The sequence below is a fragment of the Rhodanobacter sp. PCA2 genome (genome assembly GCF_013620825.1).
Lineage (GTDB): Bacteria > Pseudomonadota > Gammaproteobacteria > Xanthomonadales > Rhodanobacteraceae > Rhodanobacter_A.
On the sequence record NZ_NJIC01000051.1, the window covers coordinates 1 to 57,671 of the forward strand.

General features: G+C 69.3%; 43 protein-coding genes (1 of these 43 running past the window's edge). 21 read left to right on the forward strand and 22 right to left on the reverse strand.

All coding sequences use genetic code 11. From position 1 onward, the window contains the following. The first annotated feature begins 587 nt into the window (after nucleotides 1–587). Nucleotides 588–1,229 (forward strand): ribose-5-phosphate isomerase RpiA, encoded by a 642-nt coding sequence (gene rpiA, locus PCA_RS15875; RefSeq protein ID WP_181303589.1) that lies wholly within the window; start codon nucleotides 588–590, stop codon nucleotides 1,227–1,229. 21 nt (nucleotides 1,230–1,250) lie between these two features. Here rpiA and PCA_RS15880 read toward each other — a convergent pair whose 3' ends face one another. Beyond that, on the reverse strand, nucleotides 1,251–2,894 hold the full coding sequence (locus PCA_RS15880; RefSeq protein WP_181303590.1) for a L,D-transpeptidase family protein: 1,644 nt from the start codon (nucleotides 2,892–2,894) through the stop codon (nucleotides 1,251–1,253). Between the two features lie 154 nt (nucleotides 2,895–3,048). Between PCA_RS15880 and PCA_RS15885 the strand changes: the two genes are divergently transcribed. Next, nucleotides 3,049–3,726 carry a murein L,D-transpeptidase catalytic domain family protein gene (locus tag PCA_RS15885; RefSeq protein ID WP_181303645.1) on the forward strand — a complete coding sequence of 226 codons (678 nt, stop codon included), beginning with the start codon at nucleotides 3,049–3,051 and terminating at the stop codon, nucleotides 3,724–3,726. A gap of 86 nt (nucleotides 3,727–3,812) precedes the next feature. Here PCA_RS15885 and PCA_RS15890 read toward each other — a convergent pair whose 3' ends face one another. Both PCA_RS15890 and PCA_RS15895 read right to left on the reverse strand, forming a co-directional pair. Next, nucleotides 3,813–5,753: a chloride channel protein gene (locus PCA_RS15890; RefSeq protein WP_181303591.1), complete on the reverse strand. Its 1,941-nt coding sequence runs from the start codon at nucleotides 5,751–5,753 to the stop codon at nucleotides 3,813–3,815. A 168-nt stretch (nucleotides 5,754–5,921) separates the two neighbouring features. Continuing rightward, entirely contained in the window at nucleotides 5,922–6,338 is a 417-nt protein-coding gene (locus PCA_RS15895; protein WP_181303592.1) for a hypothetical protein, read from the reverse strand. Nucleotides 6,339–6,635: 297 nt separating this feature from the next. Between PCA_RS15895 and PCA_RS15900 the strand changes: the two genes are divergently transcribed. The 8 genes from PCA_RS15900 (at nucleotide 6,636) to PCA_RS15935 (ending at nucleotide 14,526) form a co-directional block, all read left to right on the forward strand. Next, nucleotides 6,636–7,343: a FadR/GntR family transcriptional regulator gene (locus PCA_RS15900; RefSeq protein WP_181303593.1), complete on the forward strand. Its 708-nt coding sequence runs from the start codon at nucleotides 6,636–6,638 to the stop codon at nucleotides 7,341–7,343. Nucleotides 7,344–7,350: 7 nt separating this feature from the next. Continuing rightward, nucleotides 7,351–8,280 carry a 2-dehydro-3-deoxygalactonokinase gene (locus tag PCA_RS15905; protein ID WP_181303594.1) on the forward strand — a complete coding sequence of 310 codons (930 nt, stop codon included), beginning with the start codon at nucleotides 7,351–7,353 and terminating at the stop codon, nucleotides 8,278–8,280. Continuing rightward, nucleotides 8,274–8,909: a 2-dehydro-3-deoxy-6-phosphogalactonate aldolase gene (locus tag PCA_RS15910; RefSeq protein ID WP_181303595.1), complete on the forward strand. Its 636-nt coding sequence runs from the start codon at nucleotides 8,274–8,276 to the stop codon at nucleotides 8,907–8,909. Before PCA_RS15905 ends, PCA_RS15910 begins: the two co-directional genes overlap by 7 nt. A 256-nt stretch (nucleotides 8,910–9,165) precedes the next feature. Then, a complete protein-coding gene (gene dgoD / locus PCA_RS15915) occupies nucleotides 9,166–10,314 on the forward strand; it encodes a galactonate dehydratase (RefSeq protein WP_181303596.1) in 1,149 nt (382 codons plus the stop codon). Nucleotides 10,315–10,319: 5 nt separating this feature from the next. After that, nucleotides 10,320–11,087 carry an SDR family oxidoreductase gene (locus PCA_RS15920; RefSeq protein WP_181303597.1) on the forward strand — a complete coding sequence of 256 codons (768 nt, stop codon included), beginning with the start codon at nucleotides 10,320–10,322 and terminating at the stop codon, nucleotides 11,085–11,087. Then, the gene (locus PCA_RS15925; protein WP_343204496.1) at nucleotides 11,084–12,019 is read left to right on the forward strand and encodes an SMP-30/gluconolactonase/LRE family protein; all 936 of its coding nucleotides are present in this window, start codon (nucleotides 11,084–11,086) and stop codon (nucleotides 12,017–12,019) included. Before PCA_RS15920 ends, PCA_RS15925 begins: the two co-directional genes overlap by 4 nt. A gap of 36 nt (nucleotides 12,020–12,055) precedes the next feature. Further along, nucleotides 12,056–13,447, forward strand: coding sequence for a sugar porter family MFS transporter (locus PCA_RS15930; RefSeq protein ID WP_181303599.1), 1,392 nt, complete (start codon nucleotides 12,056–12,058; stop codon nucleotides 13,445–13,447). A 2-nt stretch (nucleotides 13,448–13,449) separates the two neighbouring features. Beyond that, nucleotides 13,450–14,526 carry a glycoside hydrolase family 43 protein gene (locus tag PCA_RS15935; protein WP_181303600.1) on the forward strand — a complete coding sequence of 359 codons (1,077 nt, stop codon included), beginning with the start codon at nucleotides 13,450–13,452 and terminating at the stop codon, nucleotides 14,524–14,526. Between the two features lie 176 nt (nucleotides 14,527–14,702). On the opposite strand, the gene PCA_RS15940 is transcribed toward PCA_RS15935, so the two are convergent. The 7 genes from PCA_RS15940 to PCA_RS15970 all read right to left on the reverse strand — a co-directional run bounded on the left by PCA_RS15940 (nucleotide 14,703) and on the right by PCA_RS15970 (nucleotide 27,353). Next, complete coding sequence (locus tag PCA_RS15940) at nucleotides 14,703–16,853, reverse strand: hypothetical protein (protein ID WP_181303601.1); 2,151 nt, start codon at nucleotides 16,851–16,853, stop codon at nucleotides 14,703–14,705. 301 nt (nucleotides 16,854–17,154) lie between these two features. Beyond that, entirely contained in the window at nucleotides 17,155–18,456 is a 1,302-nt protein-coding gene (locus PCA_RS15945; RefSeq protein ID WP_181303602.1) for an SGNH/GDSL hydrolase family protein, read from the reverse strand. A 193-nt stretch (nucleotides 18,457–18,649) separates the two neighbouring features. Next, the gene (locus tag PCA_RS15950) at nucleotides 18,650–19,711 is read right to left on the reverse strand and encodes a glycoside hydrolase family 43 protein (protein ID WP_181303603.1); all 1,062 of its coding nucleotides are present in this window, start codon (nucleotides 19,709–19,711) and stop codon (nucleotides 18,650–18,652) included. A gap of 84 nt (nucleotides 19,712–19,795) precedes the next feature. Then, nucleotides 19,796–22,663 (reverse strand): TonB-dependent receptor, encoded by a 2,868-nt coding sequence (locus PCA_RS15955; protein ID WP_181303604.1) that lies wholly within the window; start codon nucleotides 22,661–22,663, stop codon nucleotides 19,796–19,798. A gap of 413 nt (nucleotides 22,664–23,076) precedes the next feature. After that, a complete protein-coding gene (locus tag PCA_RS15960) occupies nucleotides 23,077–24,837 on the reverse strand; it encodes a sulfatase-like hydrolase/transferase (protein WP_181303605.1) in 1,761 nt (586 codons plus the stop codon). Between the two features lie 121 nt (nucleotides 24,838–24,958). Next, entirely contained in the window at nucleotides 24,959–26,122 is a 1,164-nt protein-coding gene (locus tag PCA_RS15965; RefSeq protein ID WP_181303606.1) for a cellulase family glycosylhydrolase, read from the reverse strand. Between the two features lie 82 nt (nucleotides 26,123–26,204). After that, on the reverse strand, nucleotides 26,205–27,353 hold the full coding sequence (locus PCA_RS15970) for an aldose epimerase family protein (protein WP_181303607.1): 1,149 nt from the start codon (nucleotides 27,351–27,353) through the stop codon (nucleotides 26,205–26,207). A 194-nt stretch (nucleotides 27,354–27,547) separates the two neighbouring features. Here PCA_RS15970 and PCA_RS15975 point away from each other — a divergent pair, with 194 nt between their 5' ends. Together PCA_RS15975 and PCA_RS15980 are read left to right on the forward strand one after the other, a co-directional pair. Further along, nucleotides 27,548–28,918 (forward strand): DNA polymerase, encoded by a 1,371-nt coding sequence (locus tag PCA_RS15975; protein WP_181303608.1) that lies wholly within the window; start codon nucleotides 27,548–27,550, stop codon nucleotides 28,916–28,918. Between the two features lie 179 nt (nucleotides 28,919–29,097). Continuing rightward, entirely contained in the window at nucleotides 29,098–29,958 is an 861-nt protein-coding gene (locus tag PCA_RS15980) for a hypothetical protein (protein WP_181303609.1), read from the forward strand. A gap of 40 nt (nucleotides 29,959–29,998) precedes the next feature. Here PCA_RS15980 and PCA_RS15985 read toward each other — a convergent pair whose 3' ends face one another. The 5 genes from PCA_RS15985 to PCA_RS16005 form a co-directional block, all read right to left on the reverse strand. Further along, complete coding sequence (locus PCA_RS15985; protein WP_181303610.1) at nucleotides 29,999–30,403, reverse strand: hypothetical protein; 405 nt, start codon at nucleotides 30,401–30,403, stop codon at nucleotides 29,999–30,001. Continuing rightward, entirely contained in the window at nucleotides 30,400–30,783 is a 384-nt protein-coding gene (locus tag PCA_RS15990) for a PadR family transcriptional regulator (RefSeq protein WP_181303611.1), read from the reverse strand. Before PCA_RS15990 ends, PCA_RS15985 begins: the two co-directional genes overlap by 4 nt. Before the next feature lie 200 nt (nucleotides 30,784–30,983). Beyond that, nucleotides 30,984–31,322, reverse strand: a complete 339-nt coding sequence (locus PCA_RS15995; RefSeq protein ID WP_181303612.1) for an FtsX-like permease family protein — start codon at nucleotides 31,320–31,322, stop codon at nucleotides 30,984–30,986. Beyond that, nucleotides 31,319–32,206: a methylglyoxal synthase gene (locus PCA_RS16000; RefSeq protein WP_181303613.1), complete on the reverse strand. Its 888-nt coding sequence runs from the start codon at nucleotides 32,204–32,206 to the stop codon at nucleotides 31,319–31,321. Before PCA_RS16000 ends, PCA_RS15995 begins: the two co-directional genes overlap by 4 nt. A 19-nt stretch (nucleotides 32,207–32,225) precedes the next feature. Beyond that, nucleotides 32,226–33,455: a spore maturation protein gene (locus tag PCA_RS16005; protein WP_181303614.1), complete on the reverse strand. Its 1,230-nt coding sequence runs from the start codon at nucleotides 33,453–33,455 to the stop codon at nucleotides 32,226–32,228. A 413-nt stretch (nucleotides 33,456–33,868) separates the two neighbouring features. On the opposite strand from PCA_RS16005, the gene PCA_RS16010 reads away from it, so the two are divergent. The 3 genes from PCA_RS16010 (at nucleotide 33,869) to PCA_RS16020 (ending at nucleotide 37,848) form a co-directional block, all read left to right on the forward strand. After that, complete coding sequence (locus tag PCA_RS16010) at nucleotides 33,869–36,178, forward strand: TonB-dependent receptor (RefSeq protein ID WP_255436919.1); 2,310 nt, start codon at nucleotides 33,869–33,871, stop codon at nucleotides 36,176–36,178. A 13-nt stretch (nucleotides 36,179–36,191) separates the two neighbouring features. Next, a complete protein-coding gene (locus PCA_RS16015) occupies nucleotides 36,192–36,923 on the forward strand; it encodes a phosphatase PAP2 family protein (protein ID WP_181303615.1) in 732 nt (243 codons plus the stop codon). Nucleotides 36,924–37,086: 163 nt separating this feature from the next. Further along, nucleotides 37,087–37,848 (forward strand): class I SAM-dependent methyltransferase, encoded by a 762-nt coding sequence (locus PCA_RS16020; protein ID WP_181303616.1) that lies wholly within the window; start codon nucleotides 37,087–37,089, stop codon nucleotides 37,846–37,848. A gap of 60 nt (nucleotides 37,849–37,908) precedes the next feature. On the opposite strand, the gene PCA_RS16025 is transcribed toward PCA_RS16020, so the two are convergent. After that, nucleotides 37,909–39,348 carry an FAD-dependent oxidoreductase gene (locus PCA_RS16025; RefSeq protein ID WP_181303617.1) on the reverse strand — a complete coding sequence of 480 codons (1,440 nt, stop codon included), beginning with the start codon at nucleotides 39,346–39,348 and terminating at the stop codon, nucleotides 37,909–37,911. After that, on the reverse strand, nucleotides 39,345–43,787 hold the full coding sequence (gltB, locus tag PCA_RS16030) for a glutamate synthase large subunit (protein WP_181303618.1): 4,443 nt from the start codon (nucleotides 43,785–43,787) through the stop codon (nucleotides 39,345–39,347). Before gltB ends, PCA_RS16025 begins: the two co-directional genes overlap by 4 nt. A gap of 381 nt (nucleotides 43,788–44,168) precedes the next feature. Here gltB and PCA_RS16035 point away from each other — a divergent pair, with 381 nt between their 5' ends. From PCA_RS16035 to PCA_RS16050, 4 genes are all read left to right on the forward strand, one after another. Next, nucleotides 44,169–46,403 (forward strand): TonB-dependent receptor, encoded by a 2,235-nt coding sequence (locus PCA_RS16035; protein ID WP_181303619.1) that lies wholly within the window; start codon nucleotides 44,169–44,171, stop codon nucleotides 46,401–46,403. Next, nucleotides 46,403–47,113, forward strand: coding sequence for a phosphatase PAP2 family protein (locus PCA_RS16040; RefSeq protein WP_181303620.1), 711 nt, complete (start codon nucleotides 46,403–46,405; stop codon nucleotides 47,111–47,113). Before PCA_RS16035 ends, PCA_RS16040 begins: the two co-directional genes overlap by 1 nt. Before the next feature lie 91 nt (nucleotides 47,114–47,204). Beyond that, nucleotides 47,205–48,425 carry a peptidoglycan DD-metalloendopeptidase family protein gene (locus tag PCA_RS16045; protein ID WP_181303621.1) on the forward strand — a complete coding sequence of 407 codons (1,221 nt, stop codon included), beginning with the start codon at nucleotides 47,205–47,207 and terminating at the stop codon, nucleotides 48,423–48,425. Nucleotides 48,426–48,546: 121 nt separating this feature from the next. After that, a complete protein-coding gene (locus tag PCA_RS16050; RefSeq protein WP_181303622.1) occupies nucleotides 48,547–49,923 on the forward strand; it encodes a S41 family peptidase in 1,377 nt (458 codons plus the stop codon). A gap of 51 nt (nucleotides 49,924–49,974) precedes the next feature. Here the strand turns inward: PCA_RS16050 and PCA_RS16055 are convergent, their stop codons facing one another. The 5 genes from PCA_RS16055 to PCA_RS16075 form a co-directional block, all read right to left on the reverse strand. Further along, the gene (locus PCA_RS16055; protein ID WP_181303623.1) at nucleotides 49,975–50,712 is read right to left on the reverse strand and encodes a DUF1080 domain-containing protein; all 738 of its coding nucleotides are present in this window, start codon (nucleotides 50,710–50,712) and stop codon (nucleotides 49,975–49,977) included. A 35-nt stretch (nucleotides 50,713–50,747) separates the two neighbouring features. Next, nucleotides 50,748–51,305: a gluconate 2-dehydrogenase subunit 3 family protein gene (locus PCA_RS16060; protein ID WP_181303624.1), complete on the reverse strand. Its 558-nt coding sequence runs from the start codon at nucleotides 51,303–51,305 to the stop codon at nucleotides 50,748–50,750. Further along, on the reverse strand, nucleotides 51,305–52,999 hold the full coding sequence (locus tag PCA_RS16065) for a GMC family oxidoreductase (RefSeq protein WP_181303625.1): 1,695 nt from the start codon (nucleotides 52,997–52,999) through the stop codon (nucleotides 51,305–51,307). The genes PCA_RS16060 and PCA_RS16065 overlap by 1 nt, the downstream gene beginning before the upstream one ends. Nucleotides 53,000–53,089: 90 nt before the next feature. Then, nucleotides 53,090–54,280 (reverse strand): SAM-dependent methyltransferase, encoded by a 1,191-nt coding sequence (locus PCA_RS16070; protein WP_181303626.1) that lies wholly within the window; start codon nucleotides 54,278–54,280, stop codon nucleotides 53,090–53,092. A 125-nt stretch (nucleotides 54,281–54,405) separates the two neighbouring features. Continuing rightward, nucleotides 54,406–56,589 (reverse strand): TonB-dependent receptor, encoded by a 2,184-nt coding sequence (locus PCA_RS16075; RefSeq protein ID WP_181303627.1) that lies wholly within the window; start codon nucleotides 56,587–56,589, stop codon nucleotides 54,406–54,408. Nucleotides 56,590–56,793: 204 nt separating this feature from the next. Here PCA_RS16075 and PCA_RS16080 point away from each other — a divergent pair, with 204 nt between their 5' ends. Next, on the forward strand, nucleotides 56,794–57,567 hold the full coding sequence (locus PCA_RS16080; RefSeq protein WP_181303628.1) for a hypothetical protein: 774 nt from the start codon (nucleotides 56,794–56,796) through the stop codon (nucleotides 57,565–57,567). Between the two features lie 73 nt (nucleotides 57,568–57,640). After that, nucleotides 57,641–57,671 carry the start of a pteridine reductase gene (locus PCA_RS16085; RefSeq protein WP_181303629.1) on the forward strand. 716 nt of this gene lie beyond the right edge of the window, so the window shows 31 of its 747 coding nt (coding positions 1–31); the start codon lies at nucleotides 57,641–57,643; the stop codon falls past the right edge of the window.

The window sequence follows — 57,671 nt, forward strand, 5'->3', positions numbered from 1 at the left end:
GGCCATCCTGCGGACTTTCCTTCACCCGCCCGCCGCGCCATAGGGGCCCCGGTAAAGCAGCGCGCTCCCGGCGCGCAGAAGCAACAGCAGGGCACAGCCAGAGCCAGAGCCAGAGCCAGAGCCAGAGCCAAGGATGGTCTGATTAATCAACGGCCTGCTCGTCATTCCTGCAGTTTGCTCGTCATTCCTGCGAAAGCAGGAATCCAGTGCCGTTGTGTTTCGTGGCTTACAGGCACTGGATCCCAGCTTCCGCTGGGATGACGAGCAAAATCAAAAGCGAAGCGCCGCACGCTCGCGGCGCTTCGCTTTGGCCGTTGCCCTTGCTTCTAGCGCGCACGATGCGCGCCTGCTCTTCCGGGGCCCCTCGGCGGCGGTGAGTCGTGGACGATCAGGCCACGCAGCGGGCGAGGCCACGGATGGCCTCGCCTTTTCGCGCGGACAGGAGTCCGCTCGAAAGGCCACCCCGCGGCAAGCGCGACCCCTCACCCCAGCCCTCTCCCCGGAGGGGAGAGGGGGCAAAACCGCCAGCCGCCACTCCTCCGCGCCATATCTGCGAGAATCCGCCTTCTCCCTGCAAGGCGCCACCCATGAGCAACGCGAACGAGAAGAAGCTGGCCGGCGAAACCGCCGTGCGCTACGTCGAGGACGGCGCCATCGTGGGCGTGGGCACCGGCAGCACGGTGGCGTTCTTCATCGATGCGCTGGCCGGCATGAAGGACCGCATCAAGGGCGCAGTATCCAGTTCCGAGCAGTCCACCGCGCAGCTGAAGAAGCACGGCATCGAGGTGTTCGACCTCAACGCCACCGGGCCGCTGGACATCTACATCGACGGCGCCGACGAGTGCGATCCGTTCAAGCGCCTGATCAAGGGCGGCGGCGCCGCGCTCACCCGCGAGAAGATCGTGGCGGCGGCGGCGCGGAAGTTCGTCTGCATCATCGACTCCAGCAAGCGCGTGGACGTGCTGGGCAAGTTCCCGCTGCCGATCGAGGTGATCCCGATGGCGCGCAGCCTGGTATCGCGCGAGATCGTGAAGCTCGGCGGCCAGCCGGTGTGGCGCGACGGCGTCGTCACCGACAACGGCAACTGGATCCTCGACGTGCACGGCTGGCAGATCGCCGATCCGGTGGCGCTGGAGCAGCAGCTCAACCAGCTCGCCGGCGTGGTCACCGTGGGCTTGTTCGCGCAGCGCCCCGCCGACGTGGTGCTGGTGGGCGACCGGGAAATCTGAGCCGCTGCAGGAGGGCGCTGCTCAGGGCGCCGTGCCCTGCAGCGGCGAGGTGCGGCGGCGATCCAGCGCGGCGAGCAGCTTGCCGTCGCGCTGGTAGATGTCCGAGCGGTAGCCGACCCGGCCGTCGTCGTGCAGTTCCACCGTCCAGTAGGCGAGCAGCAGCGGGACCGGGTTCGCCACGTTCACGGTCTGCGTATTGCCGGTGTCGATCGCGCGGTCCAGCGCCGCCCGGTCCCACTTCGCCGCATCGTCCAGCACCAGCACCGCCAGCTCGCGCGGATGCTCCACGCGGATGCAGCCGGAACTGAAGTCGCGCTGGCTGGCGTCGAACAGCGCCTGGTGCGGCGTGTCGTGCAGGTAGACCGCGAACGGGTTCGGGAAGCGGATCACCAGCCGCCCCAGCGAGTTGCCGGGGCCGGCGTCCTGGCGCAGCACGATGCCGCGCGGGTTGTTCCAGTTCACGCTCTTGGGCGACACCGGCTGGCCCTGGCTGTCCAGCACGCGGATGCGGCTGGCCGCGAGGTAGCCGGGGTTGGCGCGCACCTTGGGCAGGATGTCGTTCTTCAGGATGGTGGGCGGCACGGTCCAGGTCGGGTTGAGCGTCATGTAGGTGATGCGCGACTTGAACACCGGCGTGCTGCGGTACGGCTTGCCCACCTGCACGCGCGAACTCCACACCGGCTTGCCGTCGCGGTAGTAGCTGACCTTGTAGCCGGCGATGTCGACCACCACGAAGTTGCCCTGCGCCTGGAACAGCAGCCAGCGCGCGCGTTCCAGGTTCACCCGGAGCTGGTCGACGCGCCGGTTCGCCGGCACGTTGAGCGCGGCGCGGGTACTCCCGCCCACGCTGCCGTCGACGGCCAGGTACTGGTCCTGCTGGAAGTGCTTCACCGCCGACTCCAGCGTGGCGTCGTAGTGTTCGCCCGCCGCCTCGTCCGCCGCGAGGTAACCGCCCGCGACCAGCCGCTGGCGCAGCAGCGGCACGCGCGCATCCTGCATGCCCGGCTTCAGGGTGGGGCCGTCCGGCAGCGTGGGCCAGCCGCCGCGCCGCGCCACCTCGCGCAGCTGCGCCAGCGCCGTGCGCAGGCGGTCGTACAGCGGATTCTGCGGACGGGCACGGGCGAACAGCGCGGTGATCTGGCCGCTGCCCACGGCGTCGACGACCGCCTGCAGGCCTTGCGCCGGATCGAGCGGGCGCGCCTCGAAATTCCACTGCGGGTCCAGCGTGACCGGATCGACCTTGCCCCGGTAAAGCTGCACCAGCGCGGCGAAGCAGGCGTCGGTGGCGGCGAGGTCGAAACGCGCGCGCTGCTCCGGCGTGCCCTGGCCGCCGGCCAGCGCGGCACGTTGCGCCTGGAGCTGCGCCAGGCCGAAGTCCTCCGGATCGAGTCCGTCCGAGGCGGTGTCGGCCAGCGCGGCCAGCAACTGGTCCACCGTGGCGGCTTGCGTCCACGCCGGCGCGAACTGGCGCTGCCGGTAGAAATCCGCCAACGCCCGGGTTTGCGCCGGGCTCGCGCCGCCGGGCGCCGCGAGCTGTTCCACCCGGGCGCGGATGGCTTCCGCCACCGGGTCCGGACCCTGTGCGCGGCTGGCCAGCGGCAGCACGAGGCACAAGGCGAGCAGCAGCGACTGCAAACGCGACAATGAAAGCGACACGGCCGGCATCCTTCGTTCCCTGGCAATGTCCCTGTATAGCGCAGAGCGGTGCCCGGGCGATAACGCCGACGTTTCGAACAATTGCTTAACGCCGTGCAGCTAGCATCTGCGCTTTGCACGCCGCATTTTTCTACCGATGAGTCTTCCCGTTCGCCGCGCCGCCATGCTGGCCGCGCTCGCCTCGGGCATCAGCCTGCTGTTGCCTGCCCATGCCGCCGAAACGCCGCTGGCCGCCGCCCTGCATCGGCTGGCGCCGGCCGCGAATCCCGCCGTGATCGACCTGGCGCTGAAGGCCACCGACTGCGCCACGGCGCGCGGCGAGCCGCCCTCGGACCGGCTGGCGGTGATCGACTACTCGCTGCCCTCCACCGAACCGCGGCTGTGGGTGTTCGACCTGGTCCACCGCAAGCTGCTGTTCCACGAGCTGGTGGCGCATGGCCGCAATTCCGGCGACGACCTGGCCACGAAGTTCTCCAACCGGCCCGAGAGCCTGGAATCCAGCCTGGGCCTGTTCCGCACGCTGGGCGTGTACGACGGCCGCAACGGCTATTCGCTGCGCATGGAAGGGCTGGACCCCGGCTTCAACAGCAACGCGCTGGAGCGCGCGCTGGTGATCCACGGCGCCTCCTACGTGAACTCGTCGCTGGCGCGCAAGGCCGGCCGCATCGGCCGCAGCTGGGGTTGCCCGGCCGTACGCCCTGCGGTGGCGCGCCAGCTCATCGACGCGCTGAAGGACGGCCAGTACGTGTTTTCGTACTACCCGAACCGGCAATGGCTGGGCAGCTCGCGCAACCTGCAGTGCAGCCCCGCGCAGGTCGCCACCGCCAGTCTGGCGCATTGAGCGCGGCGCCCCGCCGCGAAACCGGCACCTTGCGCCGCCCATGAAAAACGGCCCGCATCGGGCCGTTTTTCGTCGCGCCGCGCGGATCAATGCGCAGCGTGATCCGGACCCTTGCGCGCATCGGCGGCCGCCTCTTCCGGACGCGGCTTGAGGCCGTCGCGGAAGCGCAGGTAGCGGGCGGAATGGCGCGCCTCGCGCAGGCGCCGGCCATGCGCGGCGAGGATGTCGCCGCGGGTGAGGATGCCGACCAGCCGGTGCGGATCGTCCTTGCTCACCACGATCAGCCGTCCCACGTTCTCCGCCACCATGTGGTCGGCCGCCTCGCGCAGCGAATGGACCTCGTTCACCGCGATCGGCGGCCGCGTGACCAGCTCGCCCAGGGTCAGCGTGTAGTGCCATTGCGGATCGAGCAGGCTGCGCCGGGTCAGCACGCCGCGCACGTGGCCGCGCTCGTCCACCACCGGAAAGCCCTGGTGCAGCGACTCCGGCGTGCCGTCGTTGAGCCAGCGCCGCACCTCGGCCAGGGTCTGCGTGGTCTTCAGCGTCACCACGTCGCGCGCGCAGGCATCGCCCACGACCACCTGGTCCAGATAATCGGCCGCGTACTCGGCCGGCACGCGCACGCCGCGGCGCGCGATCTTCTCGGTCATGATGGTGTTGCGCATCATCAATGCGGAAATCAGGTAGGCCGCGGTGCAGCCGCCCAGCAGCGGCAGCAGGCCGGCGGGCTGGGCGGTGGTCTCGAACGCGAACACCACCGCCGTGAGCAGCGCGCGCGAGGCGCCGGCGAAGATCGCCGCCATGCCCACCAGCGCGGCGATGCGCGGATCGATGCCGAAGTGCGGCGCCAGCGCCGCCACGCCGATGCCCATCATCGCGCCCAGCGCGCCGCCGATGGTGAACAGCGGCGCCAGCGTGCCGCCGGAAGTGCCGCTGCCCAGCGAGATCGACCACGACACGAACTTCATCGCGCACAGGAAGGCCAGCGCCGACAGCGTCAGCCGGCCGTTCACGATGTCCTCGATGTTGGTGTAGCCCACGCCCAGGGTGAGCGGCGCGAAGTAGCCAACCACGCCCACCACCACGCCGCCGATCGCCGGCCACCACATCCAGTGGATCGGCAGCTTCTCGAACAGGTCCTCGATGCCGTAGACGATGCGCGTGGTCCACACGCTGAGCAGGCCCACCACCGCGCCGATCAGCACGTAGGTGGCCAGCGCCCAGCCGCCCGGCGAGGCCAGCACCGGCATCGCGAACACCGGCGCGGTGCCCATCAGCACGTAGCGCGTGCCGGTGGCGGCCACGCAGGCCAGCGCCACCGGGATCAGCGAGCGCGGGCGCAGCTCGAACAGCAGCAGCTCCACCGCCAGCACCACCGAGGCGATCGGCGCGGAGAAGATCGCCGACATGCCCGCCGCGGCGCCGGCCGCCAGCAGCACCTTGCGCTCGCTGCCGGTGACCTTGAGGATCTGGCCGATGAAGGAACCCAGCGCGCCGCCGGTGGCGATGATCGGGCCTTCCGCGCCGAACGGGCCGCCGGTGCCGATCGCGATCGCCGAGGAAATCGGCTTCAGGAAGGTGATGCGCGGCGGGATCTTCGACTCGTTCAGCAGCACCTGCTCCATCGCCTCGGGGATGCCGTGGCCGCGGATCGCACGCGAACCCCAGCGCGCCATGAAGCCCACGATCACGCCGCCCAGCGCCGGGATCAGCACCACCCACCAGCCGAGGTGCGGCACCGCGCCGGCCGGCGCGGAGAACGCGGTGGAGACGCGGCCGTAGAACACCAGGTTGGTGATCAGGCCGATCAGCATGGTGAGGATCTTCGCGATCAGCGCCGCGCCCATGCCCAGCACCACCGACACCGCGGTGATGCGCAGCACGCGACGGTCGACCAGGGTGGAGCGCCGCGGCATCTTCGCCGCGTCCAGCGTCGCGCCCAGCGAAGGCGACAGCGGCAACGCGTCGGTGCTGCCTCCCGTGCGCACGTCGACGCGGCCGTGGGGATTGTCAGCCGGAGAGCTCATGGAGGGTTCGCGATGACTCAAAACGGCAATTCTAAGCCGCGCCCCGCGCGAACCGAAGCAGCAGGATCTTGCGGGATGGCCGCCAGTCAGCCACGCGCATGCCCCGGGACCACGGCCACCGGCGCAACGGGGAAGGCAGGCGCGCCCGCCTTCCCCGGCGCCGCCGCATCAATGATGCAGCATGCCCATCATCAGGCCGCCGAACACCAGCGCCAGCACGATCGCCAGCACGTAGAACAGCACCATGTAGAGCAGTTGCACCAGGCAGGACTTGCCGTAGCCGACCTGGTTGCCGTCCTGGCCCGGCAGCAGCAGGTTGATGACCAGCGCACCCACCAGGAACTGCGCCACGAAGGACAGCAGGCCGCCCACGCTGCCGTGCAGGACCAGCGACACCAGCACCGAGGCCAGCCACGACACCACCACCACGGCGAGCGCCCGGGCGAACGCCGGCATGTGTCCCACCACCAGGCGATACGCCAGGCTCAACACCAGCGCCGACACCAGCACGCCGACCACGATCGCCACCAGGCCGGCCAGCAGCCCGAAGCCCGCCAATGCACCAAACACCGAAATCCCCAACATAGATCGCCTCCCTGTCGTCGATGAGCCGCCGCGGCTCCCATGCCGCGACGGCCGGCCCAGCCTAACCGATCGCACCAGCGGCATGGCGCCCCGGGGCGCAACCCCGGTTCGTCCGGAAGCCGCGCCTCCGGCCTTCTGTGGTCGTACCCTGCGGGATGCCGGACCATCGGACCGCGGCGCCTTCGGACGCGCCCCCTTGCGGCGGCAGGTGACGCGGCCCGCCGGACTTGCTATAAGATAAATGTATTACAAATAATGACCACGACCCGGCGACCCGCCGCGGCCAGGAGAACAGGCATGGTGAAGCCCGTCGTCGTGCGCAACCTGCATGGCCAGGTGGTACAGGAACTGGGTCGGCAAATCGTCGGCGGCGCGATCGCCGTGGGCGAGAACCTGCCCCGCGAGGAATTGCTGGCCGAACGCATGCAGGTCAGCCGCACCGCGTTGCGCGAGGCCATGAAGGTGCTGTCCGCCAAGGGCCTGATCGAATCGCGGCAGAAGACCGGCACCCGCGTGCGCGACACCATGTACTGGAACCAGCTCGACGCCGACGTGCTGGCCTGGCGCTGCGCCTCCATGCCCACCGAGGATTTCGTCGAGAAGCTGGTGGAGATGCGCGAGGTGATCGAGCCCGCCGCCGCGGCCGCCGCCGCGCGCCAGCGCAACGACGAGCAACTGGCCCGCATCGAGGTCGCCTACGAGGCCATGGCCGCCGCGGCCGACCTGGAAGCCTGGTCCGAGGCGGATCTGGCCTTCCACGAAGCCGTGCTGCGCTCCACCAACAACGAGCTGATGGCCTCGCTGTTCTCGGTGATCGAGACCGCGTTGGGCAGCTACTTCCAGTTGTCCGCGAGCATCGCCGGCAACTTCCGCTACTCGCTGCCGCACCACAAGAAGGTGCTGGACGCGATCCGCCGCCGCCAGCCGGAAGTGGCGCGCAAGGCGATGCAGAAGATGGTGGCCGACTCGCGCAGCAACATCCGCCGCAACACCCGGAAGGCCTGAACCCGCGATGCATGGACTGATAGGACTCGACTGGGGCACCTCCAGCCTGCGCGCCTACCGCTTCGACGGCGCGGGCCGCATCGCGGAGACGCGGGCGCGGCCCTGGGGCATCCGCCAGTTGCCGGAGGGCGGGTTCGACGCCGCGCTCGCCGACGTCACCGCCGGCTGGCCGCTGCTGCCGCGACTGGCCTGCGGCATGGTCGGCAGCCGCGGCGGCTGGCTGGAAGTGCCCTACCTCGACCTGCCCGCCGAGCTGGCGCACCTCGTAGATGCGCTGGACCGCCTGCGCGCCGCCGACGGCATGGACGTCCATCTGGTGCCCGGCCTGCGCGACCCGCACGGCCCCGACGTGATGCGCGGCGAGGAAACCCAGCTCGCCGGCGCGCTGGCGCTGCGCCCCGCGCTGGCCGCGGCCTCGTCCTTCGTCCTGCCCGGCACGCACAGCAAGTGGGCGGTGGTGCGCGACGGCGCGGTGACCGGCTTCCGCACCCTGATGACCGGCGAGCTGTACGCGCTGCTGCAACGCCACTCGATCCTCGGCGGCGACGCGACGGCAACACGCGACGACGCCGCGTTCGCCCGCGGCGTGGCCACAGCCCGCGACAGCGGCGCGGCCGGCGCACTGGGCCGGCTGTTCACCGCCCGCGCGCTGATGCTGGATGGCGTACTGGCGCCCGGCGCCGTGCCCGATTACCTCTCCGGCCTGCTGATCGGCGAGGAATTCCGCATCGCGCTGGCCGACGGCCTCGCCCGCCGCGACGTACCGCTGCAACTGATCGGCGACCCCGCGCTGTGCGAGCGCTACCGCCGCGCGGCCGCCCTGTTCGACATCGATCTGCCGTCGCCGCTGCAGGACGCCGCCGCCCACGGCTTGTGGCGGCTGGCCGTGCAGGCCGGCGTGGCCGTCACCGCTCCCGAGGAAACCCGCGCATGCTGACCCCCTGGCTCACCCCGCTGCCGCTGGTGGCGATACTGCGCGGCCTTGCGCCCGACGAGGCGGTCGCCACCGGCCGCGCAATCGTGGACGCCGGCTTCCGCATGCTGGAGGTGCCGCTCAACTCGCCGCAGCCGTTCGACAGCATTGCCCGGCTGTCCGCCGCGCTGGGGGACGCCACGCTGGTCGGCGCGGGCACGGTGATGACGCCGGCCCACGTGGTCGCCGTCGCCGCCGCGGGCGGCCGGCTGATCGTGATGCCGCACGCCGACGTCGCGGTGATCCGCGCCGCCAAGGCCGCCGGCCTGTTCTGCGTGCCCGGCGTGGCCACGCCCACCGAGGCGTTCGCCGCGCTGGCCGCCGGCGCCGACGCGCTGAAACTGTTCCCCGCCGAGCAGAGCTCGCCCGCGGTGCTCAAGGCCTGGCGCGCGGTGCTGCCGCGCGAGGCGCCGGTGCTGCCGGTGGGCGGCATCGCGCCCGACACCATGGCGCCCTGGGTCGCCGCCGGCGCCGCCGGCTTCGGCATCGGCTCCGCGCTGTACGCCCCCGGCCGTTCGCTGGACGACACCTCCCGGCGCGCCCGCGCTTTCGCGCAGGCTTGGCACAACCTGGATACGAGAGCCTGCTCATGATCTCCAAGAACCCCGCGTTGCCATCGAATGGCCGCCATGCGGCAGTGCGTGGCGCCGGCCTGACTGGCTGTCGGGCCAGGCCGCGCGCTGCCGCATGGCGGCCACTCGGTGGCAACCCGAAGGGCCGGAGCTGTTTGCCCCCATTCCTGCGTCATCACTCAGTCGTGGACCGACGTCCACTCCTTCCCTCTTCCTTGGCCTGGGCGCAAACAGCTTTCGGCGCGGGGCGCTTGGAGACCATGAACAGGCTCTCAGCATGAAGATCACCAAACTCACCGTCTACAAGGTGCCGCCGCGCTGGCTGTTCCTGCGCATCGACACCGACGCCGGCATCAGCGGCTGGGGCGAGCCGGTGGTGGAAGGCCGCGCCCACACCGTGGCCGCCGCCGTCGAGGAACTGGCCGACTACCTGATCGGCAAGGACCCGCGCCACATCGAGGACCACTGGAGCGTGCTCTACCGCGGCGGCTTCTACCGCGGCGGCCCGGTGCTGATGAGCGCGATCGCCGGCATCGACCAGGCGCTGTGGGACATCAAGGGCAAGGATCTCGGCAAGCCGGTGCACGAGCTGCTGGGCGGCCCGGTGCGCGAACGCATCCGCGTGTACTCGTGGATAGGCGGCGACCGCCCCGCCGACACCGCGAAGGCGGCGCAGGACGCGGTGGCGCGCGGCTTCACTGCGGTGAAGATGAATGCCACCGAGGAACTGCAGTACGTCGACACCCACGCCAAGGTCGAGCGCGTGCTGGAGAACGTGCAGGCGATCCGCGACGCGGTGGGCCCGCACATCGGCATCGGCGTGGATTTCCACGGCCGCGTGCACAAGCCGATGGCCAAGGTGCTGATGCGCGAGCTGGAACCGTTCAAGCTGATGTTCATCGAGGAGCCGGTGCTCTCCGAATACCTGGAGTGCATCCCCGAACTGGCCGCGATCTCGCCCGCCCCCATCGCGCTGGGCGAGCGGCTGTACTCGCGCTACGACTTCAAGCGCGTGCTGCAGACCGGCGGCGTGGACATCATCCAGCCCGATCCCTCGCACGCCGGCGGCATCACCGAGACGCGCAAGATCGCCGCGATGGCCGAAGCCTACGACGTGGCGCTGGCGTTGCACTGCCCGCTGGGGCCGATCGCGCTGGCCGCGAACCTGCAGCTGGACGCGGTGTGCCACAACGCCTTCATCCAGGAGCAGAGCCTGGGCATCCACTACAACGCCGCGAACGACCTGCTGGACTACGTGACCGACCGCAACGTGTTCGTCTACGCGGACGGCTACGTCAGCATGCCCAAGGGTCCGGGCCTGGGCATCGAGGTGAACGAGGCCTACGTGGCCGAGCGGGCGGCGGTCGGCCACCAGTGGCACAACCCGATCTGGCGCCATGCGGACGGCAGCGTGGCCGAGTGGTGAGCGCGATGGCCGACGCGTACGCGACCTATCCCAGCCTGCAGGGCCGCGCCGTGCTGGTCAGCGGCGGCGCCACCGGCATCGGCGCCGCCTTTGTCGAGCATTACGCGCGGCAAGGCGCGAAGGTGGCCTTCCTCGACGTCGACGAAGCGGGCGCGCAGGCGCTGCTCGCCGGCCTTGGCGACGTGGCGCACGCGCCGAGGTTCCTGCGCTGCGACGTCACCGACCTCGACGCGCTGCGCGAGGCGATCGCCGCGGCGCGCGCGCACATCGGCCCGATCGCGGTGCTGGTCAACAACGCCGCCAACGACGTGCGCCACGCGCTGGCCGACGTCGACGCCGCCGCGTTCGACCGCAACATCGGCGTGAACCTGCGCCACCAGGTGTTCGCCACCCAGGCGGTGGTCCCCGACATGCGCCAGCTCGGCGGCGGCTCGATCATCTGCCTGGGCTCCACCGGCTGGATGAAGAAGAACGGCGGCTACCCGCTGTACGCGATGGCGAAGGCCGCCGTGCACGGCTTCGTCAACGGCATGGCGCGCGAGCTGGGCCAGCAGGGCATCCGCATCAACGCGCTGGTGCCGGGCTGGGTGATCACCGAAAAGCAGCGCGCGCTGTGGCTGGATGACGAGGGCAAGGCCGAGATCGCGCGCGTGCAATGCATGCCCGGCTACCTGATGGCCGAGGACCTCGCGCGCATGGCGCTGTTCCTGGGCGCCGACGACAGCCGCATGTGCACCGGGCAGTCCTTCGTCGTCGACGGCGGCTGGGTGTGAGCGCGGCGCACGCGCCGGCGCAGGCCGTGCTCGCGGCAGCGAACACGCTGGGCGAAGGCGTCGTCTGGTGCGAGCGCACGCAGGCGCTGTACTGGACCGACATCCAGGCCTCCACGCTGTGGCGCCACGCGCCGGCCAGCGGCGAGACGAAACAGTGGCAGCTGCCCGAGCGCCTCGCCTCGTTCGCGCTGTGCGAGACGGACGGCTGGCTGCTGCTGGCGCTGGCCTCGCGGCTGGCGTTCTTCCGCCTTGCCGACGGCGCGCTGCACACCGTGTGCGAGGTGGAACCGGAGCTGCCCACGCGCTGCAACGATGGCGGCTGCGACCGCCAGGGCCGCTTCGTGTTCGGCACGCTGCACGAGCCCGCCGACGGCGGCCCGAAGCAGCCCATCGGCGGCTTCTGGCGGCTCGATGCGGAGCTCTCGCTCGAACGCCTGCCGCTGGAAGGCGTGGCGATCAGCAACAGCATCGCCTTCAGTCCCGACGGCGGCACGATGTACTACTGCGACTCGCTCACGCGCACCATCCGTTGCTGCGCCTACGGCGACACGCTGGGCCCGTCGCGCCTGTTCGCCGACCTGCGCGACTGCACGGGCGAGCCGGACGGTTCCTGCGTCGACGCCGAGGGCGGCCTGTGGAACGCGCAATGGGGCCTGGGCCGCGTGCTGCGCTATCGTCCCGACGGCAGCGTGGACCGTGTGCTGCCGGTGCCGGCCAGCCAGCCCACCCGGCCGGCCTTTGGCGGCGCCGCGCTGGACACGCTCTATGTCACCAGCGCCCGCGACGGCCTCGACGCCGACGCGCTGGCGCGCGAGCCGCTGGCCGGCGCGCTGTTCGCCGCGCGCGTCGATGCGCGGGGGCTGCCAGAACCGCGTTTTGCGGGCATGCTACCGGCCGCAGGGCCGTCCACGAACACCGCCACCCACAACTAGACCAAGCCGCCTGCAGGCATCCATCGGGGAGACCACATGAGCGCAACCACCGCACCACCCGCCAACACGCACGGCAAGGCTGCCGCGATCTTCGTCTGCGTACTCGCCGCGCTCGCCGGCCTGATGTTCGGCCTCGACATCGGCGTGATCTCCGGCGCACAGCAGTTCCTGCAGAAAGACTTCGGCATCAGCGACGACACCCTGGGCTGGATCGTCAGCATCATGATGTTCGGTGCCGCGCTGGGCGCGCTCGTCGCCGGCTGGCTGTCCAGCCAGCTGGGCCGCAAGCGCACGATGATCCTCGGTGCCGTACTGTTCGTCGGCGGCTCCGTGGTGTGCGGCATGGCGCCGACGCCGGAGGTGTTGCTGGTGGGTCGCCTCGTGCTGGGCATCGCCATCGGCCTTGCGAGCTTCACCGCCCCGCTGTACCTCGCCGAGGTCGCGCCGGAATCGATCCGCGGCGCGATGATCTCGATGTACCAGCTGATGATCACCATCGGCATCCTGGTTGCTTTCCTCTCCGACACCGCGCTCAGCTACACGGGCAACTGGCGCTGGATGCTGGGCGTGATCGCGATCCCCGGCGCACTGTTCCTGCTCGGCGTGGCCTTCCTGCCGGAAAGCCCGCGCTGGCTGATGATGAAGGGCCGCGACCCGGAGGCCGAGCAGGTGCTGCAGCGGCTGCTAGGCAACCGCGACGCCATCTCCCGCGAAATGGGCGAGATCCGCGAACAGCTGAAGACGCCGCAGCGCGGCGTGCACATGTTCTTCCAGAACTCGAATTTCCGCCGTTCGGTGGGCCTGGGCATGCTGCTGCAGGTGATGCAGCAGCTCACCGGCATGAACGTGGTGATGTATTACGCGCCGCGCATCTTCCAGGGCATGGGCTACGACACCGAGTCGCAGATGTGGTTTACCGCGATCGTGGGCCTGGTCAACGTGCTCGCCACCTTCATCGCCATCGGCCTGGTGGACAAGCTGGGCCGCAAGCCCATCCTCTACGCCGGCTTCGTGGTGATGGCGATCGGCCTCGGCGTGGTCGGCACCATGATGCGCCTGGGCATCCACACGCACGGCGAGCAGTTCTTCACCGTGGGCATGCTGCTGGTGTTCATCGTGGGCTTCGCAATGTCGGCCGGTCCGCTGATCTGGACGCTGTGCTCGGAGATCCAGCCGCTCAAGGGCCGCGACTTCGGCATCGGCTGTTCCACCTTCACCAACTGGGTGGCCAACTCGCTGGTCGGCCTCTCCTTCCTGCCGCTGCTCAACAGCATCGGCCAGGCCGAGACGTTCTGGCTGTACGCCGCGTTCAACGTGGTGTTCATCGGCCTCACCATCTGGCTGGTGCCGGAGACCAAGGGCGTCACGCTGGAGCAGATCGAGCGCAACCTGATGGCCGGCAAGGCGCTGCGGCGGATCGGCCAGTAGGCATGCGCATCGCCTGCGGCCCCGCGTCCGGATCGCGCACCACGACTGGACGCGGGCGCCGCACTGTCCTCGCGGCATGGGCGCTCGCCTGCCTCGCCGCCCTGCCCGGCCACGCGCGGGCCGGCGAGACCTTCCGCAATCCCCTGCTGCCCTCGGGCGCGGACCCGTGGGTGGCGCAGCGCGACGGCGTCTACTACTACACGAGCACCCTGGGCGACCGCATCGCGCTGTGGAAGACGCGCGACATCGGCCGCCTGGACAAGGCGCCGGTCACCGTGGTCTGGCGCGCGCCGGCCAGCGGGCCGGAATCGACCTCGGTGTGGGCGCCCGAGCTGCACTTCATCGCGGGCAAGTGGTACCTGTACTACACCGCTGCGGACAAGGCGCACGACGACGACGCGCATCGCCACGTGTTCGTGCTGGAGAACGCCTCGGCCGATCCCACGCAGGGCCAGTGGGTGTCGCGCGGCATGCTGAAGACCGCCCGCAACGGCATCGACGGCACCGTGTTCGAACTGCGCGGCAAGCTGTACTTCGTGTATTCCGCCTACGTCGGCGACCGCAGCGACCTGGTCATCGCGCCGATGACCAACCCCTGGACGCTGGGCCAGCCGGAAGTGGACATCGCCCAGCCCACCTACGCGTGGGAGATGCAGGGCGGACGCAAGATCCTCGAGGGGCCGGAATTCCTCGAAGGCCCCACCGGCAGGCTGTTCCTCAGCTACTCGGCCAGCGCCTGCTGGTCCGACCACTACGCGCTGGGCCTGCTGGGCGCGGCGCCGGATGCCGATCCGCTCGATCCCGCCGCGTGGCACAAGTCGCCCACGCCGGTGTTTGCCCAGTCGCCCGCCAACGGCGTCTATGCGCCGGGCCACAACGGCTTTTTCGAGTCGCCGGACGGCACGCAGACCTGGATCATCTACCACGCCAACGGCGGCCCCGGCTGGAAGTGCGGTACGCGCCGCTCGCCGCGCATCCAGCAGGTGCATTGGCGCTCGGACGGTACGCCCGATTTCGGCGTGCCGGCGAAGGCCGGCGAAGCGCTGGCCGTGCCGTCGGGACAGACGGCCACGCCTTGATCCCTCGTTGACGAAACCGGACGCGGCACAGGCCGCGCCCGGTCGCTTTCTTCATTCCGCTGCGCGACCCCGGCAAGCCGGATGCGGCGGCGCGAGCTTCAACGATGATGCGGACCGGCGAGCGCGTTCCCGATGTTTCGGTTGCGCTGCTCGCCGACCTGCATCGACACGATCGCTTACTGCTGGTCCTGATCCTGATCCCGCTCATGGTCGCGGTAGCTGCGACCGCGATGGTCGTCGCTCGCCGCCACCGGCGTGCCGCTGTAGTTGAACAGCAGGTTCGAACCGCCCGTGCCCATCGTCCACAGGTCCATGAAGTCGCCCGTGCTGGACCACAGCACGCGCGGTTCGCTGTTGCCGCCGACGCCCAGCGAAACGGCCGTGGCGCCCGGGTACGGACCAAACCCGCTGTTGTTGATCAGCGTGGAGGCGATGCTGTTCATGGTCCACAGGTTGATGTGCCCGTCGGTGGCCGACCACAGCACGCGGATCTGGTTGTCCGGTCCGCTGGCGAGCGCCAGTGCGCGGGTGCCGAGGAAGGGCCCGTACTGGTAGTTGCTGAGCGTGGTGGCGTTGTCCGCCGACTGGGTCCACACGGCGATCGCGCCGTTGTCGTTGTTCCACAGCAAGCGCGGGTTGTTGTCGCTGCCGACGGCCAGGCTCGCCGCGGTCCAGCCCTGGAAGCCGGGGAAGTACTTCGACGTCGCGACATTCTGGCCGTTGGCGTCCAGGGTCCACAGCGCTGCCGGACCGTCCACGCCCGACCAGAGGACATGGATGAGACCGTCGGGACCGGCGGCGATGGCACGCCCGATGGTGCCGACAGGCGCCCCGTATTGATGGACCTGTTCGACGTAGCCGCCATCACGCGAGACGACGCCGATCACCGCCGAGCCGTCGGCTCCATCCCACAGCAGGCGCGGCTTGTTGTCGGCGCCGACCGCGAGGCCCGCTACCGTCCAGCCCGCCTTGAGGTTGAAGCTGGCGCTGTGCACGAGCGAGCTGCCGTCCGGCGTGAGCACCCACAGCGCGATGTGGTTGTCGGCGTACTTCCACAACACCCACGGCCGGCTGTCGGGACCGACTGCGACGGCCACCACCGTGGCGTCCTGGGCGGCCGGGGCGACATGCCCGCGTGCATGGACCACCTCGCAGACGTTGGGCGCGATCCAGCGCGGCGACAGCGCCACGATCTGGTTGTCCTGCCCCGTCCAGGCGAGCCCGGGCTTGTAGTTGTTGCAGTCGGGGTAGAGCGTCGGCGAGGGGTTCAGGCCCATCGGCGCCGGGGCGCGGCTCCACGGGCCGGTGCCGTTCGCGGTGTTCATGAGCAGCACGTTGCCGGTGGCCGGCGTCTGGCCGCCGTTCTGGTCGAAATAGGCCTTCGCGGCCAGCACCAGCGCACCATCCGGATACTTGCGGCTCGGCGGTATGGCGATGAGTTCCGGCGTCGCGCCGAGGTAGTGTCCGTCCGCGGTGGCCACCAGGGTGCCGAGGTCGCTCTCGTCGCCCCAGTTCGCGCCGTCGTCGGAGAACTTCATGTGCACCTGGCTGGCCGTCTCGCCGACCATCTCGAAGGCCATCGCGTAGCGGCCGTTCGCCATGCGCACCACGGCCGGCATGCCGGGACGCATGTGGTGGTCGGGCACGCCGACGTCGGCGACCTCGGGGCCCCAGGTCTTGCCGCCGTCGGTCGAGGTGACGTGGCCGATGATCTGGCTGTAGCCGGAAACGTTCCGGCGCTCGTCGGAGAAATAGCAGTCCAGATTGCCGTTGGCATCGACCTGCATGTAGGGCTCCCAGATGCCGTGCCCGGAGCCGCCGCCGCTGACGCACGAGCTGAGGTAGGTCCAGCTGCGGCCGTGGTCGGTGCTCTTGTAGACCTCCATGTCCTGCGCGGCGACGTTCGGCGCCTCGAAGTTGCCGACCAGCAGGATGGTGCCCGGCTTGAGCCCCTGCGGGCCGCCGATCTGGCGCGGTATTTCAAGCAGCATCGGCTGCTGCGAGAACTTCCAGCCGTGCACCGTGTCGGTCACGACGGACAGCGGCTGCCTGGACCAGGTGGCCCCGGAATCGGTGCTGCGGTAGATCGGGAAACCGGTCGGCTGGCCGGTGCCGTCGGTGACGGCGAAGGTGTTGCCGTCGTCGAAGCTGGCGAGCATGGTGCCGTTGTGATCGCCGCTGTGCTGCAGCGTGATCGCTCGCGGCGAGGATGCGCTTGCGTTCGGGTACGCGGACAGGTTCGGCGTGTACAGGACCGATGGCACGGCCGCGTGCAGCGGCGCAGCGGCCGCCACGCCGAGACCGGCAGCGGCCAGTACCGAAAGCATGCAGCGGGTGTTTGCTTGGAATCGTCGACTGACTGGGTACGTCATGGGGTATCCCTCGATCGTGGTGCGATGCCATTCACGGACACTGCGGCGCCTGCGCGACGCTCGCCCGCGGGTTGATGAACTCGTCACGCCGTGCAAGCGCCGCATGCAGCGGCGCACCGGGGCGCAAACCGCGCGCGTCCCCCGCATGCGGCCCCGGCATTCCTGGTTGAAATGAATCAGTGGCAGGCGCGAATGCACGCCCCGCGGCTCAGGCATGCCGCATGGGCCTGCCCCGGGTTGCCGCCGTTCCCGTGCCTCACTGCCTGCAGCCGAACCACGACAGCGGCACGGCCGCCGCCATCGCGGCATAACCCTTGTCGTTCGGGTGGATGTGGTCGTCGCTGTCGAAATCCGCACGGATGCGCGCCGGGTGCGCGGGATCGCGCACCACCGCGTCGAAATCGACCACGCCGTCGAAACCCGCGTGGTGGCGAATCCAGTCGTTCACCTGCCGACGTGCGCGTTCGCCCGCTTCGGAGTACGCGTTCTGCGTGCCCTCGAAGGGCAGGATCGTGGCGCCGTAGACGCGCAGCCTGGCGGCATGCGCCTTCGCGATGACTTCCTGCTGCGCGGCGATCACGTTGGCCGCGACCGTGCGGTCGTCCAGCGTCCTGCCCTGCGGGCGCAGCGCGGAGGTGGTTTCGCCGATGTCGTTGACGCCACCCAGCAGCAGCACGTAGCGCACGCCGGCCTGGCCCAGCACGTCGCGCCCGAAGCGCGTCGCCATGTCTTCGCCGGGGCCGTAGCCGCCGTTGCGGCCGGACATCTCGTTGCCGTCGATGCCGGTGTTCACCACGCCGACGCGGCAGGCCGGGCGCTGTTCGCGCAGGCGCCGCGCGAGCTGTTCCGGATAGCCGCTCGCCGTGCCCGGCGTGGAACGGTAGCCATTGGTGATGGAATCGCCGAGCGTCACCAGCACGGGCAGCGGCGTGTCGGCCTGCACGTCGACGCCGGAGAGCCACAGCGTGTCGCCGGTCTTCGCGGCCACCGGCATCGCCGCCTTCGCGGTGTAGTTGCCCGGCGTGGAAATCAGGTTGTCGTGCACCGCGTCCTGGTGCCAGGTGCTCGGCATCGCCGTACCGGCCACGTACAGGCTGATGCCCAGCGTGTCGCCGCCCTGCACCGCGAGGTCGAGCGGATCGCTGTAGCGCACCGCGCCGGGCGGCACCACCACGTCGGCGCGCCCGTCGAAGCGCAAGGCGTGCAGGCTGGCGGGATCCAGTTGCCCTGCCGCGCCGTCCGCCACGGTCCTGCCCACGCTCGCCGCGTCGATGCGCAGCGGCTGCCTGCCGAAGGTGTTGGAGAGGCGAACGCGGATGCGCGAGCCGCCCGCGCTCAGCAGCGCCATCTGCCGCAGCGTCTGTCCGTTCAATGTCGGCGTCGTGAGCGTCGCCGGCCTTATCGCGCTGGGCGGCAGCGGCGACTGCATCATCGCGGTCGCCCACACCGTGCTCCATTGGCTGCGGTCATGCGTGCGCGCCGCGCCCGGCTGCAGCGCTGCAGCCAGCACCAGCGCCGCCACCGCCACGTACCGCCTGATCGAACCCGTGTCCATCATGCTGTCTTCGCCTCGCTGGAGTCCCCGTGATCAGCGGAAAAAAAACGTGGCGGTGGCGTCGGGGAGGGGCACCACCGCCACCGGCGCTCAAGTAATGAAGCGCACATCCGGATGGCCGCGGCGATCGCCGCGACCGGCATCGGGCAACGCAACGCGGCGCGCTGCCGCGATCGACCCGTGCATGCAGGGCGTCTCAAGGTTCATGGGTCTGCGCCTGGTCGCCCGACGGCAACGGCAATGCGACACCCGCCTCCACCGGCACGCCCAGCACCGGCGCGCCCGCGGCGTCGAAATGCATGGGTTGCATGCGGATGTCGCGGCAGCGGTAGGCCGGCTGGCAATCCAGCCGCTCGATGGCGTGGTACAGGTTCCACCATTGGCGGCCGTCCGGCGACGGCGCGAACACCACCGAGCCCGGACCGTAGACCGTGCCGTGGTGGTCGAAGATGGGGCCGGACTTGCGCCACGCCGATGCATCCAGCGGCGAGGCGCCCGGAGCGAGTGCAAGCAGGCCGACGGCGTAGTCGTTCGGAATCCAGCTCGCGCTGCCGGAATAGGTGATGTAGGTATGGCCCGCGCGAGTGTAGCCCACCGGCCCTTCCTGGATCGGCTTGCCGCGCGTTTCCCACGGCTCGGTCGGCGTGGAGATCGCCACGGTGGGCGCGGCCACGTGCAGCGGATCGCGCATTTGCGCTAGGCAGATGCGCTGCGGGAAGCGCGAGTCGGCGTGGTCGGTGCACGACCAGGTGAGGTAGAGCTTGCCGTCGGCTGCGGTGAAGACGTCCGGATCGATCGCCCAGTGCCCGCTGGCTTCGGCCAGCGCGCCGTGTGGATGCCCGGTATCCGCTTCCGCATAGGGGCCTTCGGGACGATCCGCCACCAGCACGTAGAGCCGGTGATGGTCGTTGTCGCCGTCGTCGGCCGCGTAGTAGACGTACCAGCGGCCGTCGATGTGATGCAGCTCCGGCGCCCAGATGTCGCGGGCGTTCGGCGCCTTGTCGTCAGTGTGGTTCCAGATGCCGGTCCATGGCGCATGCGCGAGCCCGGCGAGGCTGCGCGAATGCTTGATGCAAACGTCCGCCACGCCGCATTGCGAGGCGGAGTAGTAGTAAACCCCGTCGACCCGCGTGATCCACGGGTCGCCGCCCGCGAACAGCGGATTGCGGAAGCTGGTCGCGGCAGGCGCCGCCCCCGACGACAGGGACAGCACCCAGGCCGCGAGCACGGGCACGGCACTTCGAAAGTGTCGCAACACGATGTCCTCCTCGACGGTCCCGCCACGCCGCGCCCGCCGGGAAACCGGCGTGACGGGCGCAGCGGGCAACCCGGACGCTGCCGGTCAGAGCTTCACGCGCACGCCCATGCCCACGGAGCTGTCCTGGTAGCGCAGGTCCTGCGGCAGCGCCTGCCCCGGTCCCGCATAGGAGTGGAACTTGGCGTGCGTGAGGTTGGTGGCGTTCAGCACCACCGCCACGTTCTTGTTGATGTCGTAGCTCAGCGCCAGGTCCAGCATGTTCGCCGGCTTGTCGTACATCTGCGCGTTGCCGCCGATCAGGTTGGACGCCGCCAGGAAGAATTCCGGGAAGCGGCTGCGGTAGTTGTACGCGAGGCGCGCCGAGAATCCGTACTTCTCGTACATCAGCACGAGGTTGTAGTTGTCCTTCGACACGTTCTGGAACGAGGTGGTGATGAAACCGGTGCCGTTGATCGCGGGCGTCTTCAGGCTGCTGTTGATGTGGGTGTAGTTCGCCTGCACGCCGAAGCCGTCCCACGGGCCGGGCAGGAAGGTGAAGAACTGCTGGTAGGCCAGCTCGACGCCGTCCAGGTGGCCCGCGCCCGCGCTCTGCGGACCGGAGATCAGGTAGTTGATGCCGCCGATGTTCTGCTCGAACGTGTAGTTTTCGATGTAGCCGGTGATGTCGTGGTAGAACACGCCGCCGGTCAGCGAGCCGGACTTGCTGAAGTACCACTCCAGCGTCGCGTCGTAGCTGTTCGACTTGGTCGGCTTCAGGTAGGCATTGCCGCCGCCGCCGCTGGCGATGGTGTTCGCGGTGGGCGGGCTCAGCGTGAGCGAGGGGTTGAGCTGGCCGAAGTCCGGGTACTGGATGGTCTTGCCGGCCGACAGGCGCATCTGCAGCGAGTCGGTGAAGTGCAGGTTGAACGTGGCGTTCGGCAGCACGTGGTTTTCGTCGGTGTTCAACGTGATCGGCGAGTACACCGCGCTGGAGCTGTCGTAGGTGTAGGCGTTGAGGTTGCGCTTCACCTTCTCCAGCCGCACGCCGAACACGCCGTCGAACGGCAGCCCGAACAGCTCGTTGCCGTAGTTCATCTGGGCGTAGCCCGAGTAGGTCTTTTCGCCGATGTTGAAGTAATGCCCCTGCTGCGCCGGAAGCTTGCCGGACCCAAGCCCGTAATAGGCGCGGATGGCGTTCTGGTTGTTCATCAGGTAGTCGTAGCAGCCGGTGAGCGCGCCGTCGGGCACGGCCGGCATGGTGGGGATGTTGCAGAAGTACGAGGAGCCGAACACCGCGACCGCCTGGTTGGCCGGGTTGGGCTGGCCGTTCGGCAGGTAGGCGCCGCCGGGCGGGCCCATGCCCAGCTGCGCGCCGGACGCCTTCACCGTGGTGTCGGAGTAGCGCAGGCCGAAGTCCAGCGAGCTGAAGAAGCTGCCGTTGATGTCGAAGTTGCCGTCGCCGCGCCAGGCGGTCTGGTTGGCCTTGTTGTTGTTCCAGGCCTGGAACAGGCCGTTGAGGTAGAACTGCGACGGATTCAGCTGCGGGTTGCCGGCGAAGCCGAAGTTGTTCGGCGCCTTGTAGTTGAAGGTCAACGGGTTGCTGTACGCGTCCATCAGCGTATCGACCACGAAGTTGTCGTTCTCGAAGCTGGAGCCGTTCAGGCTCAAATCGCTGGACAGGGTGAGGCGGCCGCTGTGCCACTTCACGCCCAGTGCGTTCTGGCTGTTGTGCCCCCAGTCCCGGTGCGCCTGGGTGCTGGTGAAGCCGTAGAAGTTGCCGGTGAACTGGGCGCTGCTCAGCGGGCACACGGTCTGCCCGAAGTAGGGCGAGCCGGCCAGGCCGATCGGGAAGCAGCCGCCGCCGGTGGTGTATTGCGACAGCGTGCCCACGCCGACCGGCACCGTGCCATAGAACGGCTGGCTGTACTTCTCGGAAATCCAGGTGTAGATGCCTTCCAGATAGACTTCGGTGCTGTCGTTCGGCTTCCACTGCAGGGCGTAGTTCGCCTCGGGCCGCTGGCGGTAGCCGACGTTGTAGTTCGCGCCGTAGGAGTTGTTGCCCACCAGCAGGTTGCCGTTGCTGGTGCGCACGGGCTGGCCGCCGGGGTTGGTGAGCACCCGGGTCAGGTTGTTGTCCACGAACGCGACGTTGTAGTCGTAGTGCATCGTGGTGAGGCCGGTGTTCAGCAGCGCGCCGAACTCGCCGATGTCCGTGCTCCAGCGGTCGCTGAGCAGGAAGCTTCCGGTGGGATCGGTGCTGCCGCCGTACTTCTGGTGCGTGCCGGTCATCGTCGCGGCGATCTTGAAGCCGTCGAAGTCGAACGGGCGGAACGTGCGCACGTTGACCGTGCCGGCGATGCCGCCGGTGATCATGCTGGCTTCGGTGGTCTTGTAGACGTCCAGGCCGCTCACCGCGGTCGCCGGCAGGTCCTGGAACGAGAAGCCGCGGCCGCCCGCGTTGAAGAGCTGGCGCCCGTTCAACGTGGTCACCACGTTGGGCAGGCCGCGCACCACCACGCTCGAGGTCTCGCCGGTGAAGCCCTGCGCCACCTGCACGCCGGTGACGCGCTGCAGCGCGTCGGCCACCGTGTTGTCGGGCAGCTTGCCGATGTCCTCGGCCACCACCGAGTCGACCACCATGCGGGAGTTCTGCTTGATCGACTGCGCGCTCTCCAGGCTGCTGCGCAGCGGCGACACGTTCACCGTGGACAAGGTGATCGCGTTGGCCTGCTTTGCCTCGTCTTCGCGACGCTTGCGGGCTTCCGTCGAGGTGTCCGAACCGCTGGCGGCGGTCTGTGGCGTGGTCTGCGCCGCGGCGTCGGCAGCGCTTGCCGTGGCCGCGGCGGCATCCGTGCTCCGGGCTGCGGCCGTCGCCGCGGGGGCGGCATCGCTCGCATGCGCAGGGAACAGGCAGCCAGCGATCGCGCTGGCCAGCAGCGTCGTCGTGCAGGTAACCAGAATCGGGTGCTTCATGGATGTCTCCCCAAGTTTTGCCGTGCTTGTGACGGTTGGAAAGGACGCGGTCATCGCCCCGTGGCCCGGGCATTCACCCGGTCCGGCACTCCCTTGCCGCGCCCTTCGAAGGATCGCCAGCCATCCCGGAATCACGCTGGAAGCCGGCGGGCAACAATAGTCCGACAATTTCTATTTGTCATACTATATGACTAACGATGCAACACTTGCGCCGGCTTGTCATGCTGCAGCGCACCGTATGATTCGACGCAATTTTCTGCGCGATTCCCAAATGAAAACGCCTGCTTTTCGGACGTTTTCATTCCCTTTCGCAAGGCCTGCAAATGGGCAATACCCGCTGGTATGTGCATGCCTCGGAACCCGGCCAGACCCTGCCTGGTTTACGCGGGAACGAGCGATGAAAAGAAAGACGGCTAGGGCACGAAAGCCACCGGATGCCGCTCGCCTCGCCGGTGCGGGGCGTACCAGTTGTGCGGGGTGGCCCACTTCGTCCGGTACTTCTCGAATTGCACTTCGCTGTTCGCCTGCGGACCAGTGGGAAGACTGTCCGTGTTCCTGATCGTCCACATCGCCAGTTCCGCCATCAGCGCAGCCTGTTCCGCCGCGAAGCGCGGATCGCCGAACAGGTTTTCCAGTTCGTCCGGATCCTTTTCCAGATCGTGGAACTGGCCGTAACCCATCATGTCGAAGACGAGCTTCCATTTGCCCATCCTGACCATGCGCTGGCAGCCGCTCTGCGTGACTCCGTTCAATTCGTCCCAGCCGGTTTTCCCGGTGCGGGCGATGGAAACCGGCATCCTGTCCTCGCGCTCGTAATACAGGCCGCCGAGACCCGCTTCCGCATAGATGCTGCGGAATTCGGCCGCGGGATAGTCTTCGCCGCGAATGAGCGGAAGCAGGCTGCGCCCCTGCACGCCGCGCGGAATCGGCGCTCCCATGATTTCGCATATCGTCGGCATCACGTCGGCGAGCGAAACGAAATTGTTCTCGCCCACGCTTTTCTCCGCGTGGAAGCCGGGGCCGCACCAGAACATGGGGACGTGGATCAGGGTCTCCGGCATGCCCACGCCTTTCCGGGCGAGTCCGTATTTCATCAGGTAATCGCCGTGGTCCGATATCCGGGCGATCACGGTGTTGTCCAGCAGGCCCTTCTCCTTCAAATGATCGACAAGGCGGCCCACCTGGTCGTCGATCATGCGCAGCGAGCCGAGGTAATTCGAGAGATAGCGGCTCCAGAGTTTGTTCGTCGCCGGGAACCCGTCGATCTCCAGGTCGTGCAGCCATTCGGCGCGATAGCCCAGCCTCTTGAGATCGCCCAGACCGGCGCGCGGCTCCGGGATGCTTGCCGGCGGGAACATGTCCCAGTAGGGCGCCGGCACCTGTTCGGGATCGTGCGGATCGGGGAACGACACTTCCAGGAAGAACGGCTGCGCCCCCGCCTGATCGATGAAGTCGATGGCGTCGGTCACGATGCGATGGGAAAACTGCGCCTCCACCGGAAACGGCGTGGGCGTGGTCGACACGTTGAACTCGAGCGCATCGAGCCAGCGCTCGTACGCATCCAGCATCTTCCTGTCGCCGTTCGTCCTGTCGCCGCGGGTATGGTTGTAGATCCGCCAGAAATCGACTTTCTCCGGCCCGAGGTAGGTGTGGTTCTTGCCGACCAGGCCGGTCCTGTAGCCGCACGATGCCGCCACGTCGTAGATGTCGCGCTCGAAGAACACGGCGTCGCTCATGTAGTTCGAGCGCACCCGGTGCGCGCTCGGCCAGCGCCCGGTGAAGATCGAGGTCCGGCTCGGCATGCATGCAGGCATCGTGCAGTAGGCCTTCGTGAAATCCACGCCTTCGGAGGCCAGCCGATCCATGATCGGCATCGTGTCGAACGGATATCCGTAGCGCTTCGACAGCCCCGCCGTGTTCTGGTCGTCCATCAGCAGGATGACGTTGGGGCGGCGCGCCTGGCCGGCGCCGGACGCCTCGCCCGCCGCCATCGACGCAGCGCCCGCCCTGGCGACGCCCGCGCCAGCGGCAACCGCGGCTACGGCCGCACCTGCGGAGGTCAGCCGCAGAAAGTCGCGGCGATTCATTTTCCCGGCCTGGCCTTGATCGTTCATTCGACTCTCCAAGATGCACTGAAGATTTCTGGAACCCGGTGATCCGTTGACTCGCTTCAAGATCGCCGTCGAGCCATCGGCGCTTCGCGCATCCCTTCAAAGCGAAACGCCCGGCTTGCCGGGCGTTTCGCTTTCCATGCATGGGGCCACCCGTGCGGAAAAGGCCCGCTGTGCACCAGCCTCAGAGGCCCAGCGCAGTCGCCGGCACCACGCCCCTGGGCGAGTGGGTGAGCGCGCGGATGATCTGCGCCTCGCGCTCGCGGTAGGGCTTGCCGTCGGCATGCAGCAGGTCGTGGAACCACAGCGTCGGCTGCTGCAGCGTGTAGGGGCGCTGCCAGGAATCCCACGGCAGGATGGTCTGCGACTTGCCGCTCACGAAGCCCCAGTTGACCATGCCCACGTCGAGCTTCTTGGCCAGCGGCATCACGCCGTCGATGGTGGAGCCGGCGCCGCGCGCCATGTACTCGGTGCAGATCAGCGGCCGCCCGTAGGGCTTCAGCTGCTCCACGCGCTTGAGGAAATCCTCGGGCCAGCCGTAGTTGTGGAAAGTGATGATGTCGGACTTCTCGACCTGGGTGCGCTCGATGGCGTCCAGATGTCCCGACGGACTCCAGTCCGGGTGATCCCACAGGCCGCTGGTGAGCGGCTGGCTCGGGTGCATGCCGCGCGCCCAGTCGAACACCTGCGGCAGCAGTTCGGCCACGCGCTCGAACTTGTCCTTCGGCTCGCGCGCGTCGTAGTCGCCGCCGCCGGGATTGTTCGGCTCGTTCCACATGTCCCAGGCGAGGATGCGGTCGTCCTTGGCGAAGCTGCCCACGATGTCCTTCACGTACTGCTCGAAGCGCGGGTACTGGCTGCGGTCGCTCATCGCCACGCCCGGCGACTGCACCCAGCCGGAGTTGTGCACGCCGGGAATCGGCGGATGCTGGGGACCGAGCACGGGCTCCGGGTCCCAGCAGGAATCGAACAGCACGAAGATCGGCTTGATGTGGTGCTTCGCCGCGATCGTCAGGAACTGGTCGATGCGCTGCTTGAAGCCCGCCGCGTCCTGCTTCCACAGCAGGTCGTGCAGGAACACGCGCATGGTGTTCATGCCCAGCGACTGCGCCCAGCCCAGCTCCTCGTCGATGCGCTTCGGATCGAAGGTGGCGGCCTGCCACATCTCCAGCTCGTTGATGGCGTCGGAGGGGACGTAGTTGCTGCCGGCCGGCCACGGCTGCTTCGCGTACCAGGCGTTCGCCTGGGCTTTCGACCAGCGGGCGGGAACCGCCGAATCGGCGCGCGCCGGGCTGGCCGTGACGGCCATGGCCAAGGCGAGCAGCAGACAGGACAATGCGTGTTTCATGGAACCTCCCGTGACGGCGGCCAGGCTGGCCGCCCGTGGGGCCCGCCAGCAGCGACGGGCCGGACTACTGTGCCGCCATGCCTCAGTGCGCCGCGTCGTGCTCGACCGAGAAGCGGTAGACGATGTGGTTGCGGTAGGTCTGTCCCGGCGCCAGGCGCCCGGAGCCGAACGCCGGATGGTTGGGCGTATCCGGGAACTGCTGCGGCTCCAGCACGAAGGCATCGCCCTGGCGGTAGACGCGCCCCGACGTGCCCGTGCTGGTGCCGTCGAGGAAGTTGCCCGAATAGAACTGCAGGCCGGGCTGCGCGGAATACAAGGTCAGCACGCGACCACTGTGCGGGTCCGCCACCTTGGCCACCATGCGCGGCTGCGCCGCCCCGGTGCGGCTGATCACCCAGTTCATGTCGTAGCCTCGGCCGAGCAGCAGTTGTGCTTCCTTGCCGTCGCGGATGTCCTGGCCGATCGGCTTGCCCGCGCGGAAGTCGTAGACGGTGCCGGCCACCGGACGGAACTCGCCGGTGGGAATCAGCGTGGCGTCCACCGGGGTGATGCTGTCGCCGGGAATGGTGAGGATGTCGTGGTAGATCGTGCCGGAGCCTTCGCCGCCCAGGTTCCAGTAGGTGTGGTTGCTGAGGTTGACGATGGTGGGCTTGTCGGTGGTCGCGCTGTAGTCGATGTCCAGCTCGTGATCGGCCTTCAGCGTGTAGGTGGCCGTGGCGGTGAGCGTGCCCGGGAAACCCTGGTCGCCGTCGGGGCTCACGTATTGCAGCGTGACGCTGGGCTCGGGGCCCTTCACCACTTTCACGACGCTCCACACCACCTTGTCGAAACCCTTCACGCCGCCGTGCAGGGCGTTCGGGCCGTCGTTGAGGGTGAGCTGGTAGCTCTTGCCGTCCAGCGCGAAACGCCCGTGCCCGATGCGGTTGGCGTAACGCCCCACGGTGGAGCCGAAGTACTGCGGCTTGGCCAGGTAATCCTGCAGGTTCGGATAGGCCAGCACCACGTCGGCCAGCTTGCCGTGGCGATCCGGCAGCATCAGCGACTGCAGGCTGGCGCCGAGGCTGATCACCCGCGCGGTGAAGCCGTGGCCGTCGTCCAGCGTCACCACCTCGACCTTCTGTCCATCCGGCATGCTGCCGAAGGTGGCGCGCGTGGCGTCGCTCGCCTGCGCCAGCGGAGCTGCGGCCAGCAGCGACATCAGGAGGACGTTTGCGGCGAGGCTTCGGTTCATGGTGATTCCTGCCCTGGGCATGGGTGGGTGACTGAAACAGACATGAACGAGAACATATAATAAGACAATTGACAAGCTGCATGGCCGCATTGCCGCGCGCTCACGCGCGCCTGCGGGGCCTTCCTCGCGGCACTGTCTCCGCCCCTGCGACGGGTGCAAGCTATACCGCCCGGCTCGCCCCGGAAAGTACGGCCATGAGCCTGCGCAGCCTGTTCGTCGACTTCAACAGCTACTTCGCCTCGGTGGAACAGCACGAGGTGCCGGCGCTGCGCGGCCGGCCGGTGGGCGTGGCCCCGGTGGACGCGGAAACCACCAGCCTGATCGCCGCCAGCTACGAGGCGAAGGCCCATGGCGTCTCCACCGGCACGATGGTGCGCGAGGCGCGCGCGCGCTGTCCGGGCATCGTCATCGTGACCGCGCGGCCGGAACGCTATGTGCACTGGCACCACGTTTTCCTTGAAGCGATCGACCGCGCCATCCCCATCGCCCACGTCGGCTCCATCGACGAGATGGCCTGCGAACTCGTCGGCCGCCAGCGCCAGCGAACGGAAGCCGAGCGCATCGCGCGGCAGGTGAAGGAAGAGATCGCCAGGGCCGCGCCCGGCGGCGCGATCCGCTGCTCCATCGGCATCGCGCCCAACGACTTCCTCGCCAAGACCGCCTCGGACATGCAGAAGCCCGACGGCCTGGTGGTGATCGAGCAGGCCGACCTGCCGCACGCGCTGCACGAACTCAAGCTGCGCGACCTGTGCGGCATCGGCGCCTCGATGGAAGCGCGCCTCAACGTCGAAGGCATCTTCACCGTGGCCCAGCTCACCGCGGCCTCGAAGCTGGTGCTGCGCCGCGCCTGGGGCGGCATCGAAGGCGAGCGCATGTGGGGCCTGCTGCGCGGCGCGTGGCTGCCGGTCGCCGCGACCACGCGCGGTTCGCTGGGCCACTCGCACGTGCTCGGCCCCGAACTGCGCACGCCCGAAGGCGCGCTGGCGGTGCTGAAGAAGCTGCTGGTGAAAGCCGCCATGCGCCTGCGCCGCGACCAGTTGCTGGCCGGCGCGATGACGGTGGCCATCCGCTTCGTCGGCTACGAGGAACGCTGGGAAAGCGGCATCAACTTCGACCCCACCGACGACAGCCGCAACCTGCTGCACCTGCTCGCAGCGATGCTGGATGCCGGCCGCGTGCGCAAGCGCCCCCTGCCCGGCCCCGCCCGCGCCGTACCGCTGTCGGTGAGCGTCACCCTCACCCGCCTCGCCGAACGCACGCAAACCAGCGGCTCGCTGTTCGCGCCCGGCGGCGACACGCGCAAGATCGACGCCGTGGTGGATCGCATCAACACCAAATACGGCCTCAACAAGGTCTACTTCGGCGGCATGCAGGCCGCGTTGAAGCACGACGCCGCGCCCATGCGCATCCCCTTCAACCGCATCCCCGACGGCGACAGCGAGAAGGAGGCCGAGCACAACGCGCTGTGGCTGCAATCCATCAACCGCTTCAAGGCGATGGCCGAAGGCGAACATCGGCGGCGGGAGAAGGAACGCGGCGGCAAGCCTCCGACTGGACGTGGCTGACTGCATCCGGCATGACGCGTTCCACCGGAAAGTGCGTCCGCGAGGCGATCGACTTCGCCGGTTTGCGCAGTCCGGCTTCGCGGCGCACGGAGGCAGGCGCGACTTTAGGACCCGTCCGATAGTCCGTGGCGAGTCTCCGGCCCAGACTCGGACCCTGCCATGCAGAGCGATCCGAACGGATGACGCACGACCCCTCTTCACTTGCCCGGATTGGCCGCGTCATCAGCCGCCATCGCTATTACGGCATGTCGGTGGCCCTGCTGCTCGTGGGCCTGTTGTTCCTGGTGGCGGCCGCGCTGCTGCTTTACGTCGTCATGCAAGTGCGGCACGGCAATCTATCGATGTCGGACCCGACGCTCATCGCCAGGAGCATGGCCGGCTCCGCGGCCATCGGCGTGTCGCTCATCCTGCTGGGGCTCTGGGCGCACCAGACCTGCTGGACGCTGGCCGAGCATGGCGTTGCCTGCCACAAGGGCGGGAAGATTCAGACATGGCGCTTCGACGAGATCGTCGAAACGAGCCGCTGCTACAGGCAGAACCTGGCGCTGGTCGCCGTGGCATGGCGTGGCCGCGGGGATGGAGGCTGGATCAGCGTCAACGCGCGCTTGAGCGATTTCCGCCGATTCCACGACGCCCTGACCGCCGCCAACACCGCCGCGCGCACCCCCTGGCTGCTGGACCGGCTGCACCGCGGCGAAGCGCTCGATTTCGTGGAGTGGCCCGAGGGTGTTTCGTCGGCCATGACGGCCGACTTCGGAACGACGATGGACGCGCTCGCGGCCAAATCCAGGCCCGCGGTGCGCCTGACGCGCGACAGCCTCGCCATGGGCGATCGACATGTCGAACTGGCCGCCATCGACGAACGGGATGTGCCCGATACCTGGGCAAAACCCGTCGTGCACTTGCGCCTGCGGGACGGCTCGACGGCGTTGACCCTGGGCTACCAGCGCATCATCGACTTTCCGTTGCTGATGGCCCTGGTCGAAACCCTGGCGAGACGTGCAAAGGCGAAACCCGTCGACGTATCGCTGCACGCCTGATCACGGTGCCCGAGGGACTGCGCCTGTCGACGAACGACCGTCAATGGGCCGCGATCCGCCGCTGGCGAAGATCCATGCCGATATGGACGAAGACGAGGATCGAGGCGGCAAGCGTCAGATAGTCGCGAACCGTGTGCGGCTCGAAGACGTCGTGGAAGGTGAGCCAGTTCACGAACACCAGAACCAGCACCGTTGACAGGGCAAGCAAGCGTTGTGGCATTTCGAAGTACTCCCGTCCCGAGGAGGCCAGGCCGTCCACGACGACCCGTACCAGAAACATCGACAGAGCCGTTGCGCCGCCACGCTCGTACGCATCCCTGGCGGCAGCGACGAAGACCAGCTTCATTTCCCGGCTGAACCGCTCCCGAAAAGGTTTCGGATAGATCAGCAGCAGCGTGCCGTAGCTCTTTTCCAGCAGACGAATGGTGCGATGACCGAGCTTCATCCCGGTCGCCCCGTTGCCGTCTGGAAATTTCGCGGAAGCAGTTTCCTCGCCTGCGCCGCAGAGACGGCGACGGCCAGTCGCGCGGCCTCGGCGCGGGCGGCTCGAAGGCCGATATCGGTCGCGCGATAGTAGCGACGCCGCTCGTCGTCCAGCTCCGGATCGGGGCGCTCGTCGCACTCCTCGACCAGCCCCGCGGAAAGCATGCGCTTCAGGCATCCGTACAAGGTGCCCGGGCCCAGCTTCAACGCGCCGCCCGTATCGCTCTCGACGGCCTGCATGATGCTGTAGCCGTGCCGTTCGCGATCGGCCAAGGCCAGCAGTATGTGGAACACGGCCGGCGAGAGCGGGTTGACTGGCATGGCGTGATCGTCTCCGGGCATCTATATCCGTTACGGATATAGTTACTCCCTCGCCGGAACCGAGTCAAGCCGTGGACTCGCGGAACGATGGAAGACCCCGCGATACGGGCCTTCGCCCGGAGCCGGCATACGAAGACGAAGCCGAACTATCCGCAATCCGGTGCGACGCACGGCGCAGATGGTCGTCCCTGCGCAGAGACGACCGCAACGAATCCGCAAAGTCAGCGCCCGGCAAACACCACCGCCGGCGAAAGCTTCAGCACCGGGCGCCCGCTGGGCAAGGCCGCCACCAGGCTGACCAGGGTCACAATGGCCATGCCGAAAATCGGCGTGAACCACATCATGCGGAAGGGGTGGTCCACCGCGCCGAAGATCCTGCCGGCGAGGCAGCACAGGTCCAGGCCCATTCCCGTGCCCAGCAAGGCACACATGCCGGCCTGCACGAACAGCATGCGCACGAGCTGCCGCGACGTGGCGCCCATGGCGCCGAGCACTGCGTATTGCCGGAGGTTCTCGCTGGTGAAGATGTAGAGCATCACGCCGCTGGCGCCGAAGTTCACGCCCCCTTCGCTCGTCGCCCCCGCCGCACCTCCGCCGCCTCGGCCCACCGCGCCGCCAACCGTGGCGTGGTGATGCACACCGCCGTGTCGGTAACCGTGGTCACCGCGCGTTCCAGCAGCTGGATGTCGGCCTCATGCTGGCGGGCCACGTGCGGGTCTTCGAAGAAGATCGCGCGGTGGCAGCGGCGTTGCAGCACCAGGTCGGCGATCTGCGCGTCGCCGCCCATCGGGCCGCTCTGGTAGCGGTCCACCCAGGGCTTGCCTTGCGGCCAGCCGCGGCTCCAGGCCAGTTCGTTGAGGCGCTGGCCGGTGGTGCCGGTGGCCACGCGGCGGGCGAAACGCGACAGCGTGTCGAAGTGCTCGCCCGCGTAGGCCAGCATGGCGGGCTTCATCGCGTCGTGGGCGATCAGGGCCAGCGTCTGCGACTCCGGCGCATGCAGGTCGTCGGCGCCGGGGTCGGGCGCCAGCCCGGCGTGCATGCGCTCCAGCTCGATCCAGTCGCGCGCGGAGGCCACGGTGGAGAGGAAGGGCTTGGCGTGGATCACGCACTGGCGCTTGAGCGCCACCGCCTCGGGGAACACCGAGGAGGGATCGACCGGGTCGATCAGGTAGATCGCGCCGTCCAGCGTGCGCGCGTCGCCGTCCATGCCCACCACTTCGGCTACCAGCTTCATCAGGCCGCCTTCGCGGCCGTAGGGGTAGCGGCGCAGCGGTGGGTAATCCGCGAGCAGGCCGGCGCGCACGATGGCGTCGTGGGTACGGCCCACCGCGTGCAGGCCGAGATCCAGTTCGCGGATGCCGCGCTCGCAGGCGCGCAGCCAGCGGAACAGCGCCGCGTCGTCGCGGCCGTGGTGCAGTTGATTGGCGGCCAGACCCAGGCGCATCGTCGTCCTCTCGTTCGTTTCAGCCGAAGAACCAGTAGCACACGCCGATCGAGGCGAGCACGCCGGCGAGGTCGGCCAGCAGTGCGCAGCCGATGGTGTGGCGCACGCGGCGGATGCCCACCGCGCCGTAATACACCGCCACCACGTAGAACGTGGTCTCGGTGCTGCCCTGGATGGTAGCGGCGAGCAGCGCGGGGAAGCTGTCCACGCCGCTGTGGTGCATGGTCTCGATCAGCATCGCGCGCGCCGCGCTGCCGGAGAACGGCTTGACCAGCGCGGTGGGCAGCGCGTCGACGAAGCGCGTGTCCAGCCCCGCATGCGTCGCCGCCCAGCGGATGCCGTCCAGCGCGAAATCCAGTGCGCCCGAGGCGCGCAGCACGCCCACCGCGCACAGCATCGCCACCAGGTAGGGCAGCAGGTCCTTCGCCACGTCGAAGCCCTGTTTCGCGCCGTCGATGAAGCTTTCGAACAATGGCACGCGCTTGTACGCCCCCGCGCAAAGGAACAGCAGGATCACGCCGAACAGCATCAGGTTGCCGAGCAGGCCGGACAGCGAGGCCAGCGCCGCCGCGGTGAGCGAGGTGAGCAGCGCCACGAAGCCGCCGAGCAGCAGGCCGCCGCCCAGCAGCCACGCCAGCACCACCGGATCGCGCAACTTCAGGCGCTGCATGTAGGCCACCGACAGCAGGCCGGTGAGGTTGGCGCAGAAGTGCGCCAGCAAGGTGGGCAGGAACACCAGGGTGGGGTCGTGCGCACCGGCCTGCGCGCGGTACACGAACACCGTCACCGGCAGCAGGGTGAGCGAGGAGGCGTTGAGCACCAGGAACAGGATCTGCGCGTTGCTCGCGGTGTCTTCCGACGGGTTCAGCGTCTGCAGTTCGCGCATCGCGCGCAGGCCGATGGGCGTGGCCGCGTTGTCCAGGCCCAGCGCGTTCGCGGCGAAGTTCAGCGTGACCAGGCCGATGGCGGGATGGCCGCGCGGCACGCCCGGCATCAGCCGGGCGAACAGCGGGCCGAGCAGCCACGCCAGCTTGTCCACCAGACCCGCCTGCTCGGCGATGCGCAGGAAGCCCAGCCACAGCGCCAGCGTGCCGAACAGCAGCAGCAGCACCTTGACCGACAGGTCGGCCATGTCGAACAGCGCGGCCACGATCGCGGCGAACACGCCCGGGTCGCCCCCCACCAGCCAGCGCGACAGCGCGGCCACCGCCGCCGCCAGGAAGAAGCCGAACCACAGGCGGCTCAGCATGCGGGTCCGATGGCTGGGAAGGGCGGCGACATGCAGCCATTGTCATCGACAACGCCCGGGACGACCAGCCTGTCCGCCTTGTGCCCGGAACGCCGACGGCCGGGCGGACGCGCGCCCCGGTCGCCTGGATATCCCGCTCCAGGGCAATGGAAAGCCCGAGGACGGCGACTCGCGCGACCGCCGGGCGGCGGAACGATGCGCCCACCGGCGATGGCGGCCGGCCCCACCTGCGTGCCCGGCCGCCGCGACAGGCGCCGGCTGCAAGGCACCTCCGCGCCCTGCGGAGCGGCACCTTTTGGGCGGCTATACGGCCATGCGGCCATCGGGGTCGCCGTCATCCATGCGCCACGGAATCGTAAGAAATGGCCCGCAGGATATCGCGCCTTCACCCTCTTCCAACCTCGGCGCCCTGCATGCACACCTCCGACCGCACGCCCCGTTCCCCCGGCAGCAAGATGGACCTTCCCGCGTTGAAGGCGCTTGTCGCGGGTATCCGCCGACGCAGCGCATACGCCCCCTTGCTGATCGCCGCGAACTTCTGCGTGGCCGGCCTGGCCATGGCCGCCGATGCGCCGGCAGCCGACACCGCCCAACCCGCGGCCGCGACCGCCGCCAAGACCAGCGCGACGACCGCCAACGCCAAGCAGCTGGAAGAAGTGGAAGTCCGCGCCGACACCACCACCTCCGCCATCGTGCAGGCGCCCACCCAGGCCGAGCTGGACATCACCCAGCCGCAGTCGGTGATCGGGCTGGACTACATCGCCAACCACGTGGCCCCCACGGCCGACTACGCCACCATCGCCGCGATCGCCCCGGGCGTGTCCAACGTCGGCGTCAGCGGGCCGGGCCTGGGCGAGTCGAAGCAGATGACCCTCCGCGGCTTCAACGACAACCAGTACAACGTCACCTACGACGGCATCCCCTTCGGCGACACCAACGACTTCAGCCACCACACCAGCAGCTACTTCCCGGCCAAGATGATCGGCCAGGTCACGGTGGACCGCGGCCCCGGCGGCGCCAGCCAGATCGGCCAGGCCACGTTCGGCGGCACGGTGGCGCTGCGCTCGAAGGATGCCCGCGACGAGTTCTCGTTCATCCCGACCTACAGCTACGGCAGCTACGACACCTCGCTGACCCACCTCGAGCTCAACAGCGGCCGGATGGAGAGCCTGGGCGGCGGCAAGCTGATCGCCAGCGCGCAGTACAACGACACCGACACCTTCCGCACCTACGCGCCGATGAACCGCAAGACCGGCTACGTCAAGTACGTGCAGCCGGTGGGCTCGTCGACCGAGCTGACCTTCCTCAGCAACTACAACTACATCCGCTTCAACAACCCGGACAAGACCACGCTGACCCAGAAGCAGATCGACACGCTGGGCCGCAACTTCGGCCTCAACACCGACCGCACCAGCACCGACTGCTACTGCTACAACTACCAGACCAAGGAAACCGACCTCGAGTACGTCGGCCTGAGCAGCGCGCTTACCGACACCTGGCACCTGGACGACAAGCTCTACACCTACGCCTACAAGAACGACAGCCACGAAAGCCCGTACGTGGGCACGGCTTCGTCCAAGACCGGCATGGGCGGCTACAACAAGATCAACAACTACCGCGCCTGGGGCAACGTGCTCGAGGCCACGCACAGCGACGACCACGGCCAGCTGAAGCTGGGCGCGTGGTACGAGTACATCGACAACACCCGCTACAGCGTCGCGCTCGACTACGGACTCGGCGGCATCCACGACGTGAAGAAGGGCAAGCCGGACAGCAGCGCCTACAAGTACACGATGGTGGACCGCCTGCGCACCACGCAGCTCTACGCCGAGTACGCCTGGCGCGTGACCGACGCCTTCACCGTCACCCCCGGCGTGAAGTACGACCGCGCCACCCGCTACCTCGACGCGCCGATCAACCAGACCACCAAGCTGCCGCTGTTCTACCAGCAGACCTGGGACAAGGTGCTGGGCTCGCTCACCGCCAACTACATGCTGAGCAGCGAGTGGAGCGTGTACGGACAGGCGGCGCAGGGCTTCCTCACGCCCAACCTCAACCAGTTCTACGTGCCCGATCCGCGCAAGAGCAACACCAAGCCGCAGCAGACGACGAACTACCAGGCGGGCACGGTGTACAAGAACGACCGCTTCAACGCCGATGCGGACGTGTTCTACATCGACTACCAGAACTTCCCGCTGTCCAGCACGGACCCGGTCACCCACGACCCCATCTTCGCGATGGCCAAGGGCGCCACCATGCAGGGCGCGGAAGCCGAGGCCACCTACTACGTGGGCGACGGCGTCAGCCTCTACGCGAACGGCTCGATCATCGACGCCAAGTTCAAGCGCTCGAACCTGCGCATGCCCACCGTGCCGTCCGGCACCGCCGCGGCCGGCTTCCTGTACGACTTCGGCGGCTTCTCCGGCTCGCTCACCAGCAAGTACGTGGGCGGCCAGCGCGTCTACAACAGCAACCTCAACCCCGACGTGGCCAGCTCCGCCACCGCCACCGGCCACACCACCGGCTGGTGGACCACGGCGCTCAGCCTGGGCTACGGCCAGAAGCTCGGCGATTCGTTCATCAAGAGCTACAAGGTGCGCCTGCAGGTGGACAACCTGCTCGACGAGCACAAGCAGGTGATCGACAGCATCAAGGGCACCACGCCGTACTTGCTGGTGCTGCCGGGTCGCACCTGGTTCGCCTCCGTGTCGCTGGCGATGTGACGGGAGAGCTGCCATGACCCACGCCTGGACATTCCTTCGCCACGCGCTGTGCACCCTGCTGCTGATGGCCGCCGCGGCGGCCCACGCCGACGGCGCACCGCCCTACCTCGACAGCGCCCAGCTGCACCAGTTGCAGGCGGTGCTGGCGCCGCCGTCGGTGCCGGGCTCGCCGGAAGACCGCGCCGACCGCGGGGTGACCGACCGCGCCTACGCCCATCGCAACAAGAAGGACAACGCGCTGGCGCACGCCGAGGAAGAGTTCGACGTGTTCGCCTTCTCCCGCGTGCTGGGCCCGGGCTTCGACGCCAAGCGGCTGCCGCGCACCGCGGCGGTGTTCACCGAGGTGCAGAAGGAAACCGCGAAGGCGGTGAGCGAGGCCAAGAAGCATTGGCAGCGCACCCGCCCCTGCCCGCTCGACTCCTGCCGCAAGGACCCGGAGGGCGACGAGAAGGACCTCAAGAAGAAGAGCTACGGCTACCCCAGCGGCCACAGCACGCGCGCCACCGTCTTCGCCGTGCTGCTGGGCAAGGCCCTGCCCGCGCGTGCCGATACGCTGGCCGGCTACGCGCGCGACGTGGGCTGGCGCCGCGTGGTCCGAGGCGTGCACACGCCGCAGGACATCTACGCCGGGCGCGTGTTCGGCCAGGCGCTGGCCGCGGCCTTCCTCGCCAACCCGTCGCTGCAGCACGACCTGGACGAGGCGGCCAAGGAACTCGCGCAGGCGGGGTTCAACCCGGCGCCCTGAGCCGCGCGCCAGCGCGAGGTGGCGCGCATGCGGAAATGATCGCGCCACCTGCCCGCCACGCACGCGCCGCATGGCATGCTTGGCCGGTCGGTCCGCACGCCGGCATCGCCCCTGCGCACGGCCGCGCCGGGGCGTCCACGCCACGGCCGCGCAGGAGCACCGCATGAACCAACCCGCCGATTTCGCCGCCGCGCATTACGGCCCGCGCGCGCAGGACTACGTCGCCAGCGAAGTGCACCGCAGCGGCGCCGACCTCGAACAGATCGCCGCCGCCCTGCAGGACCGGCCCGATGCGCGCGTGCTCGATCTCGGTTGCGGCGGCGGCCATGTCAGTTACCGCGTGGCCGCACTGGTGCGCGAGGTGGTCGCCTGCGATCCCACCGCCAGCATGCTGGACGCCGTGCGCGCCGCCGCGACGGAACGCGGCCTGCACAACATCCGGGTGCAGCAGGCGGCGGCCGAACGCCTGCCGTTCGAGGACGGTGCCTTCGACGTGGTGCTGTCGCGCTTCAGCACCCACCACTGGCGGCGCCGCGACGACGGCCTGCGCGAAGCGCGGCGCGTGCTGAAGACGGGCGGCCTGGCGATCTTCGTCGATACGGTGGCGCCGGAGGATGCGCTGCTGGATACGCACCTGCAGGTCATCGAGTTGCTGCGCGACGTTTCCCACGTGCGCAACTACCGCACCAGCGAATGGGTGGCCGCGCTCGCCGCCGCGGGCTTCGCGCTGGACGGCCTGACGCCGCGCCGGCTGCCGCTGCGCTTCGACGACTGGGTGGCGCGCACGCGCACCGATGCGGCCCACGTCGCGGCGATCCGCAGCCTGCAACAGGGCGCGCCCGCCGAGGTGCGCGAGCACTTCGCCATGGTCGCGGACGGCAGCTTCACCCTGGACACGCTGAGCCTGGTCGCGCACGCGGCCTGAGCGTGGCGCGCGCGGCCGGGCAGCGGTGCGGGCCGGCGCAGCTGCGCCGGCCCGGCGCGCTCAGGCCACTTCGGACTGCAGGCGCGGCGCCTGCTGCAGCATCTGCGCGATCGAGGCGGCGGCCTCGCGGCCGTCGTACACCGCACGCACCACGAGATCCGCGCCGCGCACGTTGTCGCCGCCGGCGAAGATGCGCGGGTGGCTGGTCTGCTGCGGCAGCGCGCCGTCGGCGCCGGTGACGATGCGGCCCGAGGGCGCCAGCTTCACGCCGTGCGAGGCCAGCCAGTCCGGCGGGCTGGGCAGGAAGCCGAACGCCTGGATCACCACGTCGGCGCGCAGCTCGCTCTCGCTGCCCGCGACGTTGCGCGGACGCGGACGGCCGTGGCCGTCGTCCACCAGCTCGGTCTCCACCACGCGCACCGCGCGCACGCGGCCGTGCTCGTCGCCGAGGATCGCCAGCGGCTGGCGATGGAACTGGAAGTTCACGCCTTCCTCGCGGCTGTAGCCCACCTCGCGCACCGAGCCCGGCATGCTGGCCTCGTCGCGGCGGTAGACGCAGGTGACCGAGGCCGCGCCGAGACGGATCGCGGTGCGGTTGCAGTCCATGCCGGTGTCGCCGCCGCCCAGCACCACCACGTGCCGGCCGCGCAGGTCGAACGCGGGCAGCGGCGGCTCGTCGCACAGCAGCCGCTCGGTGTTGCCGATCAGGAACGGCAGCGCGTCGTGCACGCCGTGCAGTTCGCGGCCGGCCAGCTTGCCGTCCACGTAGGTATAGGCGCCGGTGCCGACGAACACCGCGTCGTAGTCGTCCACCAGTTCGCCGAACTCGATGTCGCGCCCCACCTCGCGGCCCAGCAGGAAGCGCACGCCCATGCCTTCGAGCAGCTCGCGGCGCAGGCGCATCACCTGCTTGTCCAGCTTGAACGGCGGGATGCCGAAGGTGAGCAGGCCGCCGATCTCGAGCTGGCGGTCGTACACGTCGGCGGCGATGCCCGCGCGGCGCAGGCGGTCCGCGCAGGCCAGGCCCGCGGGGCCGGCGCCCACGATCGCCACGCGCTGGCCGGTTTCCTGCACCGCCGAGAGATCGGGCCGCCAGCCCTGGCGCAGCGCCTCGTCGGTGACCCAGCGCTCCACCGCGCCTATGGTCACCGCGCCGAAGTCGGTCTGCTCCAGCGTGCAGGCGCCTTCGCACAGGCGATCCTGCGGACAGACGCGGCCGCAGATCTCCGGCAGCGGGTTCGTCTCGTACATCAGCGTGGCCGCTTCCATGATGCGGCCGTGCTGCACCAGCTTCAGCCACTCCGGAATGTAGTTGTGCACCGGGCAGGCGTGCTCGCAATACGGGTTGCCGCAATCCAGGCAGCGCTCCGCCTGCGTGGACGCCTGCGGCGAGGCGAAGTCGCCGGAAATCTCGCCGTAGCCCAGCACGCGGATCGCCACCGGCACCGTGCGCGGCGTCTGCCGCGGCACATCGAGGAACTGGAACAGCTTGTTGCTCATGCCGCCCTCCGCAGCTCTTCCGCCAGCACGGCGAGGCTCGCCGCCTTCGGCTTCACCAGCCAGAACTTGTACTGCAGGCCGCGGAAGTCGCGCAGGATCTGCCGGCCCCAGGCGCTGCCGGTGTATTCCACGTGCTTCTGCACCAGGCCGCGCAGGTGGTGCATGTGGTGCTCCATGGTGTCGGTGGAGATGCGCAGGATGTCCACCAGTTCGTGGTTGTAGCAGTCCACGAAGTCGCGCTCGAGGTCGAGCACGTAGGCGAAGCCGCCGGTCATGCCGGCCGCGAAGTTGAGGCCGACCTTGCCGAGCACCGCCACCACGCCGCCGGTCATGTATTCGCAGCAGTGGTCGCCGGCGCCTTCCACCACGGCGACCGCGCCGGAGTTGCGCACGGCGAAGCGCTCGCCGGCGCGGCCCGCGGCGTACAGCTCGCCGCCGGTGGCGCCGTACAGGCAGGTGTTGCCGATGATCGAGGCGTCCTGGCTGGCGAACGGCGCGTCGGCGGGCGGACGCACCACGATGCGGCCGCCGGCCATGCCCTTGCCCACGCCGTCGTTCGCCTCGCCGGTGAGCTCGATGTGCACGCCGCCGGCGTTCCACGCGCCCAGGCTCTGGCCGGCCGCGCCTTCCAGCTGCAGCACGATGGGGCGCTCGTCCATGCCGTGGTCGCCATGCCGGCGCGCGATCGCGCCGGACAGCCGCGCACCGATCGCGCGGTCGGTGTTGGCGATGGCATAGCTGAAGGAACCGCCCTCGCCCAGCTCCACCAGCGGCGCGGTATCCGTCGCGATGCGCACGGCAAGCGCGGCGGCGTCGCGCACCGGGTTGCGCGCCATCGCGCAGGCGCTGTCGCTGGCCGCGCCCAGGCTGGCGCCGTCCAGCAGCGGCGCGAGGTCGAGGCCGTGGCGCACCGGCGTGGCGTCGCCCTGCTGCGCCAGCAGTTCGGTGTGGCCGATCAGCTCGGCCAGCGAGCGCGCGCCCAGCCGCGCGAGGTGCTCGCGCACGTCGCCGGCGATGAAGCGGAAATAGTTCATCACCATTTCCGGCAGGCCGGTGAAGTGTTCCTTGCGCAGCACCGGGTGCTGGGTGGCGATGCCGGTGGCGCAGTTGTTGAGGTGGCAGATGCGCAGGTACTTGCAGCCCAGCGCCACCATCGGGCCGGTGCCGAAGCCGAAGCTCTCGGCGCCGAGCAGCGCGGCCTTGATCACGTCGAGGCCGGTCTTCAGGCCGCCGTCGGTCTGCAGGCGCACGCGGCCGCGCAGATCGTTGCGGCGCAGCGTCTGCTGGGTCTCGGCCAGACCCAGCTCCCACGGCGTGCCGGCGTACTTGATCGAGGTGAGCGGGCTGGCGCCGGTGCCGCCGTCGTGGCCGCTGACGGTGATCAGGTCGGCGCCCGCCTTCACCACGCCCGCGGCGACCGTGCCCACGCCGGCGTGGCTGACCAGCTTCACCGACACCAGCGCCACGGAGTTCACTTCCTTGAGGTCGTGGATCAGCTCGGCCAGATCCTCGATGGAATAGATGTCGTGGTGCGGCGGCGGCGAGATCAGGCCGATGCCGGGCTTCGCGTAGCGCAACCGCGCGATGGTGGCGTCCACCTTGTGGCCGGGGAGCTGGCCGCCCTCGCCGGGCTTGGCGCCCTGCGCGATCTTGATCTGCAGCACCTCGGCGTTGACCAGGTAGGCCGGCGTGACGCCGAAGCGGCCGGAGGCGACCTGCTTGATCTTCGACATCTTCTCGGTGCCGTAGCGCGCCGGGTCCTCGCCGCCCTCGCCGGAATTGCTGCGCGCGCCCAGGCGGTTCATCGCGGTCGCCAGCGCCTCGTGCGCCTCGGGCGACAGCGCGCCGAGCGACATGCCCGCGGAATCGAAGCGCTTGAGGATCGACTCGACCGGTTCCACCTCGTCCAGCGGCACCGGCGCGCCCAGCGGCTGCACGTCCAGCAGGTCGCGCAGCGCCGAGGGCGGACGGTGGTCGACGTGGTCGGCGTAGGCGCGGTAGTCGGCCGGATTGCCGGTGCGCACCGCCTGCTGCAGCGTGGCGATCACGTCGGGGTTGTACATGTGGTACTCGCCGCCGTGCACGAACTTGTACAGGCCGCCGGCGCGCAGCGGCTTCGCCGCGTTCCACGCCTCGGCGGCGAGCAGGCGCTGCTCGTTCTCCAGCTCGGCGAAGCCGGCGCCGCCGATGCGCGAGGGCGTGCCGGGGAAGCACAGCGCCACCACTTCCGGCGCCAGCCCCACGATCTCGAACAGCTGCGCGCCGCGGTAGCCGGCGACGGTGGAGATGCCCATCTTCGACAGGATCTTCAGCAGCCCCTTGCGGATGCCGCGCCGGTAGCTGCGGCCGATCTCCAGCCGGTCGCCCTCGATGTGGCCCTCATGGCCCAGCTCGAACAGGCTCTGGTAGGCCAGCCACGGATAGATCGCGGTGGCGCCGAAACCGAGCAGGCAGGCGAACTGGTGCGCGTCGCGCGGCGTGGCGGTTTCCACGACGATGTTGCACTGACAGCGCAGGCCCTGCTCGATCAGGTGCGCGTGCACCGCGCCGGTGGCGAGCAGCGCGTGGATCGGCAGCTTGTCGCGCTCGGGGTAGCGGTCGCTGAGAAACACCAGCGCGTTGCCGTCGCGCACGGACTGCGCGACGCGCTCGCACAGCTCGCGCAGCGCCGCTTCCAGCCCCTGTTCGCGCGGCTGCATCAGGTCGAAGCGCGGCGTGTCGGTGAACTGCGGGAAGCTCAGCAGCTGGCGCAGCTTGCGCTGGGACAGGACCGGCGAGTTGATCAGGATCTGCTTCGCGTTCTCGGGCTTGAGCTCGAACACGTTGCCTTCGGCGCCGATCTGGGTGACCAGCGACATCACCAGCTTTTCGCGCAGCGGGTCGATCGGCGGATTGGTGACCTGGGCGAACGCCTGGCGGAAGCGGTCGAACAGCGGCCGCACCTGGCGCGAAAGCGCGGCGACCGGGGTGTCGTCGCCCATCGCGCCGGTGGCTTCGGCCTCCAGCTCGGCGATCACCTTCAGCACCGTCTCGCGCTCCTCGCGCGAAAGGCCGTAGAGCTTCTGGTAGCAGTGCAGCTGTTCCGGCGGCAGCGGCTCGGCGGCCAGCGAGGGATCGATCAGGTCCGAGTCCAGGTAGCTCACGCCGGCGCGCAGCCAGTCGCGGTACGGCGCGCGGGCGCGGTTGATCGCGTCGATGTCGGCGTCGCGCAGCAGGCGGTGCTCGCGGAAGTCCACCGCGATCATCTCGCCCGGCGCGAGGCGGCCCTTGGCGACCACGCGCGCCGAGGGGATGTCCCACAGGCCCGCCTCGGAGGCGATGATGAAATGGTTGTCGTCGGACAGCGCCCAGCGCGCGGGGCGCAGGCCGTTGCGGTCCAGCGTGCAGGCGGCGTAGCGGCCGTCGCACATCACCAGGCCGGCGGGGCCGTCCCAGGGTTCGCTGTGCAGCGCGTAGTACTCGTAGAACGCGGCGAGGTCCTCGTCGATGTTCTCGCGGGCGGCGAACGCCGGCGGCACCAGCACGCGCATCGCGGCCAGCAGGTCCAGGCCGCCGGCCAGCAGCACTTCCAGCGCGTTGTCCAGGCTCTCCGAATCCGAACCCTGCTGGCGCACCAGCGGGCCGAGGTCGCCCAGCTCCACGCGCGGCGAGCGCCAGATCGCCTCGCGCGCCTGCATCCAGCGCCGGTTCGCGCGGATGGTGTTGATCTCGCCGTTGTGCGCCAGCAGGCGGAACGGCTGCGCCAGCCGCCACTGCGGCGAGGTGTTGGTGGAGAAACGCTGGTGGAACACCACCGCATCGGCGACCAGCGCGGGATGCGAGAGGTCCGCGAACACCTCGCGCAACCGCCCCGGCGCGGCCATCGCCTTGTAGCCGATCAGCTCGCCCGACAGCGTCACCACATAGAACGCGGCATCGTCGCGCAAGGCATGCTCGGCGCGGCGGCGCGCGCGGAACAGCGCCAGCTCGAACGCCTCGTCGTCCATGCCGGCGCCGGCGTCGACGAAGACCTGGCGCACGCGCGGCTGCGCGGCGGCGGCCAGCGGGCCGCAGGCTTCCGCGTTCACCGCCACGTCGCGCCAGCCCGCCACGCGCAGGCCTTCTTCAACCAGATGACGCTCCAGCACCGCCGCCGCGGCATCGTCGTGCCGGTCGAGGAACACCAGACCCGCCGCGAAACGTTCGGCCGGCGCGATGCCCGCCTCGTCCGCCAGCGCGCGCAGCCATGCCTGCGGGCGGCGGATCAGCACGCCGCAGCCGTCGCCGCTCACGCCGTCGGCATTCACTGCGCCGCGGTGCGAGAGTTTCGCCAGTGCCTCGAACGCGGAGTCGACCACCCACGCGCTGGCGCGACCGTCGATCTGGGCCACCAGGCCGAAACCGCAGCTGTCGTGCTCGAAGGCCGCGTCGTACAGGCTTGTTCCACCGGACTGCTTCATCTTGCTCACTCGCTGGATGGCAGGGCACGGAACCCCGGCGGCGCCGGAGCGCCGATTTGGAATTCGTGGATTGCGATTTGACTACAGCACAATTGGTGCGTCGCGTCAAAGCCTTCTATACGTCCAAATGAAACTATTGCCGCGGCAGGATCGGCCGCAATGCCCGCCGGGGCTTTGCCGGGGGCGGCTGCGTCGCCACTGGACAGGCCGTCCCAGGCGCCGGTCCGGCGCCCGCCCGCGGCGGCTTGGCTACGGCCATCGTCGATCGCAAGTTCTGACGACGTATCCCACTGATTCGTATCTTCTTTTTGTTGCATGACTGTCATGCATGGGGTCTAGCGTGCCGCGCCACGCCTTTACCCCCACTTCACGGAACCACCCATGCCCCAGTCCACGCCTGCCCTTCGCCACTGCGCGCCCGCCCTGCTCGCCCTCTCCATCGCGCTCGCGGTGGCGGCGCCGGTCCGCGCCGACGACAATGCGAACGGGGCGCCGTCCGCGCCGGCGGCGGACGCGGCCCCTGCCAAACCCCAGGACGCCAAGGACCTGAGCGCGGTGCAGGTGAACGCCGCCACCACCGTGAACGACGTGGCGCCCACGCAGGGCTCCATGCTGGCGATCGAGCCGCAGTCCATCGTGGGCAGCCTGTACCTGCAGGAAAACATCGCGCCGACCGGCGACTACACCGACGCGGCGGCGATCTCGCCCAGCGTGTACACGGTGACGCCGAACGGCTCCGGCCTGATGGAGTCGGCGGTGGTCTCGATCCGCGGCTTCCAGGACGGCCAGTACAACGTGACGTTCGACGGCATCCCGTGGATGGACTCCAACGACTTCACCCACCACTCCACCTCGTACTTCACCAACCAGCAGACCGGCAGCGTCGCCGTCGACCGCGGCCCGGGCACGGCCAGCACGCTGGGCAACGCCACGTTCGGCGGCACCATCACGGTGGACTCGATCAGCCCGCGCAAGGACTTCGGCATCAGTCCGTACTTCAGCCTGGGCAGCTGGGCCACCACGGTGGAAGGCGCCAACATCAACACCGGCAGCTTCACCGGCAGCGGCACCCGCGCGGTGGTCAATGTGCAGAACAGCGAGTCGGACGGCTACCTCACCTACGCCGGCCAGCGCCGCCAGAGCGTGTTCGCCAAGCTGGTGCAGCCGGTGGGCGAGAACACCACGCTGACCTTCGCGGCGATGTGGAACAAGCTCAACCAGTACGTGCCGTTCGGCGCCACCAAGGCGCAGCTCGCCCAGTTCGGCAACAACTACGGCCTCAACAACGACCCGACCAGCCAGGCCTACTACCGCTACAACCAGGACAAGATCAACACCAACCTGGGCTACATCGGCCTGCATTCGGAACTCGACGGCTGGAAGATCGACAACAAGGTCTACACCTACGGCTACAACCACTTCGGTTTCAACGGCGAGGATCCGAACGGCGAAACGCCGAACGGCACCTTCTACGGCCCGGACAACGTGCCCGGCCAGCACATGCGCAACACGAACCGCTCGTGGGGCGACATCTTCCGCCTGGCCAGGGACCTCGGCCCGGGCGAAGTGCGCACCGGCATCTGGTACGACCACCAGGACGACATCCGCTGGCTGTACGAGTTCGACGACACGACGAACCAGCTGAACCCCGTGGTCAATCCGGGCGCGTCGAACCTGCAGCTGGCATCGGCGGACCGCCGGATGAACGACACCCTGGTCACGATCCAGCCATACCTCGAATACCAGTGGAACATCGCCGACAACGCCTACTTCATCGGCGGCGTGAAGTACAACGACTTCAAGCGCGACATCAATGCGCCGGTGAACCAGAAGACCGGCACCCCGCTGAACTACTCCAAGAAGTGGACCGCCACCCTGCCGTCGGCCTCGTTCCACTACGCGTTCAGCCAGAACTGGACCGCGTACGCGCAATGGGCGAAGGGCTACCTGGCGCCGAACCTCAACCTGTTCTACGTGCCGAACCCGGCGGTTTCCGACAGCGTGGTGGCGCCCGAGAAGACCACCAACATCCAGCTCGGCACCACCTGGACCAACGACCGCCTGACGCTGTCCGGCGACGTCTACAAGATCAACTTCAACAACTTCGTGCAGAAGCACAACGTCGCCGGCATCTCGGAGTTCTACAACGGCGGCGGCGTGCACTACAAAGGCATCGAGCTGGAAGGCACCTACATGCTGGGCGCGGGCTTCAGCATCTACGCCAACGGCTCGCTGAACCGCGCGATCCAGACCACGGACAACGCCTGGAACGCGAACACGCCGCACAAGACCGCCGCGCTGGGCCTGATCTACAGCAACGGCCCGGCCTATGTGTCGCTGGTCGACAAGTTCGTCGGCAAGACCTACTACACCGCCAACGCGGAAGACGACACGCCCATCGGCGGCTATGCGATCACCAATTTCACCGCCAGCTACCGCTTCGATCCGCACATCGCCGACGTGAAGGACCTGAAGATCGGCGTGCAGCTCAACAACATCTTCGACAACACCCACATCAACGCGCTGGCCGGCACCACCGGCGCGGACAGCACGCCGCTGTACTTCACCATCCCGGCGCGCAACTTCAACTTCACCATCACCGCGGACCTGTTCTGATGAAGCGCTGCGCATTGCTCGCATTGGCATTGCTGATCGCCCAGCCCGCACTGGCCGACGGCAACGGGCCGGTGGTCGATCTCGCGGCGCTGCTGCCGCCGCCGCCCGCCGCCGGTTCGGCGGCGGCGCGGCAGGACATCAACGGCGTGCTCGCCGTGCAGGCCCACCGCACGCACGCGGAGATCGCGGCGGCCCAGGCCGACCGGCTGCACAGCGTGTTCCGCTTCGCCGACGTGTTCGGCGCGGCGTTCACGCCGGAACAGCTGCCGCACACGGCGGCGTTCTTCACCCGCGTGGTGGCCTACGACAAGGGCGAGGTGAAGGCGGTGAAGGCGTTCTGGCACCACCCGCGCCCGGTGCTGGTGTCGCACGCGGTGCATCCGCTGAGCGAGGAAAAGCCCGACGACTGGAGCTACCCCAGCGGCCACTCCACGCTCGGCTACACCGAGGCGGTGCTGCTGGCGAACATGGTGCCGGAACGGCGCGCCGCGATCTTCGCCCGCGCCGACCTGTACGCCCACCACCGCATCGTGATGGGCGTGCACTACCCCAGCGACGTGGAAGGCGGACGGCTCGCCGGCACCGTGCTCGGCGGCCGCTTGCTGGACGATCCCTCATGGCAGGCGGATTACGACGCGGCACGCGCCGAACTGCGCAAGTCGCTGGGATTGCCGGCCACGCCCGCCGCCGCGGCCGTTGCCGCACGCTGACTCCGCGCCGGCCCGCAGGGCCGGCGCCGGCGCATGAACGATCGCCCGCGGGCGGCTCGCCCCCGCCCGCGGGCTCGGCGATAATCGGCCGATGCCCAGCCCCGTCCGCGTCGCCCGCCTTTCCGTTCTCGCCGCCGCGGCACTCGGCGCCGCCCTCGCCGTCGCGCCCGCGCAGGCGCGCCAGGACAAGAGCCAGGCCGAGCAGGCCGCCGCGAAGCAGAAGCTGAGCAACGTGCATCAGGAGGTGCAGGCGCTGGGCAAGCAGCAGGCCGCCACCGCCGAGCGCCGCGACCAGCTCAACACCGAACTGGCCAAGCAGACCACCGCGCTGGCCGCCGCCGCGCGCACCCTGCGCCAGACCGACGCCGAGATCGCCGCCAAGCAGCAGCAGCTGGAGCAGCTGCAGCAGCAGCGCGCCGAACTGAAGCAGAAGCTGGCCGGGCAGAAGGCCGCGATCGCCGACCTGCTGCGCGCCAGCTATGCGCTGGGCCACGGCTCCGACCTGCGCCTGCTGCTGGACAACGAGGACGTGGGCCGCGTCGCGCGTGCGCTGGTCTACTCGAAGTACTTCCAGCAGGACCGCGTGCAGAAGGTGCAGCAGCTGATGGCCAGCCTGGCGCAGCTGCAGACGCTGGAGGAACAGATCACCGCCGAGCAGCAGGCGCTGCAGGCCCGGCGCGCCCAGCGCGAAAAGCAGAGCAGGCAACTGGCGCAGCAGCGCGCCAGCCAGCAGAAGCTGGCCGCCGAGGCCGACGCCACCTACCAGAACCAGGCCCAGCGGCTGGCCGCGCTGAAGCAGGACGAGCAATCGCTCAACGCGCTGGTCGACCGCCTGCAGAAGCAGATCGACAAGGCGATGCGCGAAGCCGCCGCGCGCGAGGCCGCGCGCCAGGCGGCCGCGCGCAAGCACGGCGGCAAGGCGCCGCCGCCGCTGGAAGTGGGCGATGCCGGCGCGAACATCCGCGGCAACCTGCCGTGGCCGGCGGCCGGCGACGTGCGCCGCTACGGCAACGGCGTGCTGATCCGTTCCCCCGGCGGCAGCGAGGTGCACGCGGTGGCGAACGGCCGGGTGGTCTACGCCGGCTTCCTGCGTGGCTACGGCATGCTGGTGATCCTCAACCACGGCAACGGCTGGATGAGCATGTACGGCAACAACGAGACGGTGCTGCACGGCGTGGGCGACGCGGTCGCCGCCGGCCAGGCGGTGGGCACCGCCAGCGCGCCCACCGGCGTCAACACCGGCGTGTATTTCGAGCTGCGCCGCGACGGCCAGCCGGTGGACCCGCGCAGCTGGCTCAGCCAGCACCGCTGACCGCCGAACGCGGGAATCCGTTCAGCCAGCCCCGTTGACGGCCGCCGGCCATCGTCGCAGGCTGGCACCGTCCACACCCGCCGCCCGCGCGGCGGGTGCACCCCTTCCCCGGAGTCGTTCCATGCGGTTTCCCACGTCTACCCTGTGCGCCCTGCTGCTGGCGGCGCCCTTCGCCCACGCGCAGATCGCGCCCGCGCCGGCCGCCAGCGCGCCCGAGCCGCCCACCGACCTGGCGCCCACCCACGTCCATGCCGACGCGCCCGCCAAGGCCGCCGACAACCAGGTCGACCTGCAGGACATCCGCCGCTTCAGCCGCGTCTACGACATCGTGCGCCAGGCCTACGTCGAGCCGGTGGGCAACCACGCGCTGATGAAGGACGCGATCACCGGCATGCTGGCCGGCCTCGACCCGCACAGCGAATACCTGGACAAGGAAGGCCTGGCCCAGCTCGACGAGGACACCACCGGCCAGTACAGCGGCCTGGGCATCGAGGTGCTGCAGCAGGACGGCGGCCTGGTGATCGTCACCCCGATCGACGACACGCCGGCCTCGCGTGCGGGCGTGCGGCCCGGCGACAGCATCGTGAAGATCGACGGCATGCTGGTCGATCCGCAGAACGTGGACGGCATGTTCAAGAAGCTGCGCGGCAAGCCCGGCAGCAAGATCACGCTCACCATCCTGCACAAGGGCAGCGACAACCCGGTGGACATGCACCTCACGCGCGAGAACATCGCGATCACCAGCGTGAAGGTGCGCCAGCTCGAACCTGGCTACGACTACATCCGCATCACCCAGTTCCAGAGCGACACCGCGGCCGACCTGGAGCGCAAGCTGTCCGCCATGGTGGGCAAGGACGGCACGCCCAAGGGCGCGGTGCTGGACCTGCGCAACAACCCCGGCGGCCTGCTCACCGCCGCGGTCTCGGTGAGCGACGACTTCCTCGACTCCGGCACCATCGTCACCACGCGCGGGCGCCTGGCCGATTCCAACATGAGCTTCGGCGCGCATCCCGGCGACCTGCTGAAGGGCGCGCCGCTGGTGGTGCTGGTGAACCACGGCACCGCCTCCGCCGCCGAGATCGTCTCCGGCGCGCTGAAGGACAACCATCGCGCGCTGCTGATCGGCCAGCGCACCTTCGGCAAGGGCGTGGTGCAGACCGTGCTGCCGCTGGACGCCGAGCACGCGGTGAAGCTCACCACCGCGCGCTACTACACGCCGAACGGCACCTCGATCCAGGCCGAGGGCATCAAGCCCGACATCCCGCTCGCCGACCTCAGCGTGCGCAAGGTCGACGCGGCGCCGGAACTGGTCAGCTCCGAGGCCGACCTGCCGAACCACCTCGCGAACGAGAACGCGAAGGCCGCCGGCAACATCGACGCCGACGGCAGCGCCGCCGAGGGCACGCTCGCCACCAACGACTACGCGCTGGCGCAGGCGCTCAACGTGCTGAAGGGCATGGCGCTGGGACGCGGCGCGGCGGTGCCGGCGGCGAAGTGAACGACGCCCGCGGCGCAGCGGCCCGCACGGGCCGCGCGCCGCCGCAGCGCGCTACTTCAACTCGCGGATCATGATGTTGCGGAACCACACGTCGGCGCCGTGGTCCTGCAGCGCGACCTTGCCGGAGCGGAACATGCCGAAGCCCGGCATGTCGCGGAACTTGCTGCCGGCGACCAGCCGCTTCCAGTCCGCGTCCCACAGCGTGGTTTCCAGCACCACCACGCCGTTGAGCTTCTCCACCAGGTGGCCGTGGTCGCTGACGATCTCCAGCCGGTTCCACTCGTTCGCGGGGCGCACGGCCCCGGGCTTGGCGGCGATCAGGTCGTACAGGTCGCCGGCGCGGTGCTTCTCGTACTTCGCGTCGTCGGCGGCGACGTTGTCCAGCACCTGCGACTCGATGCCCGTATGCCACGGATACGGGTACTGCTTCCCTTCCTGCACGTAGAACATCACGCCGCTGTTGCCGGCGGTGGCGATCTTCCATTCCAGCCGGAGATCGAAGTTGGCGTACGCGCCGTCGTGGACGATGTCGCCGCCGTCGGGCGCCTGCCAGCCGTCCTTCATGTGGCTGGTGTCGAGATGCAGGCTGTCGCCGTCGACCTTCCACGCCTTGCCGATGGTCGTTTCGTTGTAGCGGTGCCAGCCCGCGGTGGACTTGCCGTCGAACAGCAGTTTCCAGCCTTCGCGCTGCTGTGCGGCGGTGAGGGTGTTCGCAGGGGCAGCCACATGGTCGGCGGCATGCGCGCCGAACGCCAGCGCGACGCCAAGCAGCAGGAATGCGAATTTCATCGGGATGGCTCCGTGTGGAAGTGGATGGCGGCCGCTCACCATGCCCAGAACGTCTCGCCCCGGTACGGCACGACGCCCTTGTACGGGCCGGGCACCGGCCGGTAGCGCGCCACCTGCGTCTCGCCCGCTTCCGAGGTGAAGAAACCGAACAGCACCAGCTGCTTGCACAGCGTGAACCAGTGCGGCGGCGGGCCGTGGTCCGCACCGGATGCCTGCGCGTGGCGCTTCGCCTCGGCGTCGACCGCCGCCAGGAGCGCCTGCTTCTGCGGGCCGCTGCAGCGCAGGAAACCGGTGCCGTGGGCCTGGTGCGCACGCGCATCCAGCTCGACCAGGCCGGCATGAAGGATGGCGAGGTTGGCCGGCGTGTAGCAGGCGGCCGAATAGCGCGCGACGTAGGCGCCGACCTGGGCATCCTTCGCGCCGGGCGTGTCGGTGCGCGGCAGGATGGTCTCGGCGATTTCGTCGAACAGCACGACCTGCTGCGGCCTGCCCGCGGCGGCCGCGGGCAGTTCGGCCGCAAGCAGGCGGTCCGCGCCGACGAATGCGCTGCCGGTCCATGCCGCGATCGCGCGCAGCAGTTCGCGGCGGTCCATCAGGCGATCCTGCCGTGCCGGCGCAACTGCGCGGCGGCATGGTTCGCGGCGCGCGCGGTCAGCGCCATGTACAGGATGGACGGGCTCTGGCTGCCGGTGCTGGTCATGCATGCGCCGTCGGTGACGTAGACGTTGCGGCACAGGTGCAGCTGGTTGTGCGCGTTGAGCATCGAGGTCTTCGGGTCGGCGCCCATGCGCGCGCCGCCCATCTCGTGGATGTCCAGGCCCGGCGGCTGGTGGTTGTCGGTCGCGTTGACGTGGGTGAAGCCTGCGGTTTCCAGCATGCGGCGCCCTTCGGCGAGGAAGTCGCGCACCATGCGGTCGTCGTTGTCGTCGTAGCCCACCGAGACGACCAGTTGCGGGACGCCCCAGCGGTCCCTGCGGTCGGGCGACAGGCGCACGTGGTTCGAGGCCTTGGGCAGGGTCTCGCCCTGCATGTACATGTACGCAGTCCACTTGCCCGGCCGGCTGACCGCCTGCTTGTAGTTCGCGCCGACCGCCTCGCCATGCATGTCGCGGTCGTCCATCAGGCGCCGGCTGGCGCCGCTGAAGATCACGTAGCCGCCGAGGAAATCCGTGTCCTGCCTGCCCACGTTGCGGAAGTTCGGGATGATGCTCTCGGCGGGCTTGTACACCTCGTAGTACGAATCCTCGAAACCGTCGATCTCCCCGCTCATGCCGGCGCGGTAGTTGTGGAAGCCGACGTAGCGGCCGAGCACGTCGTGGTCGTTGCCGAGGCCGTGCGGGAAGCGCTTCGAGGTGGAGTTGAGCAGGATCAGCGTGGAGTTCAGCGCCGAGGCGTTGACGAAGATCACCTTCGCGCTGAACACCAGCTCCTCGTGCGTGTTCGCGTCGATCACCTTGACGCCGCTCGCCTGCTGCGTCGCCTCGTCGTAGATGATCGAGTGCGCCACCGAGAACGGTCGCACGGTGAGGTTGCCGGTCTTGCGCGCCCACGGCAGCGTGCTCGCGTTCGAGCTGAAGTAGCCGCCGAACGGGCAGCCGCGCATGCACAGGTTGCGGTTGCGGCAGGTCGCGCGACCCTGCTGGCGATGGATCTCCTGCGCCTCGGTGACGTGCGCCCAGCGGCCGGAGACGTAGTGGCGGTCGAACTTCTCCCTGAGCACGCTGCGCAGGTGCTGCTCGACCGCGTTCAGTTCATAGGGCGGCAGGTACTCGCCGTCCGGCATGGTGGCGATGCCTTCGCGGCTGCCGCAGACGCCGATGAATTTCTCGACGTGGGCGTACCACGGCGCGACGTCGTCGTAGCCGATCGGCCAGGGGATGCCGTAGCCCAGCCGCGCCGGCGCCTCGAAATCCATCGGCGACCAGCGCGCGCTGGCGCGACCCCAGATCAGCGACTTGCCGCCGACCTGGTAGCCGCGCACCCACAGGAAGGGCTTCTCCTGCACGTAGGGATGGTCGGCGTCCTCGACGAAGAAATGCTTCGTCGTGGCGTCGTAGCCGGCGGCGCGCGAGATCAGCGGGTTCGCCTCGTTCCACGCACGGGGGTTGTCGCCGCGCAGGTCGAAGTCCCAGCGGCGCAGCGCCATCGTGGGATAGTCCTTGATGTGCTGCACGTCGCGGCCGCGTTCCAGCACCAGTGTCTTCAGGCCCTGCTCGCAGAGTTCCTTCGCCGCCCAGCCGCCGCTGATGCCGCTGCCGATCACGATCGCGTCGTACTGCGTCTCCATCCGGCGATTCTGCACGCGCCGTGCCGCCGCGGCCAGCGCGGCGCCGTCGTCACGGATTCTTCACGGCGCCGGATGGCCCGCGCGTGGACGCTACAGGCGGTCGCCCTGGTCGGCGGCCAGCAGTTCCGCCGGCAGCGGCAGCGCCTCGATGCCGCGCGCCAGCAGCATCGCCTGGAAGCGTTCGCCCATGCGGTCGGGCAGCGTCAGCCGCTTCACTTCCTGCGCCAGCCGGTAGCGCGCAGCCTCGTCGGCGGCCTGGGCGTGCGCGCTCTCGAACGCTTCCTGCAGGCCGCTGGCGATCAGGAACTGCGCCTGCGGCAGGTAGGCGGCCACGCCGAAGCCGGCGCTGTTGCCGGCCTCGGCCAGCGCGGTGAAATCCACCGAGGCGGTGAGGTCGTTGAGGCCGGGCAGCCACAGCGGATCGGCGTGCGCGTGGTGGCGGTAGTGCGCCATCAGCGTGCCGTCGCTGCGCTCGGCGCGGTAGTACTCGCGGCGCACGTAGCCGTAGTCCACGAACAGCATCAGGCCGGCCTCCAGCGCGCCGGCCACGGCCTGCAGCCAGTACGGCAGCTGCGGCAGGATCTCGGTGCGGTAGCCTTCGGGGAAATCCGCGCCCAGGTCGCGCTCGACATGGCGCACCGCGCCGGCCACCAGCGCGTCGGCGGGCCGGTCCACGCGCATCAGCCGCCCCTCGCCGTCCAGCGCCACGTATTCCTCGTACACCTCGCCGCCCTTCATCGCGATGCGCGTGGTGGGCAACGCGTCGATCACCTCGTTCGCGAACAGCACGCCGCGCCAGTCCTGTTCCGGCGGACGGTCCAGCCATTCGACGCGCGCGCCGAGTTCCGCCGGCAGCGCGGCAAGGCGTTCGCGCTGGCGTTCGCGCAGGTCCGCGCTGGGTTCGAGGATCAGGTAGCGGCGCGGCAGCACGCCGGACGCAGCGAACGCGCGCAGCGCCGCCGCGGCGAACGCGCCGCTGCCGCCGCCCAGTTCCAGGAAGTCCGCCTCGTCGCCCAGCGCGGCCAGCACCGGCGCGACGGCGTGCACCACGCAACGCGCGAACAACTCGCCCAGCTCCGGCGCGGTGACGAAATCGCCCGCCTCGCCGAACTTGGTCTTGCCCGCGCTGTAATAGCCCAGCCCCGGCGCGTACAGGCTGCGCTCCATGAACTGCGAGAACGGCATCGGCCCGTGGACGGCGATCTGTTCGCGCAACTGGCGCAGCAGGCGGTCGGAATGCGCGCGCTCGTCGGCGCCGGGTTCGGGGAGTCGGGATGCCATCGTCGGGATCGTTGCCGGAGAACGCCGCCAGCATAGCGGATGGCGCTCGATGCCTTCTGGAAGCTGGCCGCAAGACCCGCCCCCTCACCCCAGCCCTCCCCCCGGAGGGGAGAGGGGGTTCAAGGTCAGAAATCCTTCTGCAGGCTGAGGTACACGCCGCGGCGCGGGCCGAACTGCGGCGCGCCCACGCCGATGCCGGTGCCGTCGCGCAGTTCGTAGGTACGGTCCAGCGCGTTGATCAGCGCGAGCTGGGTGTGCAGCTTGCCGAACCCGTCGAACGCGAAATCGTGCGACACGCTGAGGTCGAGCTGGAAGTACGCCGGCAGGTGCGCGCCGTTCGGCACCGCGCCGTCGCTGCGCAGGCCGGTGCCGAACAGGTAGTTCGCGCCCAGCCTGGTGCCGTCGCCCAGCGCGTAGCTGATGCCGCCGGACGAGCTGTACTTCTGGTCGTGGTCGAGGTGGATGTAGTGGTTCGCGATGTAGGCCAGGTCGTCGGGGCTGAAGTTGTACTGGCTGGTGATCACGTCCTTGCCCATCGCCTTGCTGTACGCGAAGTTGAAGTAGCCGGACCACGGGCCGCTGTCGTAGCTGGCGGTGAACTCCACGCCGGCCACGCGGCCCAGCCGGTAGTTGAACGTGGAATAGACCAGCGCCTGGCCGAACTGGCCTTCGTCCTGCAGGCGGTGCAGCTTGCGGTAGTAGCTGTCCAGGCCCAGCGTCCAGGCCTTGCCGAAGTTCTGCGAGATGCCCAGGTCGAAGTAGTCGGCGCGCTCGGCCAGCGGCTGCGCGTTGCCGGGGCTGGACACCGCGTTGGTGGTGCCGTCGAAGCGGTCGATGTTCGAGGTGGTGATCATCTCGGTGGCGGGCGGCGTGAAATAGCGCGAGTAGCCGGCGTGCACGGTGGTGCTGTCGGTGGCCTGCCAGACCACGCCCAGGCGCGGGCTGAGCTGGCTGCTGGTGGTGCCGGCCAGCGTGTACTGGTCGCCGCGCAGGCCGTAGTTCACCGTCCAATCCTGGCCGATGCTCCATTCGTCCTGCACGTAGGCCGACCAGGTTTTCGCGATCAGCTTGTTGTTGTCGACGATGTTGATCGGCGTGGTGCTGCTCTGGTTGCCGTCGGCGTCCGCGGGGAACACCCAGGCGTCGTTGCCGCTGGCGGCGCGCTCGAAGCTGCCGTACACGCCGTAGCGCAAGGTGTGGGTGTCGTTGAGCGGGGTGGAGAAGTCCGCCTGCAGCGTGCTGGCGCGGTTGCTGCGGCCCACGTTCGCGGCGACGCCGTTGAACATCAGGTCGCCGACCAGGTCGGGGCTGTAGGTCAGGCTGGTGTAGCGCTGGCCCAGCGACACCTGGTAATCGGTGCCGCCCAGCTTGCCCTGCAGGCTGAGCACGCCGAAGCGGGTGTTCTCGCGCTGCCGCTCGTTGAGCCTGGCGGAGTCGAATTCGGTGAGGCCGAGATAGCCGAACTGCGGCTCCTGGCCCGGGTTGTTCGGGATCTGGAAGCGGTTGTTGGTGACGCCGAACATGAAGGACAGGCGGGTGTCGTTGTCGATCAGGTAGGAGATGTCGCCGAAGCCCTTCACCTGGTTGGTGTGGTCGTGCACCGGCTTGCGGCTGGACGTGGGGTTCTCGATGCCCACGTCGTTCTCCAGATAGTTGCCGGTGAGGTACCAGCTCCAGCGGTCGGTGCTGCCCCAGATCGAGGCGTTGGGATTGAGCATGCCGAACGAACCGCCGGTGATGCCCACGCTGCCGCCGTTGCCGAGGTCGTGCCCGCTCTTGGTGGTGATGTCCACCACCGCGGCGGTGCGCAGGCCGTACTGCGCGGGCAGCGCGCCGTCCAGCAGGTTCACGCTCTGGATCATGCGCGTGTCCAGCGTCTGGCCGAAGCCGGAGATGGACTCGGGCACGATCACGCCGTTGATGCGGTACTGCAGGTTCGCGTGGTCGCCGCGCACGTGCAGGCCGCCGTAGGAATCCTGCACCACGCCCGGCGCCTGCAGGATCACCTGGTTCAACGGCGTGGCCGCGCCCAGCGGCAGCGCCTGGATCGCCTTCTGGTCGATCACGTACTGGCTGGAACCGGTGTCCGGCGACAGCGCGTTGCGCGCCTGGTCCAGCGCGGCGGAGACGCTGATCGCGCCGAGCTCGTGCACCTTGGGCGCCGGCTTGTTGCGCGTGGCGCCCTGGGTGTCGTCCGTGGGCGTGGCGGGCGCGACGGCGGCGCCGGCGGGGGCATCGCCCGCGTTCGCACGGGAGGAGATCAGGCACAGCGCGGCGGCGAGACCGAGGGCAAGCGGGGAAAGCTTCATGAGGCGCGGGTTCCAGTCTGGGGCGGCTCCGGCCCACGCGGGCCGGATCAATTTTCGTAATGTTATAACATTACCGACATCGACCGCAGCCGACCCGGGCCACAAGTCATGGTCGCGTGAAGACGCACGCCGATTGGGCGCCGCTTCATGCCAGGCGCCTAGACTGGCCTGCACGCGCCAGCCGGCGCGCCCATGGAGTGCGCCATGAGCCAGCAACGCCCGCCCGAGGGCGATCGCGCCGGGAGCAGCCGCCAGGTTCCGGCGGTGATCGGCAAGCACGAGGAGGCGAACCGCGTCACCCAGGCCATCCTCGATTTCGTCAGCCGCATCCCCGACAGCAAGGTGGACGGCGCGGCCGATCCGAAAGCACAGGCGCGCCAGCTCGCCGGCCGCGCCGCGCAACGCGCCGCGCTCACCGCCGGCACGCTCGCGCTGCCGCCCGGGCCGCTGGGCTGGCTCACCGTGCTGCCGGAGCTGGTGGCGATCTGGCGGATCCAGGCGCAGATGGTCAGCGACATCGCCGCCGCCTACGGCCGCCACGCCGAGCTGGGCCGCGAGCAGATGCTGTACTGCCTGTTCCGCCATACCGCGGCGCAGGCGTTCCGCGACCTGGTGGTGCGCATGGGCGACCGCCTGCTGTTCCGCCCCATGTCGTACGCGGTGGTGGAACGCATCGCCAAGCATCTCGGCGTGAAACTCAGCCAGCGCGCGGTGGGCGAAGGCGTGTCGCGCTGGCTGCCGGTGATCGGCGCGCTGGGCGTGGGCGCCTACGCGTACTACGACACCGGACAGGTGGCCGCCACCACCATGGAGCTGTTCGACCACGGCATCGAATACCAGACCGGCGATGCGCCAACGGAACCTCCGCCGCTCGCACAGCACGGCGTTCCACCGGCACGCAAGGCCACGGGCAAGCTCGCCAGTGCGGTACGCAAGGTCGCCACGCGCAAGCGCCGCCCGCCGTCGGACGAAACCTGAGGCACGGCCGCGGGTGACGCGGCCGCGCCGATCCGGCAAGCTTGTCCATCCCGTCGCCGTGCAGGAACGCCGCATGCCGCCACGCCATGAACGTCCCGTCGCCC

Coding starts and splice junctions, on each gene's coding strand:
- PCA_RS16005 (WP_181303614.1), bottom strand. CDS start 33,455: ATGCTGAGCCGCCTGTGGTTCGGCTTCTTCCTGGCGGCGGCGGTGGCC.
- PCA_RS15910 (WP_181303595.1), top strand. CDS start 8,274: ATGCTGACCCCCTGGCTCACCCCGCTGCCGCTGGTGGCGATACTGCGC.
- PCA_RS16000 (WP_181303613.1), bottom strand. CDS start 32,206: ATGCGCCTGGGTCTGGCCGCCAATCAACTGCACCACGGCCGCGACGAC.
- PCA_RS15975 (WP_181303608.1), top strand. CDS start 27,548: ATGAGCCTGCGCAGCCTGTTCGTCGACTTCAACAGCTACTTCGCCTCG.
- PCA_RS15895 (WP_181303592.1), bottom strand. CDS start 6,338: ATGTTGGGGATTTCGGTGTTTGGTGCATTGGCGGGCTTCGGGCTGCTG.
- PCA_RS16015 (WP_181303615.1), top strand. CDS start 36,192: ATGACCCACGCCTGGACATTCCTTCGCCACGCGCTGTGCACCCTGCTG.
- PCA_RS15900 (WP_181303593.1), top strand. CDS start 6,636: ATGGTGAAGCCCGTCGTCGTGCGCAACCTGCATGGCCAGGTGGTACAG.
- PCA_RS16045 (WP_181303621.1), top strand. CDS start 47,205: ATGCCCAGCCCCGTCCGCGTCGCCCGCCTTTCCGTTCTCGCCGCCGCG.
- PCA_RS15930 (WP_181303599.1), top strand. CDS start 12,056: ATGAGCGCAACCACCGCACCACCCGCCAACACGCACGGCAAGGCTGCC.
- PCA_RS16020 (WP_181303616.1), top strand. CDS start 37,087: ATGAACCAACCCGCCGATTTCGCCGCCGCGCATTACGGCCCGCGCGCG.
- PCA_RS16060 (WP_181303624.1), bottom strand. CDS start 51,305: ATGGACCGCCGCGAACTGCTGCGCGCGATCGCGGCATGGACCGGCAGC.
- PCA_RS15980 (WP_181303609.1), top strand. CDS start 29,098: ATGACGCACGACCCCTCTTCACTTGCCCGGATTGGCCGCGTCATCAGC.
- PCA_RS15920 (WP_181303597.1), top strand. CDS start 10,320: ATGGCCGACGCGTACGCGACCTATCCCAGCCTGCAGGGCCGCGCCGTG.
- PCA_RS16010 (WP_255436919.1), top strand. CDS start 33,869: ATGCACACCTCCGACCGCACGCCCCGTTCCCCCGGCAGCAAGATGGAC.
- PCA_RS16025 (WP_181303617.1), bottom strand. CDS start 39,348: ATGAGCAACAAGCTGTTCCAGTTCCTCGATGTGCCGCGGCAGACGCCG.
- PCA_RS16070 (WP_181303626.1), bottom strand. CDS start 54,280: ATGGCATCCCGACTCCCCGAACCCGGCGCCGACGAGCGCGCGCATTCC.
- PCA_RS15955 (WP_181303604.1), bottom strand. CDS start 22,663: ATGAAGCACCCGATTCTGGTTACCTGCACGACGACGCTGCTGGCCAGC.
- PCA_RS16050 (WP_181303622.1), top strand. CDS start 48,547: ATGCGGTTTCCCACGTCTACCCTGTGCGCCCTGCTGCTGGCGGCGCCC.
- PCA_RS16040 (WP_181303620.1), top strand. CDS start 46,403: ATGAAGCGCTGCGCATTGCTCGCATTGGCATTGCTGATCGCCCAGCCC.
- PCA_RS15905 (WP_181303594.1), top strand. CDS start 7,351: ATGCATGGACTGATAGGACTCGACTGGGGCACCTCCAGCCTGCGCGCC.
- PCA_RS15985 (WP_181303610.1), bottom strand. CDS start 30,403: ATGAAGCTCGGTCATCGCACCATTCGTCTGCTGGAAAAGAGCTACGGC.
- PCA_RS15885 (WP_181303645.1), top strand. CDS start 3,049: ATGCTGGCCGCGCTCGCCTCGGGCATCAGCCTGCTGTTGCCTGCCCAT.
- PCA_RS16065 (WP_181303625.1), bottom strand. CDS start 52,999: ATGGAGACGCAGTACGACGCGATCGTGATCGGCAGCGGCATCAGCGGC.
- gltB (WP_181303618.1), bottom strand. CDS start 43,787: ATGAAGCAGTCCGGTGGAACAAGCCTGTACGACGCGGCCTTCGAGCAC.
- PCA_RS15880 (WP_181303590.1), bottom strand. CDS start 2,894: ATGCCGGCCGTGTCGCTTTCATTGTCGCGTTTGCAGTCGCTGCTGCTC.
- dgoD (WP_181303596.1), top strand. CDS start 9,166: ATGAAGATCACCAAACTCACCGTCTACAAGGTGCCGCCGCGCTGGCTG.
- PCA_RS15935 (WP_181303600.1), top strand. CDS start 13,450: ATGCGCATCGCCTGCGGCCCCGCGTCCGGATCGCGCACCACGACTGGA.
- PCA_RS16035 (WP_181303619.1), top strand. CDS start 44,169: ATGCCCCAGTCCACGCCTGCCCTTCGCCACTGCGCGCCCGCCCTGCTC.
- PCA_RS15990 (WP_181303611.1), bottom strand. CDS start 30,783: ATGCCCGGAGACGATCACGCCATGCCAGTCAACCCGCTCTCGCCGGCC.
- PCA_RS16080 (WP_181303628.1), top strand. CDS start 56,794: ATGAGCCAGCAACGCCCGCCCGAGGGCGATCGCGCCGGGAGCAGCCGC.
- PCA_RS15940 (WP_181303601.1), bottom strand. CDS start 16,853: ATGCTTTCGGTACTGGCCGCTGCCGGTCTCGGCGTGGCGGCCGCTGCG.
- PCA_RS15890 (WP_181303591.1), bottom strand. CDS start 5,753: ATGAGCTCTCCGGCTGACAATCCCCACGGCCGCGTCGACGTGCGCACG.
- rpiA (WP_181303589.1), top strand. CDS start 588: ATGAGCAACGCGAACGAGAAGAAGCTGGCCGGCGAAACCGCCGTGCGC.
- PCA_RS15970 (WP_181303607.1), bottom strand. CDS start 27,353: ATGAACCGAAGCCTCGCCGCAAACGTCCTCCTGATGTCGCTGCTGGCC.
- PCA_RS15965 (WP_181303606.1), bottom strand. CDS start 26,122: ATGAAACACGCATTGTCCTGTCTGCTGCTCGCCTTGGCCATGGCCGTC.
- PCA_RS16075 (WP_181303627.1), bottom strand. CDS start 56,589: ATGAAGCTTTCCCCGCTTGCCCTCGGTCTCGCCGCCGCGCTGTGCCTG.
- PCA_RS15945 (WP_181303602.1), bottom strand. CDS start 18,456: ATGATGGACACGGGTTCGATCAGGCGGTACGTGGCGGTGGCGGCGCTG.
- PCA_RS16055 (WP_181303623.1), bottom strand. CDS start 50,712: ATGAAATTCGCATTCCTGCTGCTTGGCGTCGCGCTGGCGTTCGGCGCG.